At 73.5% G+C, this 55,391-nt stretch carries 55 protein-coding genes (1 of these 55 running past the window's edge); 15 read left to right on the top strand and 40 right to left on the bottom strand.

All coding sequences use genetic code 11. From position 1 onward, the window contains the following. Nucleotides 1–421 precede the first annotated feature (421 nt). Nucleotides 422–1,720, bottom strand: a complete 1,299-nt coding sequence (tyrS, locus tag ACIQWA_RS37080; RefSeq protein WP_402490712.1) for a tyrosine--tRNA ligase — start codon at nt 1,718–1,720, stop codon at nt 422–424. Between the two features lie 320 nt (nt 1,721–2,040). Here tyrS and ACIQWA_RS37085 point away from each other — a divergent pair, with 320 nt between their 5' ends. Further along, complete coding sequence (locus ACIQWA_RS37085; RefSeq protein WP_360241232.1) at nt 2,041–2,571, top strand: HNH endonuclease; 531 nt, start codon at nt 2,041–2,043, stop codon at nt 2,569–2,571. Nucleotides 2,572–2,644: 73 nt separating this feature from the next. On the opposite strand, the gene ACIQWA_RS37090 is transcribed toward ACIQWA_RS37085, so the two are convergent. The 7 genes from ACIQWA_RS37090 to ACIQWA_RS37120 all read right to left on the bottom strand — a co-directional run bounded on the left by ACIQWA_RS37090 (nt 2,645) and on the right by ACIQWA_RS37120 (nt 8,733). Then, nucleotides 2,645–4,606 (bottom strand): PQQ-binding-like beta-propeller repeat protein, encoded by a 1,962-nt coding sequence (locus ACIQWA_RS37090; protein WP_402490581.1) that lies wholly within the window; start codon nt 4,604–4,606, stop codon nt 2,645–2,647. A 140-nt stretch (nt 4,607–4,746) separates the two neighbouring features. Then, nucleotides 4,747–5,052: a 4a-hydroxytetrahydrobiopterin dehydratase gene (locus ACIQWA_RS37095; protein ID WP_402490584.1), complete on the bottom strand. Its 306-nt coding sequence runs from the start codon at nt 5,050–5,052 to the stop codon at nt 4,747–4,749. Nucleotides 5,053–5,111: 59 nt separating this feature from the next. After that, nucleotides 5,112–5,291 (bottom strand): DUF1272 domain-containing protein, encoded by a 180-nt coding sequence (locus tag ACIQWA_RS37100; protein WP_360241223.1) that lies wholly within the window; start codon nt 5,289–5,291, stop codon nt 5,112–5,114. Between the two features lie 73 nt (nt 5,292–5,364). After that, nucleotides 5,365–6,123 carry a sulfite exporter TauE/SafE family protein gene (locus ACIQWA_RS37105; RefSeq protein ID WP_402490587.1) on the bottom strand — a complete coding sequence of 253 codons (759 nt, stop codon included), beginning with the start codon at nt 6,121–6,123 and terminating at the stop codon, nt 5,365–5,367. A gap of 210 nt (nt 6,124–6,333) precedes the next feature. Next, nucleotides 6,334–7,386 carry an SPFH domain-containing protein gene (locus tag ACIQWA_RS37110; RefSeq protein WP_402490590.1) on the bottom strand — a complete coding sequence of 351 codons (1,053 nt, stop codon included), beginning with the start codon at nt 7,384–7,386 and terminating at the stop codon, nt 6,334–6,336. 10 nt (nt 7,387–7,396) lie between these two features. After that, nucleotides 7,397–7,819 carry an NfeD family protein gene (locus ACIQWA_RS37115; protein WP_402490593.1) on the bottom strand — a complete coding sequence of 141 codons (423 nt, stop codon included), beginning with the start codon at nt 7,817–7,819 and terminating at the stop codon, nt 7,397–7,399. A 122-nt stretch (nt 7,820–7,941) separates the two neighbouring features. Further along, nucleotides 7,942–8,733: an ABC transporter ATP-binding protein gene (locus ACIQWA_RS37120; RefSeq protein WP_402490595.1), complete on the bottom strand. Its 792-nt coding sequence runs from the start codon at nt 8,731–8,733 to the stop codon at nt 7,942–7,944. A 149-nt stretch (nt 8,734–8,882) separates the two neighbouring features. Here ACIQWA_RS37120 and ACIQWA_RS37125 point away from each other — a divergent pair, with 149 nt between their 5' ends. Next, on the top strand, nt 8,883–9,686 hold the full coding sequence (locus tag ACIQWA_RS37125) for a hypothetical protein (RefSeq protein WP_402490598.1): 804 nt from the start codon (nt 8,883–8,885) through the stop codon (nt 9,684–9,686). 26 nt (nt 9,687–9,712) lie between these two features. Here ACIQWA_RS37125 and ACIQWA_RS37130 read toward each other — a convergent pair whose 3' ends face one another. The 3 genes from ACIQWA_RS37130 to ACIQWA_RS37140 all read right to left on the bottom strand — a co-directional run bounded on the left by ACIQWA_RS37130 (nt 9,713) and on the right by ACIQWA_RS37140 (nt 14,350). Beyond that, on the bottom strand, nt 9,713–10,366 hold the full coding sequence (locus ACIQWA_RS37130) for a response regulator transcription factor (protein WP_360241205.1): 654 nt from the start codon (nt 10,364–10,366) through the stop codon (nt 9,713–9,715). Next, nucleotides 10,359–11,555, bottom strand: a complete 1,197-nt coding sequence (locus ACIQWA_RS37135; protein ID WP_402490601.1) for a GAF domain-containing sensor histidine kinase — start codon at nt 11,553–11,555, stop codon at nt 10,359–10,361. The genes ACIQWA_RS37130 and ACIQWA_RS37135 overlap by 8 nt, the downstream gene beginning before the upstream one ends. A gap of 152 nt (nt 11,556–11,707) precedes the next feature. After that, on the bottom strand, nt 11,708–14,350 hold the full coding sequence (locus tag ACIQWA_RS37140; RefSeq protein ID WP_402490604.1) for an FHA domain-containing protein: 2,643 nt from the start codon (nt 14,348–14,350) through the stop codon (nt 11,708–11,710). A 235-nt stretch (nt 14,351–14,585) separates the two neighbouring features. Between ACIQWA_RS37140 and serB the strand changes: the two genes are divergently transcribed. Continuing rightward, nucleotides 14,586–15,836, top strand: coding sequence for a phosphoserine phosphatase SerB (gene serB, locus ACIQWA_RS37145; protein WP_360241199.1), 1,251 nt, complete (start codon nt 14,586–14,588; stop codon nt 15,834–15,836). Between the two features lie 100 nt (nt 15,837–15,936). On the opposite strand, the gene ACIQWA_RS37150 is transcribed toward serB, so the two are convergent. From ACIQWA_RS37150 to ACIQWA_RS37160, 3 genes are all read right to left on the bottom strand, one after another. Next, entirely contained in the window at nt 15,937–16,464 is a 528-nt protein-coding gene (locus ACIQWA_RS37150) for a SixA phosphatase family protein (RefSeq protein ID WP_402490606.1), read from the bottom strand. Between the two features lie 157 nt (nt 16,465–16,621). Beyond that, nucleotides 16,622–16,744 (bottom strand): SGM_5486 family transporter-associated protein, encoded by a 123-nt coding sequence (locus ACIQWA_RS37155; RefSeq protein ID WP_360241193.1) that lies wholly within the window; start codon nt 16,742–16,744, stop codon nt 16,622–16,624. A gap of 115 nt (nt 16,745–16,859) precedes the next feature. Then, nucleotides 16,860–18,146, bottom strand: coding sequence for a CynX/NimT family MFS transporter (locus ACIQWA_RS37160; RefSeq protein ID WP_402490609.1), 1,287 nt, complete (start codon nt 18,144–18,146; stop codon nt 16,860–16,862). Between the two features lie 126 nt (nt 18,147–18,272). Here ACIQWA_RS37160 and ACIQWA_RS37165 point away from each other — a divergent pair, with 126 nt between their 5' ends. Next, on the top strand, nt 18,273–18,947 hold the full coding sequence (locus ACIQWA_RS37165) for a FadR/GntR family transcriptional regulator (RefSeq protein WP_402490611.1): 675 nt from the start codon (nt 18,273–18,275) through the stop codon (nt 18,945–18,947). A gap of 89 nt (nt 18,948–19,036) precedes the next feature. On the opposite strand, the gene fabI is transcribed toward ACIQWA_RS37165, so the two are convergent. Together fabI and fabG are read right to left on the bottom strand one after the other, a co-directional pair. Then, on the bottom strand, nt 19,037–19,804 hold the full coding sequence (gene fabI, locus ACIQWA_RS37170; protein WP_360241184.1) for an enoyl-ACP reductase FabI: 768 nt from the start codon (nt 19,802–19,804) through the stop codon (nt 19,037–19,039). 2 nt (nt 19,805–19,806) lie between these two features. Then, complete coding sequence (fabG, locus tag ACIQWA_RS37175; RefSeq protein ID WP_360241181.1) at nt 19,807–20,526, bottom strand: 3-oxoacyl-[acyl-carrier-protein] reductase; 720 nt, start codon at nt 20,524–20,526, stop codon at nt 19,807–19,809. A 316-nt stretch (nt 20,527–20,842) separates the two neighbouring features. Here fabG and ACIQWA_RS37180 point away from each other — a divergent pair, with 316 nt between their 5' ends. From ACIQWA_RS37180 to ACIQWA_RS37205, 6 genes are all read left to right on the top strand, one after another. Continuing rightward, nucleotides 20,843–21,988 carry an MBL fold metallo-hydrolase gene (locus ACIQWA_RS37180; RefSeq protein WP_360241178.1) on the top strand — a complete coding sequence of 382 codons (1,146 nt, stop codon included), beginning with the start codon at nt 20,843–20,845 and terminating at the stop codon, nt 21,986–21,988. A 156-nt stretch (nt 21,989–22,144) separates the two neighbouring features. Then, nucleotides 22,145–23,698: a TldD/PmbA family protein gene (locus ACIQWA_RS37185; RefSeq protein ID WP_402490715.1), complete on the top strand. Its 1,554-nt coding sequence runs from the start codon at nt 22,145–22,147 to the stop codon at nt 23,696–23,698. Next, nucleotides 23,698–25,095 carry a metallopeptidase TldD-related protein gene (locus tag ACIQWA_RS37190; RefSeq protein WP_402490617.1) on the top strand — a complete coding sequence of 466 codons (1,398 nt, stop codon included), beginning with the start codon at nt 23,698–23,700 and terminating at the stop codon, nt 25,093–25,095. The genes ACIQWA_RS37185 and ACIQWA_RS37190 overlap by 1 nt, the downstream gene beginning before the upstream one ends. Before the next feature lie 31 nt (nt 25,096–25,126). After that, nucleotides 25,127–25,675 carry an RNA 2'-phosphotransferase gene (locus ACIQWA_RS37195; protein ID WP_402490718.1) on the top strand — a complete coding sequence of 183 codons (549 nt, stop codon included), beginning with the start codon at nt 25,127–25,129 and terminating at the stop codon, nt 25,673–25,675. 145 nt (nt 25,676–25,820) lie between these two features. Further along, nucleotides 25,821–26,204: a DUF3099 domain-containing protein gene (locus ACIQWA_RS37200; RefSeq protein ID WP_402490620.1), complete on the top strand. Its 384-nt coding sequence runs from the start codon at nt 25,821–25,823 to the stop codon at nt 26,202–26,204. 267 nt (nt 26,205–26,471) lie between these two features. Next, nucleotides 26,472–26,690: a hypothetical protein gene (locus tag ACIQWA_RS37205; RefSeq protein ID WP_402490623.1), complete on the top strand. Its 219-nt coding sequence runs from the start codon at nt 26,472–26,474 to the stop codon at nt 26,688–26,690. Here the strand turns inward: ACIQWA_RS37205 and moaA are convergent. The 4 genes from moaA to ACIQWA_RS37225 all read right to left on the bottom strand — a co-directional run bounded on the left by moaA (nt 26,687) and on the right by ACIQWA_RS37225 (nt 31,029). Then, nucleotides 26,687–27,676, bottom strand: coding sequence for a GTP 3',8-cyclase MoaA (gene moaA / locus ACIQWA_RS37210; protein ID WP_402490625.1), 990 nt, complete (start codon nt 27,674–27,676; stop codon nt 26,687–26,689). The two genes, ACIQWA_RS37205 and moaA, sit on opposite strands and share 4 nt — an antisense overlap. A 76-nt stretch (nt 27,677–27,752) precedes the next feature. Beyond that, complete coding sequence (locus ACIQWA_RS37215) at nt 27,753–29,372, bottom strand: cation acetate symporter (protein ID WP_360241163.1); 1,620 nt, start codon at nt 29,370–29,372, stop codon at nt 27,753–27,755. Continuing rightward, nucleotides 29,369–29,725 (bottom strand): DUF485 domain-containing protein, encoded by a 357-nt coding sequence (locus tag ACIQWA_RS37220; protein ID WP_360241160.1) that lies wholly within the window; start codon nt 29,723–29,725, stop codon nt 29,369–29,371. Before ACIQWA_RS37220 ends, ACIQWA_RS37215 begins: the two co-directional genes overlap by 4 nt. Before the next feature lie 260 nt (nt 29,726–29,985). After that, entirely contained in the window at nt 29,986–31,029 is a 1,044-nt protein-coding gene (locus ACIQWA_RS37225) for a zinc-dependent alcohol dehydrogenase family protein (RefSeq protein ID WP_402490630.1), read from the bottom strand. A 145-nt stretch (nt 31,030–31,174) separates the two neighbouring features. On the opposite strand from ACIQWA_RS37225, the gene ACIQWA_RS37230 reads away from it, so the two are divergent. Then, nucleotides 31,175–32,170 carry a DEDDh family exonuclease gene (locus ACIQWA_RS37230; protein ID WP_360241154.1) on the top strand — a complete coding sequence of 332 codons (996 nt, stop codon included), beginning with the start codon at nt 31,175–31,177 and terminating at the stop codon, nt 32,168–32,170. Nucleotides 32,171–32,201: 31 nt separating this feature from the next. Further along, a complete protein-coding gene (locus ACIQWA_RS37235; RefSeq protein ID WP_402490633.1) occupies nt 32,202–33,005 on the top strand; it encodes an SURF1 family protein in 804 nt (267 codons plus the stop codon). On the opposite strand, the gene trxA is transcribed toward ACIQWA_RS37235, so the two are convergent. After that, nucleotides 33,002–33,334: a thioredoxin gene (gene trxA, locus ACIQWA_RS37240; RefSeq protein ID WP_360241148.1), complete on the bottom strand. Its 333-nt coding sequence runs from the start codon at nt 33,332–33,334 to the stop codon at nt 33,002–33,004. The two genes, ACIQWA_RS37235 and trxA, sit on opposite strands and share 4 nt — an antisense overlap. 3 nt (nt 33,335–33,337) lie before the next feature. After that, a complete protein-coding gene (locus tag ACIQWA_RS37245; protein WP_360241145.1) occupies nt 33,338–33,754 on the bottom strand; it encodes a MerR family transcriptional regulator in 417 nt (138 codons plus the stop codon). Nucleotides 33,755–34,138: 384 nt separating this feature from the next. Here ACIQWA_RS37245 and ACIQWA_RS37250 point away from each other — a divergent pair, with 384 nt between their 5' ends. Beyond that, on the top strand, nt 34,139–34,900 hold the full coding sequence (locus ACIQWA_RS37250) for an SDR family oxidoreductase (protein WP_402490638.1): 762 nt from the start codon (nt 34,139–34,141) through the stop codon (nt 34,898–34,900). A gap of 81 nt (nt 34,901–34,981) precedes the next feature. Here the strand turns inward: ACIQWA_RS37250 and ACIQWA_RS37255 are convergent, their stop codons facing one another. From ACIQWA_RS37255 to ACIQWA_RS37295, 9 genes are all read right to left on the bottom strand, one after another. Further along, nucleotides 34,982–35,644, bottom strand: a complete 663-nt coding sequence (locus ACIQWA_RS37255; protein ID WP_402490640.1) for an alkaline shock response membrane anchor protein AmaP — start codon at nt 35,642–35,644, stop codon at nt 34,982–34,984. Next, a complete protein-coding gene (locus tag ACIQWA_RS37260; protein ID WP_402490643.1) occupies nt 35,641–36,273 on the bottom strand; it encodes a DUF6286 domain-containing protein in 633 nt (210 codons plus the stop codon). Before ACIQWA_RS37260 ends, ACIQWA_RS37255 begins: the two co-directional genes overlap by 4 nt. Before the next feature lie 107 nt (nt 36,274–36,380). After that, nucleotides 36,381–36,677: an Asp23/Gls24 family envelope stress response protein gene (locus ACIQWA_RS37265; protein ID WP_360241133.1), complete on the bottom strand. Its 297-nt coding sequence runs from the start codon at nt 36,675–36,677 to the stop codon at nt 36,381–36,383. Between the two features lie 92 nt (nt 36,678–36,769). After that, a complete protein-coding gene (locus tag ACIQWA_RS37270) occupies nt 36,770–36,961 on the bottom strand; it encodes a hypothetical protein (protein ID WP_063349611.1) in 192 nt (63 codons plus the stop codon). Nucleotides 36,962–37,074: 113 nt separating this feature from the next. Beyond that, nucleotides 37,075–37,608 carry an Asp23/Gls24 family envelope stress response protein gene (locus ACIQWA_RS37275; RefSeq protein WP_402490646.1) on the bottom strand — a complete coding sequence of 178 codons (534 nt, stop codon included), beginning with the start codon at nt 37,606–37,608 and terminating at the stop codon, nt 37,075–37,077. 159 nt (nt 37,609–37,767) lie between these two features. Then, nucleotides 37,768–38,574 carry an enoyl-CoA hydratase/isomerase family protein gene (locus ACIQWA_RS37280; RefSeq protein ID WP_402490649.1) on the bottom strand — a complete coding sequence of 269 codons (807 nt, stop codon included), beginning with the start codon at nt 38,572–38,574 and terminating at the stop codon, nt 37,768–37,770. A 231-nt stretch (nt 38,575–38,805) separates the two neighbouring features. After that, on the bottom strand, nt 38,806–39,039 hold the full coding sequence (locus tag ACIQWA_RS37285) for a helix-turn-helix domain-containing protein (RefSeq protein ID WP_030059940.1): 234 nt from the start codon (nt 39,037–39,039) through the stop codon (nt 38,806–38,808). A gap of 327 nt (nt 39,040–39,366) precedes the next feature. Further along, on the bottom strand, nt 39,367–40,965 hold the full coding sequence (locus ACIQWA_RS37290; RefSeq protein WP_360241124.1) for an ABC-F family ATP-binding cassette domain-containing protein: 1,599 nt from the start codon (nt 40,963–40,965) through the stop codon (nt 39,367–39,369). Nucleotides 40,966–41,170: 205 nt separating this feature from the next. Further along, nucleotides 41,171–42,142, bottom strand: a complete 972-nt coding sequence (locus tag ACIQWA_RS37295) for a hypothetical protein (protein WP_402490653.1) — start codon at nt 42,140–42,142, stop codon at nt 41,171–41,173. A 370-nt stretch (nt 42,143–42,512) separates the two neighbouring features. On the opposite strand from ACIQWA_RS37295, the gene ACIQWA_RS37300 reads away from it, so the two are divergent. Beyond that, nucleotides 42,513–43,769 (top strand): glycoside hydrolase family 26 protein, encoded by a 1,257-nt coding sequence (locus ACIQWA_RS37300; protein WP_402490656.1) that lies wholly within the window; start codon nt 42,513–42,515, stop codon nt 43,767–43,769. A 7-nt stretch (nt 43,770–43,776) separates the two neighbouring features. Here the strand turns inward: ACIQWA_RS37300 and ACIQWA_RS37305 are convergent, their stop codons facing one another. The 9 genes from ACIQWA_RS37305 to ACIQWA_RS37345 form a co-directional block, all read right to left on the bottom strand. Continuing rightward, nucleotides 43,777–44,937 carry a GNAT family N-acetyltransferase gene (locus ACIQWA_RS37305; RefSeq protein ID WP_402490659.1) on the bottom strand — a complete coding sequence of 387 codons (1,161 nt, stop codon included), beginning with the start codon at nt 44,935–44,937 and terminating at the stop codon, nt 43,777–43,779. Further along, nucleotides 44,934–45,830: a Wzz/FepE/Etk N-terminal domain-containing protein gene (locus tag ACIQWA_RS37310; RefSeq protein ID WP_402490661.1), complete on the bottom strand. Its 897-nt coding sequence runs from the start codon at nt 45,828–45,830 to the stop codon at nt 44,934–44,936. Before ACIQWA_RS37310 ends, ACIQWA_RS37305 begins: the two co-directional genes overlap by 4 nt. A gap of 47 nt (nt 45,831–45,877) precedes the next feature. After that, complete coding sequence (locus ACIQWA_RS37315) at nt 45,878–46,993, bottom strand: glycosyltransferase (RefSeq protein ID WP_402490664.1); 1,116 nt, start codon at nt 46,991–46,993, stop codon at nt 45,878–45,880. Continuing rightward, complete coding sequence (locus tag ACIQWA_RS37320; RefSeq protein WP_360241106.1) at nt 46,990–47,841, bottom strand: polysaccharide deacetylase family protein; 852 nt, start codon at nt 47,839–47,841, stop codon at nt 46,990–46,992. Before ACIQWA_RS37320 ends, ACIQWA_RS37315 begins: the two co-directional genes overlap by 4 nt. Next, nucleotides 47,831–49,594: a lipid II flippase MurJ gene (locus tag ACIQWA_RS37325; RefSeq protein ID WP_402490667.1), complete on the bottom strand. Its 1,764-nt coding sequence runs from the start codon at nt 49,592–49,594 to the stop codon at nt 47,831–47,833. The genes ACIQWA_RS37320 and ACIQWA_RS37325 overlap by 11 nt, the downstream gene beginning before the upstream one ends. Then, the gene (locus ACIQWA_RS37330) at nt 49,591–50,904 is read right to left on the bottom strand and encodes an O-antigen ligase family protein (RefSeq protein WP_402490670.1); all 1,314 of its coding nucleotides are present in this window, start codon (nt 50,902–50,904) and stop codon (nt 49,591–49,593) included. Before ACIQWA_RS37330 ends, ACIQWA_RS37325 begins: the two co-directional genes overlap by 4 nt. Nucleotides 50,905–50,910: 6 nt before the next feature. Continuing rightward, nucleotides 50,911–52,434 (bottom strand): sugar transferase, encoded by a 1,524-nt coding sequence (locus tag ACIQWA_RS37335; RefSeq protein ID WP_402490673.1) that lies wholly within the window; start codon nt 52,432–52,434, stop codon nt 50,911–50,913. 394 nt (nt 52,435–52,828) lie between these two features. Further along, nucleotides 52,829–53,983: a glycosyltransferase gene (locus ACIQWA_RS37340; RefSeq protein WP_402490676.1), complete on the bottom strand. Its 1,155-nt coding sequence runs from the start codon at nt 53,981–53,983 to the stop codon at nt 52,829–52,831. Nucleotides 53,984–54,139: 156 nt separating this feature from the next. Then, complete coding sequence (locus tag ACIQWA_RS37345; protein WP_360241094.1) at nt 54,140–54,580, bottom strand: SRPBCC family protein; 441 nt, start codon at nt 54,578–54,580, stop codon at nt 54,140–54,142. A gap of 90 nt (nt 54,581–54,670) precedes the next feature. On the opposite strand from ACIQWA_RS37345, the gene ACIQWA_RS37350 reads away from it, so the two are divergent. Continuing rightward, nucleotides 54,671–55,391, top strand: the 5' portion of a protein-coding gene (locus ACIQWA_RS37350; protein WP_360241091.1) for a HipA family kinase. Its footprint extends 182 nt past the window's final position; the window shows 721 of its 903 coding nt (coding positions 1–721); it begins with the start codon at nt 54,671–54,673; the stop codon falls past the right edge of the window.

Raw genomic sequence — 55,391 nt, forward strand, 5'->3', positions numbered from 1 at the left:
CGCTGTTGAGTTCTCAAGGAACGGACGCTTCCTTCGGACCGCCTTCCAGCGGGCCCTCCGGGCGCTTCGTTCTTTCGTGTTTCCAGCTTACCAGACGCTTTCCGCTCCGTTTTCCGGAGTTTCATTCATCCGATTTTCCGAACTGGTCGGGCCGCTTTTCGCGACGACCACCACTTTAGCGCATTTCAAGAGTGACTCGAAATTCACGCTCACACCCTGTCGACGGATACGCCGACGAACCCAACTGAATGGGCTTCGAAGTGTGAGAGTGGGTCTTGCTGAGTGGGGTGGCCGCTCCAGCGACTCGTTCAACACTAGGCCACCTGGAGGGCATCGTCAAACGTCGAGGGCGGGATCCGGCTGGATCCCGCCCTCGATCATCGAAGCCGCAGCTCAGCGGCGTCGGTTTTCAGTCATTCGCTCACTCGGCCGAACCAGCCGAACCAGCCGCCGCCGACGCCGGCACCAGCTCCGCCGCCGCCAGGTTCCGCTTGCCACGGCGCAGCACGAGCCAGCGCCCGTGCAGCAGGTCGGCCTCGGTCGGCACCGCCTCCTCGTCCGTCACCTTGACGTTGTTGAGGTAGGCACCGCCCTCCTTGACCGTACGGCGGGCGGCCGAGCGGCTCGGCGCCAGGCCGACGGCGACCAACAGGTCGACGATCGGCTGGAGTTCGGTGACCTCGGCCTTCGGGACCTCGGCGAGGGCCGCGGCCAGGGTCGGGGCCTCCAGGTCAGCCAGGTCGCCCTGCCCGAACAGGGCCTTGGACGCGGCGACCGCGCGCTGGTACTGCTCGGCGCCGTGCACCAGCGTGGTGAGCTCCTCGGCGAGAGCGCGCTGGGCGAGACGGGCGGCGGGGCGCTCGGAGGTCTCGCGCTCCAGCTCCTCGATCTCCTCCTTCGAGCGGAAGCTGAAGATCCGCAGGAAGTTGGAGACGTCCCGGTCGTCCGCGTTCAGCCAGAACTGGTAGAAGGCGTACGGGGTGGTCAGCTCGGGGTCGAGCCAGACCGTGCCGGACTCGGTCTTGCCGAACTTGGTGCCGTCGGCCTTGACGATCAGCGGCGTGGCCAGCGCGTGCACGGAGTTGCCTTCGGCCTTGCGGATCAGGTCCGTGCCGGCGGTCAGGTTGCCCCACTGGTCGCTGCCGCCGGTCTGCAGGGTGCAGCCGTAGCGGCGGTTCAGCTCCAGGAAGTCCATGCCCTGGAGGATCTGGTAGCTGAACTCGGTGTAGCTGATGCCCGCGTCGGAGTTGAGCCGTCGGGCGACGGCCTCCTTGGCGATCATGTTGTTGACCCGGAAGTACTTGCCGACGTCGCGCAGCAGGCTGATCGCCGACATCCCGGAGGTCCAGTCCAGGTTGTTGACCATGCGCGCCGCGTACGGGCCCTCGAAGTCGAGGAAGCGCGAGATCTGGCCGCGCAGGCGCTCGACCCAGCCGGCCACCGTCTCGGGGTCGTTGAGCACGCGCTCGGCGGTGGGCTTCGGGTCGCCGATCAGGCCGGTGGCGCCACCGACCAGGCCGAGCGGGAGGTTCCCCGCCTGCTGGATGCGGCGCATGGTGAGGATCTGCACGAGGTTGCCGAGGTGCAGGCTGGGGGCCGTCGGGTCGAAGCCGCAATAGAACGTGACCGGGCCGTCCGCGAACGCCTTGCGCAGTGCGTCCTCGTCGGTGGACAGGGCGATCAGCCCACGCCACCGCAGCTCGTCGACGATGTCCGTCACGGTCACGCTTCTCCTTCGATCGGGCGTCCGCCCGTTGTCGGCCCGGTTCGGTTCGGTCGGGCTCCGGGTCGGTACGACTCCAGCCTGATAGAGCCTACGCGGTTCCGGCCAGCGAGTTTCCCCCGAGGCACCGGGCCGGTCGGCCGGGGTCCCTCCCCGATTCGGCCGGGGTCCCTCCCCCGGGTTCCTCCCCGATACCGGAAATTCCGTTGTTAGTCGGCTGTGGGCCCATTCAGAGTGGTTTCACCGCCGCGCGGCGGCAGTGACGTGTGTGGAGACGGTCGTGCCGCCGTGGCACGCCCGTGGGAAGGGTGTGCCCAGTGCGCAACACGCTGGTTCTGAACGCGAGCTACGAGCCCCTGACGACGGTGTCGCTCCAGCGCGCCGTCGTCCTGGTGCTCCAGGACAAGGCGGTGGTGGAGCAGGCGCATCCGTTGCGCTCGATCCGGGGTACGGGCGTGATCGTTCCGGTGCCCCGGGTGATCAGACTGCAGAGGTACGTGAGGGTGCCGTTCCGACAACAGGCCCCGTGGTCGCGGCGGGGAGTCCTGGCCAGGGACCAGCACCTGTGCGCGTACTGCGGGCACCGGGCCACCACGGTGGACCACCTCCACCCCAAGTCGCGCGGCGGCGAGGACAGTTGGCTGAACACCGTGGCCGCGTGCGCCGAGGACAACCAGCGCAAGGCCGATCGGACACCCGAGCAGGCCGGGATGAAGCTGCTCCGGCGCCCGTTCGTCCCGACGCCGCAGGCCACCCTGATGCTGGCGCTCGGTCTGCGCGGCTCGGAGGCCCGGGAGCTCGCCGACTGGCTGCCGGCCGTACCGGGGCAACCGGTCACGGCGGCCTAGCGACGGCCCGGCCAACCACACGGCCCGGGCACCCACACGGCCCGGCCACCCACACGGCCGGGCCCCGGGGGGCTCAGCCCTTCGCCTGGAAGCCCGAGGCCGTTCCGTAGTTGGCCGCGTGCTCGGGCACCACGACCACCTGCCCGCCGCCGATCAGCACCCGCCCGGAGAGCAGCAGCGAGCCGGTGCCGGACGGGAAGTTGCCGCCGACCGCCTCCTGGCCGCCCGCCAGCGGGAAGCGGCCGAGGCGGGCGGGCTGGTCGCGGCGCTCGTCGGCGGCCAGCACCAGCGAGCCGCCGTCGATGCCGACGGCCCGGGCGGTGCCCTTGGCGGTGGTCGGCGCCTTCCAGCGCTGCTTGCCGGTGTCCAGGTCGTAGCCGACGGCGGACACCGGCCCGCCCGGGTTCGCCGGGGTCATCGCGGCCACCATCGTGCGGCCCTCGAAGAAGACCTCGGGGGTGGCCGAAAACGTCCCATGGGTGACGGCCAGCCGGCCGCCGTCGGTGACCACCGGGATCTCGGCGGCCGGGTCGCCGGCCGAGCCCCAGGCGAACACCCGGTCGTCCTCGGGCTTCGCACCGGTGGTGAGCACCACGGCGGGTTCGGCGGAGAGCACGGTGACGGTCTTCGGCTGGTTGTTCAGGCCCCGCCACCAGCCGACCTTGCCGTCCGCCGCGTTCAGCGAGACGGCCTGGTCGGCTGGCGTGGAGTCGGCGCAGGTGGAGGCGACCAGCACGGTCTTGCCGGTGACGCCGCCGGACAGGGTGCAGAACTTGCCCTGGCCGGTGTACTGCCAGACGTCCTTCCCGTCGCCCGACGCCCAGGCCACCGCCCGGTCGTCACCCACCGCGATCACCATGTCCTCGGTGACGCCGATCCGCGCCGAGTAGGCACCCTTGGCGTCCGAGAGGGTCTTGGTCCAGGCGGTCTTGCCGGTCTTGGTGTCCACGGCGGCGACCAGCGTGCAGGGGCTCTTCGGGTCGGCCTGCGGCCGGAACAGGGCGGCGCCCAGCCCGGCCTGGTTCACACCCGCCGACAGTCCGCACGGGACGGCCCCGGCCGCCGGGGGCTCGACCGACCAGGTCGGCTTGCCCGCCGTCCGGTCGTAGGCGTGCACGCCGGAGCCGTCGGCGCGGACCACCGCGTCGGCCAGCAGCCAGCTGCCGACCAGCGTGTCGTCGCCCGCGGGCTGCGCGGCGGCGACGGGCTGCGCGGACCAGGCCTTGGTGTGCGCCACCGCGAACCCCGGCTCGCCTCCGCTGCTCGCGGCCGCGCTGCCACCGCCCTCGGCGCCGACCGTCAGCGCGGCGGTTATCAGCACGCCGAGCGCGGCCACCCCGGCGCCGGCCCGCACCAGCAGGGCCCGGCGGCTGGGCACGTGCTCCCCGGTCAGCACGGCCGACCGGACCTTGTCCACGAGCGAGGAGGCGGCGGGAGAGGCGGAACCGCCGTCACCGCGCCGGCCCGCGCGCGAGCGCGCAGCGGGCTCGGCGGGCTCGGCAGGCACCGCAAGCGCGGCGGCCTGGTCACCGGTCTCCCCCACGGCGGCCGCCGGCTCCGCCGGGGGCTCCGGGGATTCCTCCAACCGCACGTACCCGTCGGCCGAGTACTCCGCCCCCGCCGGGACGTACAGCCCGTCCGCCACCGGCCGGTCCTGCGGCTCGGCGGCGTACGGCTGCTGCTGCCCGTGGCCGGGGAACCCGGAGTACTCGGAGTACTCCGGGTGCTCGGGGTACTCCGAGTGCTCCGGATAGCCCGGCTGCGACTGCTGGTACGGCTGGTAGGGCTGCCCCTGGGCGTACCCGCCCTCGACGTAGCCGGTCTGGCCGTAGCCGCCCTGCTGGCCGTACGCGGGCTGCCACTGACCGCCCTGCTGCTCGTGGTGCGGCGCCTGCGGCCACTGCCCGTGCGGCTCCGGCTGCTGCCACTGCGCCTGCTGCTGCGGGTCGTGGTACCCCGGCCAGTCCTGCTGCGGGCCCTGGGGGTACCACGGCTGCTGCTGGGCGTGGGGGTCTCCGAAGGGCTCCTGCGCCACCGTTCCGTCCCTCCCTGCCCCCGCTGCCTGCCGATTGCGGCAGTCAGCATCTCACGCCCGCCCCGGCCGGCCGCCCGGGCCCTCGGCCCAGGACGGCGCGGCGCAAGACCGGACAGGACGGAGCAAGGCGGAGTGGGCTCTCAGGCCGCGGACTCCGCGCGCAGGGCCTCGTCGATCCGGGCGGCGAGGGTGAAGTCCAGGCCGGTGAGGCCGCCGGCGCTGTGCGTGGACAGCACGAAGCGCAGGGTGCGCCAGCGGATGTCGATGTCGGGGTGGTGGTCGAGCGCCTCGGCCTGCTCGGCGACGGCGACGACCACCCGGACCGCGGCCGGGAAGTCGGGGGCGTCGGCGCTGCGGACGATGCTGTCGCCGTCCCGGCGCCACAGCGGTACGGCCGCCAGGGCCGCCACGATCTCGTCCTCGCTCAGTCGGGCCCTGCTGCTCATCGGTGCGCTCCGGGGGTCGTCGGTCGTGCCGGCGGGGTGCCGGTCGGGCGGGGTGCCGGTCAGGCGGCCTTCCGACGCGGACGGACCACCAGTTCGCCGCCGCAGTTGGGGCAGTTGGCGGCCATGGCCTCGGTGCAGTCGGCGCAGAAGGTGCACTCGAAGGAACATATCGAGGCGGGGCCGTCGGCGGTCAGCGACACCTCACAGCGCTCGCAGATCTCGCGCATCTCCAGGGCCATGGCACACTCTCCGGTTCAGGTACGACGGTTCGGTCGGCCGTACGATCCCACGGCCGTCCGAGGCCCGGTCAACTCAGCTCAGCAGCAGCTTGGTGACGGCCGCGAGCCCGACCACCACGATGACCCCGCGCAGCGCGGCCGGCGGGAGGCGGCGGCCGACCTTGGCGCCGATCAGGCCGCCGACCAGCGAGCCCGCCGCGATCAGCCCGGCGGCCGTCCAGTTCACCGTCGCGGTGAACAGGAAGAACAGGGCGGCGACCCCGTTGACGATCAGTGCCAGCGCGTTCTTCACCGCGTTGATCCGCTGCAGCTCCTCCTGGAGCAGCATGCCCATCAGCGCCATCAGCAGGACGCCCTGGGCGGCGCCGAAGTAGCCGCCGTAGATGCCGGTGAGGAACACCCCGGCCAGCAGCGCCGGGCCGCCGTCCGGATCGCCGTCGGCGCGCCGGCGGGCCGCGACGGCCTTGGCCACCCTGGGCTGGACCACCACCAGGACGAGGGCGAGCAGGATCAGCGCCGGGACGATCGCGTCGAAGGCGCCGCTGGGCAGTTTGGTCAGCAGCAGCGCGCCGAGCAGCCCGCCGAGCAGCGAGGCGGTGCCCATCCGGCGCAGCCGGCGGCCCTGGCCGGCCAGTTCGCGGCGGTAGCCGAACACGCCGCTGAGCGAACCGGGCACCAGGCCGAAGGAGTTGGAGACGTTGGCGGTCACCGGCGGGATGCCGACCGCGAGCAGGACCGGGAAGGTGATCAGGGTGCCGGAGCCGACGATCACGTTGATCATCCCGGCGCCGACACCGGCCACCAGGACGGCGATCGCCTCCCAGAGCGTCATGGGTCACCCCTCCTCGTGGTCCTGTCCGAGGGGATCATGCCGGACGGCACACCCGCCCGACCAGGCCCGACCACCATTCGGGACGTACGCCACACCGCCCGGGCAGCACACGAGCGCGGACCGGAGAAACAGCGGGGCCCGCCACCAGCAGGCAGCGGGCCCCGACCGGAGGACCGGCTCGATCACTCCGGTCCGATCACTCCGGTCCGATCACTCCGGGTCGATCTTGCGGTACTCCCGCGCCGGGTCCACCCGGGGCCGGGCGGCACCCTTCTCGACGTCCACCGGCCGCGGCCCGGCCGCCGGGTCGAGCGGCACCTGGGTCGCCGCCGGGGGCGCCTGGGGGACGCTCGGTGCGGCCACCGCGCCGCCGTTGGCGCCGCCGCCGTTGCCGGCCAGGCCGGTGAAGGCACCGCCGAGGCCCTTGAGCGCGTCGCCGACCTCGCTGGGGATGATCCAGAGCTTGTTGGAGTCGCCCTTGGCCAGCTCGGGCAGGGTCTGCAGGTACTGGTAGGCGAGCAGCTTCTGGTCGGCGTCGCCGTCGTGGATGGCCTCGAAGACCGTCCGGATCGCGGCCGCCTCACCATCGGCGCGCAGCACCGCGGCCTGCGCCTCACCCTCGGCCCGGAGCACGTCCGCCTGCTTCTCACCCTCGGCCTTGAGGATCTGCGCCTGGCGCTGGCCCTCGGCGGTGAGGATCGCGGCGCGCTTGTCACGGTCGGCGCGCATCTGCTTCTCCATCGAGTCCTGGATGGAGGTCGGCGGCTCGATCGCCTTGAGCTCGACGCGGTTGACCCGGATGCCCCACTTGCCGGTGGCCTCGTCCAGCACGCCGCGCAGACCGGCGTTGATGACCTCGCGCGAGGTCAGGGTGGACTCCAGGTCCATCGAGCCGATGATGTTGCGCAGCGTGGTGACGGTCAGCTGCTCGATGGCCTGAATGTAGCTGGCGACCTCGTAGGTGGCGGCCCGGGGGTCGGTGACCTGGTAGTAGATGACGGTGTCGATGTTGACGACCAGGTTGTCCTGGGTGATCACCGGCTGGGGCGGGAACGGGACGACCTGCTCGCGCAGGTCGATCCGGTTGCGGACCCGGTCGATGAACGGCACGACGATGTTCAGCCCTGCGTTGAGCGTCCGGGTGTAGCGGCCGAAGCGCTCCACGATCGCGGCGCTGGCCTGCGGGATGACCTGGATCGTCTTGATCAGCGCGATGAAGGCCACCACGACCAGGACGACCAAAACGATAAGGACGGGTTCCACGGACTCTCCCCTAGACGACCAGGGCGGTCGCGCCCTGGATTTCGACGACGTCGACCTGCTGCCCGGGCTGGTAGACCTGGTCCGGGTGGAGCGCGCGGGCCGACCAGATCTCACCGTTGAGCTTGATCCGACCGCCCTCCCCGTCGACGGTTTCCGCGACGACCGCGGTGGCGCCCTGGAGCGCCTCGATGCCCATCTTGACCTGCGGGCCCTTCTGCAGCTGCCGGTAGGCGATCGGGCGGACGAAGGCCACCAGCGCGACCGAGACCACCAGGAAGGTCACGGTCTGGAGGACCACCCCCGCGCCCAGCCCGGCCGCCCCGGCGGCCGCGAGCGCGCCGACCGCGAACATGGCGAACTCCGGCATCGCGGTGAGCACCAGCGGTATGCCGAGTGCTGCGGCGGCCAGGAGCCACCAGATCCAGCTGTCCACACGACCATCCTAGGGAGCGAAGGGCCTTCGAGGCGGACAGTTCCCGCAGGTCGAGGGGCGGAAACCGGTCGCCCGTGCGACCGGTTTCCGAGGGCCCGCGCGGAAGTCGGACGGACGCGGGGTCAGCCCAGCGGCAGACCCTGCGCCGACCAGCGGTCGCCGTGGCGCTCCAGGGTGAGCGGCAGGCCGAAGCACTTGGAGAGGTTGCGGGCGGTCAGCTCGGTGTCGATCGGGCCGGCCGTGAGCACCTTGCCCTGACGGATCATCAGCACGTGGGTGAAGCCCGGGGCGATCTCCTCGACGTGGTGGGTGACCATCGCCATGGCGGGCGCGAACTCGTCCTGGGCCAGCGCGCCGAGCCGGCGGACCAGGTCCTCCCGGCCGCCGAGGTCCAGGCCGGCCGCCGGCTCGTCGAGCAGCAGCAGCTCGGGGTCGGTCATCAGGGCGCGGGCGATCAGGGTGCGCTTGCGCTCGCCCTCGGAGAGGGTGCCGAACTTGCGGCCGGTCAGGGCGGCCATGCCCATCCGGTCGAGCAGGGCGAGGGCGCGGCCCTCGTCGGACTGCTCGTAGGACTCCTGCCAGCTGACCGTCATGCCGTAGGCCGCGGTGAGCACGGTCTGCAGCACGGTCTGCTCGGCCGGCAGCTTGTCGAACATCGAGGCGCCGGCCAGGCCGATCCGGGAGCGCAGCTCGAAGACGTCGATCTCGCCCAGCTTCTCGCCCAGCACCGAGACCTTGCCCGAGGTCGGGAAGAGGTACGAGGAGGCGATCTGCAGCAGGGTGGTCTTGCCGGCGCCGTTCGGGCCCAGGATGACCCAGCGCTCACCCTCGGAGATGGACCACGAGACCTGGTCGACCAGCGCGCGACCCTCCCGGACCACGGATACGTCCACCAGCTCCAGCACGTCGCTCATGCCCACGCCTTCCCCAAATACACAAATGTCGGCCGTCGGTGCGGGCGGCGGACCGACCCCGGCAGCCGGTGGGCACGGGATGGGTGCGCCGCACGCGCATGGGCAAACCTACGCCACGCGGATGACCGCCGATTCCGTAGGCTGGCCGGATGCTCGTGACTCCTGCCGACAATCCGTACGAAGAGCCCCGTTCAGGGCGGCTGACCGCCTGGGGCAACGCTCTGCTGAGCGGCCTGGTGGCACCGGACGACGCCGCCGAGGCCGTGCTCGGCGCCGACGAGGGCCACCGGGTGGCCGACCTGCCCGGGGACGCGCCGGGCGAGCAGCACGCGCTGACCTGGGCGTTGGGGCGGCTGCGGGTGCTGGGCGTGACGGGCCTGCGGCTGGCGCTGCCCTCGGCCGGGCACCCGCTGGGCCTGACCGGCCCGGCGGCGTTCAACGAGCGCGCCATGGCGGCCGGCGAGGCCGTGCTCGCGGTGGGCGCACCGCTCGGGTTGGTGCCGGAGATCACGGTGTTCGGCCCGGAGGGCGACCGCTCGGCGACCGTGCTGTGGCGCTGCGCCGAGGTCGGCGACGCCCCGCCGGCCGACGTGCCCTCGCTGCACGAGGCCGAGCGCGAGCTGACGGACGGGCTGCGCGAGGCGACCGTCCTGCTGACCAGGCTGGACGTGGCGGGCGCGGGCCCGGAGGCGCTGCGCGCCCTGGAGGCGTACCGCCGGCGCGGCCACGCCGAGCTGCTGGCCCCCGGCTACCCGCCGCGCGCCGTCCGGGTGCTGGAGTCGGCCCGCCAGGTGTCCGCCCTGCTGGCGATCGCCTCGGGCGGACACGGCGCGGCCGTGAGCGCCTCCGAGATGGCCGCCCGGCAGTCGGTGCTGGCCCCGCTGCGGCGTACCGCGCGGCGGGCCCAGGTCGCCGCCTACAACGCCCTGGTGGACGAGCGCGAGGACCACTGACGGAGGGCCGACCGCCGGCGGGGGCCTCAGGCCCGGGCCTCGCCGTTGCGGACGGCCCACAGCGCGGCCTGGGTGCGGTCGGCGAGGTCCAGCTTCATCAGGATGTTGGAGACGTGGGTCTTCACCGTCTTCTCCGACAGGTGCAGACTGCGGGCGATCTCCCGGTTGGAGCGGCCGTCGGCGATGTGGCCGAGCACCTCGCGCTCGCGCTCGGTGAGGGTGCCGCCGCGGCCCTGCGGGGCGCGCGGGCCGTCGTCGGCGAGCAGCGCCTCGGCGAGTTCGGGCTGGAGCAGCACGTGACCGGCGTGCACCGAGCGGATCGCCCCGGCCAGCGCCTCCGGGTCCACGTCCTTGTAGACGTACCCGGCGGCGCCGGCCCGCAGCGCGGGGACCATGGTGCGGTGCTCGGTGAAGCTGGTGACGATCAGGATCCGGGCCCGGCTGCCGCCGTCCTTGAGGGTGCGCAGCGCCTCGATGCCGTCGACGCCGGGCATCTTGAGGTCCATCAGGACGACGTCCGGGTCGAGTTCGCGGGCGCGTTCGACGCCCTCGGCCCCGTCGGCGGCCTCCCCGACCACCTCGATGTCGTCCTGGACCTCCAGGAATGTGCGCAGCCCGCGGCGGACCACCTGGTGGTCGTCGACCAGCAGGACGCGGATCGACGGCGTGCTCTCAGGCACCGGGGACCTCCATCTCGACGAGCGTCCCCTTGCCGGGGGCGGACTCCAGGGTGAGCGTGCCGCCGACGGCGGCCGCGCGGTCGCGCATCGACGCCAGGCCGAGGTGGCGGCCGGCCCGGCGGACGGACTCGGGGTCGAAGCCCCGGCCGTCGTCGCGCACCCGCAGCACGGCGCCGCGGGCGGGGGTGCCGGCCAGGGTGACGGTGACCCGGCCGGCGCCGGAGTGGCGCAGCGCGTTGTGCAGCGCCTCCTGGGCGACCCGCAGCAGCGCGGCCTCCTGGGCGGGCGGCAGGGCGCGGACGCCGTCGGCGGCGAAGGCGAGGTCGGCGGTGTGGGCGCGGTCGAGGACCTGCACCTGGGAGGCGAGGGTGGCGCTCAGCCCGTCCTCCTCCAGGGCGGCGGGGCGCAGTTCGACCACCACGGCGCGCAGTTCGTCGGCGGCCTCGGCGGCGAGCCGGGCGACCTCCTCGAGTTCGGCGCGGGCCCGGGCCGGGTCGCGGTCGACGAGCTTGGCGGCGGCCTTGGCGGTCAGCCGCAGCGAGAACAGCTTCTGCGAGACGGCGTCGTGCAGGTCGTGGGCGATCCGGGCGCGCTCGCCGGCCAGGGTGAGTTCGCGGCTGCGTTCGTACAGCCGGGCGTTGGTGAGGGCGAGGGAGGCGTGGGCGGCGAGGATCCGCAGCAGTTCCTCGTCGTGGTCGGTGAACAGGCCGCCGCCGCGCTTGTTGGCGAGGAAGATGACGCCCGTCACCCGGGGTTCGTCCTCGCCGGCCTCGGTGTCGAGGATCGGCATGCCGAGGAAGGCGTCCATCTCGGGGTGGGCTTCGGGCCAGCCCTCGAAGGCGGGGGCCTTGCGGACGTCGGTGAGGCGGGTGGGGCCGGTCTCGTGCAGCAGTTCGGCGAGCACGCCGTGCTGGCGGGGCAGCGGGCCGATGGCCCGCCACTGCTCGTCGGTGACGCCGTCGACCACGAACTGGGCGAAGCCGCCGTGGTCGTCGGGCACGCCGAGGGCCGCGTACTCGGCGCCGAGCAGGTCGCGGGCGGAGGCGGTGATGCGGCGCAGCACCTCACGGACCTCCAGGTGCCGGCTCATCGCGAGCAGGGCCTGGCTGACGGCCTCGATGCCGGCCAGCGGGTCGCAGGCGGAGCGCGGGTCGAGGGGGGTCCGGTGGTCACCGGTCGGGCTGGGCATACCGCCAAACTACCGCCGGCGCGGGGGCGTCCGCGTCCGTCCCCGGCCGCTCCGGGCGCAGGTCCGGGGACCTAGGCCGATGGGCCCGCACGCCCCGGGAACGCGAAGGGCGCTCCCCCACCCGGGGGAGCGCCCTTTCACAGCGGGGCTGGTCAGCCCTTCTGCATGACCTCGGGCTCGTGCCGGCGCTGCAGCCGGGTCACGATCACGCCGATCACGACCGAGATGACGATCAGCACGGCCGCGTCGATCGACCACTGGGCGACGCTGTGGTCCCACAGCGGGTCGTAGTTGGGGTTCTGGAAGTCCTTGTTCCAGGGCCCCATGAGGTGCGACAGGTCGAGCGTGGTGGCCACCATGCCGGTGCCCCAGCGGGCCGGCATCAGCCAGGCGACCTGCTCCAGGCCGGGCTTGCCGAAGATCTGGAAGAGGCAGCCGGTGAACACCACCTGGACGATGGCGAACATGACCAGCAGGGGCATGGTCTTCTCGGCGGTCTTCACCAGCGCGGAGATCATCAGGCCGAACATCATCGCGGCGAAGCTGAGCAGGATCATGCCGATGGTCATCTCGATCATCGGGATGTTCTTGACGATCAGGCCGTGCTCGGGGAGCTTGCGCGGCAGGAAGCCGACGGCGGAGATGATCGCGCCCTGGATGACCGAGAAGATCCCCAGCACGATGATCTTGGACATCATGTACGCCGAGCGGGACAGGCCGGTGGCCCGTTCCCGTTCGTAGATCGCCCGTTCCTTGATCAGCTCGCGGACCGAGTTGGCCGCCCCGGAGAAGCAGGCGCCGATCGCCAGGATCAGCAGGATCGTCGCGGCCCCGTTGTTGAGGTGCAGCTGGGTCTTCGGGTTGGGTGCGAGGCCCGGTTCGTTGGGGATCAGCACGCTGACCGCGCCGATCACCGCCGGCAGCAGCACCGACAGCGCCAGGAAGCCGCGGTCCGAGGCGAGCACCGACATGTAGCGGCGCATCAGCGTCCACAGCTGCGAGCCCCAGCTCTGCGGCTTGGGCGGCCGGACGGCCTCCTGGGCGACCTGGACGTGCTGCACCTCGCCCGCCTCGACGGTCGGGGCGGAGTACTGCTGGTAGTGCACCGAACCGCGGTAGCGGCCGGCCCAGTCGTGGTCGGGGTAGTTCTCGAAGGCCTGGAAGACGTCCGCCCAGGTCTCGTACCCGAAGAAGTGCAGCGCCTCGTCCGGCGGGCCGAAGTAGGCCACCGAGCCACCCGGCGCCATCACCAGCAGCCGGTCGCAGAGCGCGAGTTCGGCCACCGAGTGGGTGACGACCAGGATGGTGCGGCCGTCGTCGGCGAGGCCGCGCAGCATCTGCATGACCTCGCGGTCCATGCCCGGGTCGAGGCCCGAGGTGGGCTCGTCCAGGAAGATCAGCGAGGGCTTGGTGAGCAGCTCCAGGGCGACCGAGACGCGCTTCTGCTGGCCGCCGGAGAGAGCGGTGATCTTGTTGTCGGCGCGCTTGTCCAGGCGCAGCTCGTACAGCACCTCGTCGATCCGGGCGTCGCGCTCGCGGGCCTCGGTGTCGCCGGGGAAGCGCAGCCGGGCCGCGTACTTGAGGCCCTTCCGCACGGTGAGCTCGCGGTGCAGGATCTCCGACTGCGGCACCAGGCCGATCCGGGAGCGGAGTTCGGCGAACTGCTTGTAGAGGTTGCGGCCGTCGTACAGCACCTCGCCGCGGTCGGCCGGGCGGTAGCCGGTGAGGGCGCGCAGCAGGGTCGACTTGCCGGAGCCGGACGGGCCGATGACGGCCACCAGGGACTTCTCCGGGACGCCGAAGCTGACGTCGTTGAGCAGGACCTTCTTGCCGCCCTTGTGGTCGACCTCGACGGTCAGGTGGCGGGCGGAGAAGGAGACCGCGCCGGTGTCGACGAACTCCTGCAGCTGGTCGCCGACCAGGACGAAGCTGGAGTGGCCGACGGTCAACCGGTCCTGCGGGCCCATCAGCTGGCGCTGCACCGGCTGGCCGTTGAGGAAGATGCCGTTGTGGCTGCCGAGGTCGACGATCTCGTAGCGGCCGTCCGGCAGTTGGCGCAGCTCGGCGTGGTGGCGGGAGACCTGGAGGTCGGACACCACGATGTCGTTGTCCAGCGCGCGGCCGATCCGGATGGTGCGCATACCGGCCGTCAGGTTGCGGATCACCGTCGGCTGCGGGCCGCCGCCGTCGTGCTGCGGCGGGGCGGGGAAGCCCTGCTGCTGCGCCGGGAAGCCGCCGTGCTGCGCGGGGAAGCCGCCGTGCTGGGCCGCCTGCTGCGCCGCCTGCTGGTCCTGCGGCGGGTACGGCTGGGCGGCCTGCTGCTGCGGCACGTACTGCTGCGCGGGCGGCTGCTGCGGCCAGGCCTGCTGCGCCTGCGGCTGCTGCTGGTACGGGTCCTGACCCGGCCAGGCCTGCTGCGGGGCGGGCTGCTGGGGCGTCGGGGCGGGGCTGCGGCTGGTGACGGCCTCGTGCACCGGGGTGGGCTGCGGGGCGGCGGCGTGGGCGGGCGCGGAGAAGGCGAGCCGGGGGCCGTTCTCCGGGTTGCCCAGGTTCACCACGGCACCGGGGAACAGCTGGGCCTGCATGGTGCGGGCGCCGGCCACGTAGGTGCCGTTGGTGCTGCCGTGGTCGTCCAGCTGCCAACCGCTGCCGTTGAAGCTGATGGTCCCGTGCTGCCAGGAGACCCTGGCGTCGTCGAACGTGAAGTCCGACTGCGGGTTGCGCCCGATGGTGTAGGACCGCCCGGGCTCAAGAGTCCGCTGCTGTCCGTTGATATCAATGACGAGTTGCGGCACTGCTTGCCTGCCCCGCTCTCTCGGTTCCCCCGATTTGGCCCCCGGCCGGGGGTGCACTGTTCCTCTGACTGACGGGGGGAATCATTCCAGCCCGCCGTCCGCAGGTGAAAGTCACCCCGGGTGACTGTGACCAGGCTGCTACCCGGGGCAGCCGGTCGGGCCGCGGGCACGGGTGTCCCGCGACGTGGGACAGGTGCTCCCGGCGGGTCGACCGACGGGTAGCGTGGGAGCCACCATGAACGCATCGCCCCTGGCCGCTGAGCCCCTCCCCGCCGCCCAGCCCCGGACCGCGGACGAGCGCACCCTGCTCGTCAAGGTGTTCGGCAAGGACCGCCCCGGCATCACCGCCGGCCTGTTCGCCACCCTGGCCGGCTTCGGCGTCGACGTCATCGACATCGAGCAGGTCGTCACCCGTGGTCGCATCACGCTGTGCGCCCTGGTCACCCCGCCCCGCGCGCCCGACGCGGAGGGCGGCCTGCGGGCCACCGTGCACCGCTGGGCGGAGGAGCAGAAGCTCCAGGCCGAGATCCTCTCCGGCATCGGCGACAACCGGCCGCGCCGCGAGGGCCGTTCGCACGTGACGGTGCTCGGCCACCCGCTGACCGCGGCCGCCGTCTCGGCGCTGACCTCCCGGATCACCGCGGCGGGCGGCAACATCGACCGTGTCTTCCGCCTCGCCAAGTACCCGGTGACGGCGGTCGAACTGGCCGTCTCCGGTGTGGCCACCGAGGAGCTGCGGGCCGAACTGGCCCAGGAGGCGGCCGCCCAGCGGGTGGACGTCGCGGTGATGGCCGCCGGGCTGGAGCGCCGGGCCAAGCGCCTGGTGGTGATGGACGTGGACTCCACGCTCATCCAGGACGAGGTGATCGAGCTGTTCGCCGCCCACGCGGGCTGCGAGGCGGAGGTCGCCGAGGTGACGGCGGCGGCGATGCGCGGCGAGCTGGACTTCGCCGAGTCGCTGCGGGCCCGGGTGGCCCTGCTGGCCGGGCTGGACGCCTCGGTGACCGAGAAGGTGCGCGCGGAGGTCCGGTTCACGCCGGGGGCGCGCACCCTGATCCGTACGCTCCAGCGGCTGGGCTTCCAGGTCGCGGTGGTGTCCGGCGGGTTCACCCAGGTCACCGACCACCTGGTGGAGCAGCTGGGGCTGGACTTCGCGGCGGCCAACACCCTGGAGGTGGTGGACGGGAGGTTCACCGGCCGGGTGGTCGGCGAGATCGTGGACCGTGCGGGCAAGGCCCGCTGGCTGGCCCGGTTCGCCGAGCAGGCGAAGGTGCCGCTGTCGCAGACGGTGGCGATCGGCGACGGCGCCAACGACCTGGACATGCTGAACGCGGCCGGGCTCGGGGTGGCCTTCAACGCCAAGCCCGTGGTGCGCGAGGCCGCCGACACCGCGGTGAACGTGCCCTTCCTGGACACCGTGCTGTACCTGCTCGGGATCACCCGCGAGGAGGTCGAGGCGGCCGACGGCGGACTCTCGGTCGACTGAACTGAGGCGTGCTGACAACCGAAGGGCGCTGACGACTGAGGGGCGTGCGGATCGATCCGCACGCCCCTCAGGTACGTTCCGGGGCGAGCGCCCCGGGGGGTCAGTCCTGCGGCGTGTAGTACGAGACCAGCTCGGCCACGCCCGGCTCGACGCCCTTCCACGAGCCGCTGAAGCTGAGCACCGCGATCGCCGCGGTCGGGAAGCCGCCCAGGCGCAGCCGCTCCAGCGCGTCCCGGTCCCCGGCGTCCCCGGCGAGCACCTGGGTCAGGCCCAGCACCCCGGGGTTGTGGCCGACCAGCACCACGTCCGCGTACTCCTCCGGGGTCTCCTGGAGGACGGCGATGATCTCGCCCGGGCTGGCCTCGTAGATCCGGTCCTCGTACACCGTCCGGCGGGCCCGCTTGGGCAGCTCGTGCGCCGCCAGCTTCCAGGTCTCGCGGGTGCGCAGGGCGGTGGAGCAGAGCACGTACTCGGGGTTGATGCCGGAGTCGACCAGCCAGCGGCCGGCTTCCGGGGCCTGGTGACGGCCCCGGTCGGCCAGCGGCCGCTCGTGGTCGTCCACGCCGTTCGGCCAGTCGGCCTTGGCGTGGCGGAGAACGATGATCCTGCGGGGCGTGTCGGCGCTCATACCCAGCAAGCTTGGCAGAAAAGCGGCCCGGGGGCGCGATGCTCCCGGTTGCCGCCACTCCCCCGGGTGGCGGGTGCCGTCATGCCCCGCCGGCCGGGGTGTCACCGGGAGTACGGCGCCCGTGCACCCGCCGGTGCGGGCGGGCGGTGCGGCCGGGTCAGCCCATCGCGGTGGCGACGCTGGCGATGATCGCCACCAGCACCACGATGCCGCCGAAGAGGAGGGCGATGCGGCCGAGCTGCTTGCGGCCGTCGGTGGGGTTCGGGTCGAGAACGGGCATGTCGGGATTCTCCCACCCCGAACACGCCCGTCCCCGACCGGCCCCACCGCCTTGGTCGGGCCTTGACCTTCCCGTTCGGGCCTTCACCTTCCCGGTCAGGCCTTGACCCGCTCGGTCAGGCCTTGACCCGCTCGGCGGGCAGGACCGCCTCGTCTTCGATGTGCCGGGCCTGGGCGGCGCGCAGGCCGAACAGCATCTGCGGCACCAGCAGCAGGGCCAGGAAGCCCAGCGGCCAGTACCACTCACCGGTGACGTCGTAGATCCGGCCGATCAGGATCGGACCGGGGACGGAGATCAGGTAGCCGAGCCCCTGGGCGAACACGGACAGCTGGGCCACCCCGCCGGCCGTCCGGGCGCGCAGCCCGATCATGGTCAGCACCAGCGGGAAGGCGCAGTTGGACAGGCCCACCAGCACGGCCCACACCCACGGCGCCCCGGCCGGGGCGAGCGCCAGCCCGGAGTACCCGGCGATGCCGCAGCAGGCCAGCAGCACCACGAAGATCCGCTGGTCACCGCGCCGGGCCGCCAGGTTGGGCAGTACGAAGGAGACCGGCACGCCGATCACCATGGTGACCGCGAGCAGCACCCCGGAGGTGCCCTTGTCGATGCCGGAGTCCTGGAAGATCTTCGGCAGCCAGCCCATCACCACGTAGGCGCCGGTGGCCTGGAGGCCGAAGAAGCAGGCCATCGCCCAGGCCGTACGGCTGCGGGTGATCGGCAGCCTGGCGGGGGCGGGGGCGCCGCCGGCCCGCTCGCCGCGCTCGCGCTTGGCGATCAGCAGCGGCAGCCAGAGCAGCAGGGCGAGCGCCCCCAGGGCGGCCCAGCTGCCCAGGCCGTACCGCCAGTCCCCGCCGAGCGAGCTGGTCAGCGGCACGCTGACCAGGGCGGCCAGCGCGGTGCCGGCGGACAGCGCCATGGAGTACAGGCCGATCATCGGACCGACCTTCTCCGGGAAGTACCGCTTGATGACCACCGGCAGCAGCACGTTGGAGACCGCCACCCCGGCCAGGGCGAGCGCGGTGAACAGCAGGAACACCGCCGTACCGCCGGCGAAGGAGCGGGCCAGCACACCGGCCGTGATGGCGGCCATGCCGGCCGTGATCACGGCGATCGGGCCGATCCGGCGGGCCGCGGTCGGAGCGGCGAGGCCGAACAGCGCGAAGCACAGCGAGGGGACGGCGGTCAGCAGCCCGGCGAGTGTCGGGTTCATCCCGAGGTCGTCACGGACCTGGTCGAGCAGCGGTCCGAGGCTGGTGACCACAGGGCGCAGGTTGAAGGCGGCGGCGGCGATCGCGACGGCGAACAGCACGCCGAGGTACGTGCCGGGGGCGGACGGCCGCTCGGTCTGCGGCCGCTCCCCGCTCCGTGGGGAGGAGGTGGTGGTGTCTGCTGCGGGAGGCATGGGCGCCATCATAGAATGATGGGATGAATTGATGCACCTCGGAATTGGCATGATGTCCCGACCCGTTCGTCCATCAGCCGCTTTCCCCCCACGGCCCACCCAACCCCGTAGTCGCTAGGAGTCCCCGTGGCGCTGTCCTCGCCGAGGCGCACCCCGTTGTCCGACCAGGTGATCGCGCAGCTGCGCGCCCAGATCACCTCCGGGGAGTGGCCCGTCGGCTCGCGCATCCCCACCGAGGCCGCCCTGGTCGAACAGCTGGGGGTGGCCCGCAACACCGTCCGGGAGGCCGTCCGGGCGCTCGCCCACAACGGGCTGCTCGACATCCGCCAGGGCTCCGGCACGTATGTCCTGGCCACCAGCGAGCTGGCCGGGGTGATGCACCGCCGCTTCGCCGACGCCGACCAGGCGCAGGTCGCCGAGCTGCGGGCGGCGCTGGAGACCTCCGCGGCCGGCCTGGCCGCCGCCCGCCGCACCGACCGCGACCTCGACCTGCTGGACGCCGCGCTGGAACGGCGCGAGGCCGCCTGGCACTCCGGCGACGCCGAGGACTTTGTCCAGGCCGACGCCGCCTTCCACCACGCCGTGGTGGCCGCCGCCCACAACGACGTGCTGCTGGCCGTCTACTCCGACCTCGGTGAGGTCACCCGCGCGCACCTGCGCAACGACGTCGGCCCCGAGCTGATCGCCGAGCGCTACATCGGCCACCACACCATCCGGGACGCCATCCGGGACGGCGACCCCCAGCGCGCCTCGGTCGAGGCCGGCCGCGCCATCGGCGCCTGCGCGACGGCCGACGCGTAGGCGCGACCCGCCTCCGGGGCGGGACCGGAAACACGACTGCCCGGCACCCCCGCGAACAGGGGTGCCGGGCAGTGGCGGAAACCGGTCGGTCAGGCGCCGATCGCGTGCAGACCGCCGTCGACGTGGATGATCTCGCCGGTGGTCTTCGGGAACCAGTCCGACAGCAGGGCGACGACGCCGCGGCCGGCCGGCTCCGGGTCGCTCAGGTCCCACTTGAGCGGGGAGCGGTGGTTCCAGGTGTCGGCCAGGTCGCCGAAGCCCGGGATGGACTTGGCGGCCATCGAGCCGATCGGGCCCGCCGAGATCAGGTTGCAGCGGATGTCCCGCTCGCCCAGGTAACGGGCCAGGTAGCGGTTGGTCGACTCCAGGGCGGCCTTGGCCGGGCCCATCCAGTCGTACTGCGGCCACGCGTACTGGGCGTCGAAGGTCAGGCCGACCACCGAGCCGCCGTCCTGCATCAGCGGCAGCAGCGCCATGGTGAGCGACTTGAGCGAGTACGCCGAGACGTGCATCGCGGTGGCCACGGACTCCCACGGGGTGTCCAGGAAGTTGCCGCCCAGGGCGTCCTGCGGGGCGAAACCGATCGAGTGGACGATGCCGTCCAGGGTCGGCAGGGTCTCGCGGACCTGCTCGGCGATGCCGGCCAGGTCCTCCGGGCTGGAGACGTCCAGCGACAGCACCTTGACCGGCTTCGGCAGCTTCTTGGCGATGCGCTCGGTCAGGCTCGGGCGGGGGAAGGCGGTGAGGATGATCTCGGCGCCCTGCTCCTGGGCCAGCCGCGCGGTGTGGAAGGCGATGGAGGACTCCATCAGCACACCGGTGATCAGGATCCGCTTGCCCTCGAGGATTCCACTCATGATCAGTGACCCATGCCCAATCCGCCGTCGACGGGAATGACGGCTCCGGTGATGTACGCGGCCTCGTCCGAACCGAGGAACCGCACGGTGGACGCGACCTCGGCGGGCGCCGCGTAGCGGCCCAGCGGCACGCCCGAGACGATCTCCGCGCGGCGCTCGTCGCTGAGCACGGCGGTCATGTCGGTGTCGACGAAGCCGGGGGCGACCACGTTGACGGTGATGTTGCGCGGGCCGAGCTCGCGCGCCAGCGAGCGGGCGAAGCCGACCAGGCCGGCCTTGGAGGCGGCGTAGTTGGCCTGGCCCGGCGAGCCGGAGAGGCCCACCACGGAGGAGATCAGCACCACGCGGCCCTTGCGGGCGCGCATCATCAGCTTCGACGCGCGCTTGACCACCCGGAAGGTGCCGGTCAGGTTGGTGTCCAGGACGGACGTGAAGTCCTCCTCGGACATCCGCAGCAGCAGGGTGTCGTTGGTGATGCCCGCGTTGGCGACCAGCACCTCGACCGCGCCGTGCTTCTGCTCGATCTCGGTGAAGGCGGCGTCGACCTGCGCGGCGTCCGTGATGTCACAGCGCACCGCGAGGACGTCGAACTTCGCGAGGGCCTCGGGCACCTCGCCCGAACGGCTGGTGATGGCGACCTTGTCGCCCGCCTCGGCGAAGGCCTGGGCGATCGCGAGGCCGATGCCCCGGTTTCCTCCGGTGACGAGAACCGAGCGGCTCAACGATCCACCTCTCTCCGTGTCTGGGCGCGTCCGTCCGGACGCGTACGCAGTGTGACGCTATCGGGCGGTCGGCGGCGGGGGCGAATCGGTCTCCCACAGCGCCGCAGCAAAGGAACTGTGGCAATCCGACAATCCGCACCCACGGCGCCCGGCCGTCCCGGCCGTCCGCCGCAGGCCGGGGCAGCGCCGCGAAAGGGCGCACTGTGCGGGAACAACACGGGCGGGCGTGCCCGTTGCCCCCGTGGTGCGGGCCGCCCCCGGGGCCGGACGTACCCTTCCCCCGAAGAGTCCCGGCGAGGAAACGAAGGCAGGGCGCATGACCAAGGCACGGCCCGGGAGCACCACCGGACGCGGACGACTGCTCGCCCTCACCGCCCTGGCTGCGGGCCTGGGCACGACCGCCTGGGCGCTGCGCGACCTGCCCGCGGCGTTCGGGCGCCGCCCGGACGGCGAGCACGAGGAGCGGGTGCGGGACTCCCCCCAGTACCGCGACGGCGTCTTCCACAACGCGCCCTCGACCCTCGCCCGGGCCGGGGACGCCCCCAGCGTCGACCGCGACACCGTCCGCCGGATGCTGTTCCAGCGCGAGGGGCGCGTCCCGGCCCACCCGGTGCCCACCGTCCGCCCCGCCACCACCCCCGGCCCGGCCGCCGAGGGCGTGGAGATCACCTGGTACGGGCACGCCTCCGCGCTGGTCGAGATCGAGGGCTCGCGCGTGCTGCTCGACCCGATCTGGAGCGACCGCTGCTCCCCCTCCGCCCACGTCGGCCCCAAGCGGCTGCACCCCGTCCCGGTGGAGCTGGAGGAGCTGCCGCCGGTCGACGCCGTGCTGATCTCCCACGACCACTACGACCACCTCGACATGGCGACCGTCAAGCGCCTGGTGCGCAGCCAGTCCGCGCCCTTCGCGGTGCCGCTCGGCATCGGCGGCCACCTGCGCCGCTGGGGCGTCCCGGAGCACCGGATCATCGAGCTGGACTGGGACGAGACCTGCACCCTGGGCGAGCTGGTCCTCACCCTCACCTCCGCGCACCACTTCTCCGGCCGCGGCCTGACCCGCAACACCACCCTGTGGGGCTCCTGGGTGATCGCCGGGCCCACCCGCAAGGTCTTCTACACCGGCGACTCCGGCTACTTCGAGGGCTATGCCCGGATCGGCGCGCAGCACGGCCCGTTCGACGCCGCCCTGGTGCAGATCGGCGCCTACGACGCGGCCTGGCCGGACATCCACATGACCCCCGAGGACGCCGTCCTCGCCCACCGGGACCTCACCGCCGGACTGCTGGTGCCGGTCCACTGGTGCACCTTCAACCTGGGCCTGCACCCCTGGGCCGAGCCGATCGAACGGCTGCTCAAGGAGGCCAAGGTCCAGGCCGTCCCGCTGGCCGTCCCGCGCCCCGGCGAGCGGATCGACGTGGACAACCCGCCGGAGCTGGACGGCTGGTGGGAGGCCGTCTCCTGACGGCCGCGCACGGAGCCGGACCTCCCTGGCCGAAACCGCGACGCCCCGGGTGAAATGCGCTGGCCGGGAACCCGGTGGAGGGGAAATGATGCGGTGCGGACGCCCCTGTGGCGCCGCACCGCCACCCTCCGCGACCTGGGAGCCCGATTGCCTCCGATCCCTCCGGCCGACAGTGCCGGCGCCGCGCACGGACGCGCCGTCGACCCGCTGTTCCTCGCCCTGCCGCTGCACGCCCTGGCCGACGCCGCCCTCGCCCGGGCCCGCGAACTCGGCGCCAGCCATGCCGACTTCCGCCTGGAGCGGGTCCGCAGCGCCTCGTGGCGGCTGCGCGACGCCCGTCCGGCCGGCACCTCCGACAGCGTGCAGCTGGGCTTCGCCGTCCGGGTGCTGCTGGACGGCGCCTGGGGCTTCGCCGCCGGGGTCGACCTCACCCCGGGCGCCGCGGCGGAGGTCGCCGCCCGCGCCGTCGCGGTGGCCCGGCTCTCCGGCGGGATCAGCCGGGCGGCCGGCTCCGCCGAGCGGGTCGAGCTGGCCGACGAGCCCGTCCACCGGGACGTCACCTGGGTCTCCTCGTACGAGGTCAACCCCTTCGAGGTGCCGGACGCCGACAAGACCGCGCTGCTCGCCGAGCGCAGCGCCCGGCTGCTCGCCGCCCCCGGCGTGTCGCACGTCCAGGCGGCGCTGCTGACGGTGCAGGAGAACAAGTTCTACGCCGACACCGCGGGCACCGTGACGACCCAGCAGCGGATCCGGCTCTACTCCGACCTGGAGGCCACCTCGGTCGACGAGCGCACCGGCGCCTTCGACTCGATGCAGACCCTGGCCCCGCCGGTCGGCCGCGGCTACGAGTACCTGACCGGCACCGAGTGGGACTGGGACGCCGAGCTCGCCGAACTGCCCGTCCTGCTGGCCGAGAAGATGAAGGCCCCGAGCGTCCGCCCGGGCCGCTACGACCTGGTCATCGACCCGTCCAACCTCTGGCTGACCATCCACGAGTCGATCGGCCACGCCACCGAGCTGGACCGCGCGCTCGGCTACGAGGCCGCCTACGCCGGCACCTCCTTCGCCACCTTCGACCAGCTCGGCAGCCTGCGCTACGGCTCCGAGCTGATGAACGTCACCGGTGACCGCACCGCCGAGCACGGCCTGTCCTCCATCGGCTACGACGACGAGGGCGTCGCCACCCAGTCCTGGGACCTGATCAAGGACGGCGTCCTGGTCGGCTACCAACTCGACCGCGGCATGGCCAAGTTGAAGGGCTTCGAGCGCTCCAACGGCTGCGCCTTCGCGGACTCCCCCGCGCACGTCCCGGTCCAGCGGATGGCCAACGTCTCGCTCCAGCCCGCCGCCGACGGCCCGGACACCGCGGGCCTGTTCGCCGGGGTGGAGAACGGCCTGTACATCGTCGGCGACCGCTCCTGGTCCATCGACATGCAGCGCTACAACTTCCAGTTCACCGGCCAGCGCGCCTACGCCATCAAGAACGGCGAACTCGCCGGCCAGGTCAAGGACTTCGCCTACCAGGCCACCACCACCGACTTCTGGGGCTCGATGGCCGCCGTCGGCGGCCCGCAGACCTACGTGCTCGGCGGCGCCTTCAACTGCGGCAAGGCGCAGCCCGGCCAGATCGCGGCGGTCAGCCACGGCTGCCCGTCGGCGCTGTTCCGCAACGTCAACGTGCTCAACACCCAGCAGGAGGCGGGTCACTGATGACCGCGATGCAGCCCCACGAACTCGTCGAGCTGGCCCTCGGCCTGTCCCGCGCCGACGGCTGCGTGGTGATCGCCGACGAGGAGTCCACCGCCAACCTGCGCTGGGCGGGCAACGCGCTGACCACCAACGGCGTCACCCGCGGCCGCCGCCTCACCGTGATCGCCACCGTGGCCGGCGCCGAGGGCACCGCCTCCGGCGTGGTCGCCCGCGAGGCCGTCACCGCCGAGGACGTCGAGGGCCTGGTCCGCGCCGCCGAGGCGGCGGCCCGCGCGGCCGGACCGGCCGAGGACGCCCAGCCGCTGGTCGATGGCCGGCCGGCCTCCCCCGACTTCACCGAGCCGCCCGCGGAGACCTCCATCGAGGTGTTCGAGGCCTTCGGCCCGGCCCTCGGCGAGGCCTTCGCCCGCGCCGCCGCCCAGGGCGAGCTGCTGTACGGCTTCGCCCGGCACGAGCTCACCACCAGCTACCTGGGCAGCTCCACCGGCCTGCGGCTGCGCCACGACCAGCCCACCGGCATGGTCGAGATCAACGGCAAGACCGCCGACCTCTCCGGCTCGGCCTGGGTCGGCGCCGCCACCCGGGACTTCACCGACGTCGACGTCCCCGCCCTGCACGCCGAACTCACCAAGCGGCTCGGCTGGGGCGCCCGCCGGATCGACCTGCCCGCCGGGCGGTACGAGACGCTGCTGCCGCCCGCGGCCGTCGCCGACCTGCTGCTCTGCCTGCACTGGGCGGCCGGCGGCCGGGACGCCGTCGAGGGCCGGTCGGTCTTCTCCCGGCCCGGTGGCGGCACCCGGATCGGCGACAAGCTCGCCGCGCTGCCGCTGACCCTGCGCGCCGACCCGAACGAGCCCGGCCTGGAGGCCGCCCCGTTCGTGCTGGCGCACCGCACCGGCGGCGACGTCTCGGTCTTCGACAACGGCGCGCCGATCGAGGCCACCGAGTGGATCCGCGAGGGCGTGCTGACCGAGCTGGTCACCAGCCGCCACACGGCCGGCCTCACCGGCCTGCCGCTGCGCCCGGGCATCGACAACCTGGTGCTGGAGACGGCCGACCAGGAGTCCGCGCCGACCCTGGACGAGATGATCGCCCGCACCGAGCGCGGCCTGCTGCTCACCTGCCTCTGGTACATCCGCGAGGTGGACCCGGCGACGCTGCTGCTCACCGGCCTCACCCGGGACGGCGTCTACCTGGTGGAGAACGGCGAGGTCGTCGGCGCGGTCAACAACTTCCGGTTCAACGAGTCCCCGGTCGACCTGCTCGGCCGGATCACCGAGGCGGGCCGCACCGAGCCCTGCCTGCCCCGCGAGTGGAGCGACTACTTCACCCGCACCGCGATGCCACCCGTGCGTGTCGCGGACTTCAACATGAGTTCGGTCAGCCCGGCCTCATAGCCGCTGACCGACGGGGGATGGAAAGAACATGATGGACGAGAAGCGGCTGGTCAGATCGAGCAAGATGCTGTCGCGCATCCTGCGGCACGAGCCGGAGCTGGTCGGGATCACGCTGGACGACTCCGGCTGGGTCCGGATCGACGTCCTGCTCGGCGCCCTCGCGGCGAAGGGCAGGCCGCTCACCAGGCCCGAGCTCGACCACATCGTGGCCGGCAACAACAAGCGCCGCTTCGGCTACTCCCCGGACGGCCTCTCGATCCGCGCCAACCAGGGCCACTCGGTGGCGGTCGACCTCGGTCTGACCGCCACCGTGCCGCCGCCGGTGCTCTACCACGGCACCGCCGACCGCCATCTGGCGTCGATCTTCCGTGAGGGGCTGCGCCCGATGACCCGGCAGGACGTCCACCTCTCGGCGGAGACCGAGACGGCCACCCGGGTCGGCGCCCGGCACGGCCGCCCGGTCGTGCTGACCGTCAACGCGGCCGCGATGGCGGCGGACGGTCACGAGTTCCGGCTCAGCGAGAACGGCGTCTGGCTCACCGACGCCGTCCCCCCGCAGTACCTCTCCCGGCGCTCGTAGACACTCCTGACGCCGTACGGCTCCTCTATCACGCCCGACCGGGTGGGCCCCGCCCACCCGGTCTCGTCGTCCCGGGTGCCCGGGCGTACCGTGAGGAGGCCGCGCGGAACGGCGCGCGGATGCCTGGACGAGGGCGGTTGGACACATGGGCAAGAGCGCCGGCGGCGGACAGATCCACCGGATCACGGGGGCGCGCAGCAGCCTCTCCGAGGACGTCCGGGGGCGCCAGCGCCGCTACGTCATCTCGATGCTGCTGCGCACCGTCTGCGTACTGCTCGCGGTGGTGCTGTGGAACGTCGAGCGCTGGCTGGCCTTCGGGGCGCTGGCGGGCGGGGTGCTGCTGCCGTACTTCGCGGTGCTGATCGCCAACGCCGGCCGGGAGCGGGCGCCGAGCCTGCCGAGCTCCTTCGACTTCCCGGCCGACACCCCGCTGATGCTCGGCCCCGGTGGTACGGGTGGGGCTGGTGCGCCCGCTGGTACAGGACAGGCAAAGCCCTCCGGCACCGGAGCGTCACCGGGCACGGACTGACCGCCCGGTTTGCGGGGATTGAGCCGCAATCAGGTCGGCGAAAGCTCAGAAGAAGCTCAGATTAATCATGCAAGACCTCCCCATCCGAGGCCTTCGGCGTGACATACTGCGTACGCGCTCCGCATCCCCCGTCGGAGCGACGGACCGACGCCGGGCGGCTCCCCCCGTGGCTGCCCGGCGTCGCCATGCCCGGATCCGGTCGGGCCCGGACGGCGTGACAGACTGGCGGTGACCACGCACCCGCCGAACCCCGGAGGACGGCCCCCGATGGACACCCCGCAGACCCCGATCTGCTCCGCCAAGGGCTGCCGGGCGGACGCCCACTGGGTGCTGGTGTGGAACAACCCCAAGCTGCACACCCCGGACCGCCGCAAGACCTGGCTCGCCTGCGAGGAGCACCGCGAGCACCTGTCCCAGTTCCTGGGCGTGCGCGGCTTCCTCAAGGAGGTCGTCGCCTTCGCCGACTGGACCCCGGAAGGCGCCTAGCCGCCGATCGCCGACATCGGCCGCTCGGGTTGGTGGAACTCCGGGTCGTCGATCCCGGCCCCGGCCTTCTTGCCCCACATCGCCGCCCGCCACAGCGCGGCCAGCTCCGCGTCGTCCGCCCCCGAGCGCAGCGCGCTGCGCAGGTCGGTCTCCCCGGTCGCGAACAGGCAGTTGCGCACCTGCCCGTCGGCGGTCAGCCTGGTCCGGTCGCAGGCCCGGCAGAACGGCCGGGTGACGGAGGCGATCACGCCGACCCGGCCGGCGCCGCCGTCCACCACCCAGCGCTCGGCGGGCGCCGCGCCCCGGCGACCGGACGACTCCGGGGTGAGCGTGAACCGGGCCCGCAGCAGCTCCAGGATCTCCTCCGCGGTGACCATCGACGAGCGGTCCCAGCCGTGCTGGGCGTCCAGCGGCATCTGCTCGATGAAGCGCAGCTCGTAGCCCCGCTCCAGGCACCAGGACAGCAGGTCGGCCGCCTCGTGGTCGTTGACCCCGCGCATCAGCACCGCGTTCAGCTTCACCGGCGCCAGCCCGGCCGCCTCGGCGGCGGCCAGTCCGTCCAGCACGTCCTGGTGGCGCCGGCGGCGGGTGAGGGTGTGGAACACCTCGGGGTCCAGGGTGTCCAGCGAGACGTTGACCCGGTCCAGTCCGGCCTCGCGCAGCGCCGTCGCGGTGCGGGCCAGTCCGATGCCGTTGGTGGTCACCGACAGCTCGGGGCGCGGTTCCAGCTCGGAGCAGGCGGCGACGATCGCGACCAGCCCGGGGCGCAGCAGCGGCTCGCCGCCGGTGAAGCGGACCTCCCGCACGCCCAGGTCGCGCACGGCGAGGGTGACCAGCCGGACGATCTCCTCGTCGGTGAGCAGCTCGGGCTTGGCCAGCCACTGCAGCCCCTCCTCCGGCATGCAGTAGGTGCAGCGGAGGTTGCACCGGTCGGTGAGGGAGACCCGCAGGTCGACGGCGCGTCGTCCGAAGGTGTCGAGCAGCACGTGCGTCCCTTCCCGAAAAACCGCCGGCCCGGCCACCGTCGAGGCAGGCCGGGCCAGCATAGTCATGCCGGATCGATCAGTGGGCGCCCAGCCCGGTGAGCGAGCGGACCTCCAGTTCAGCGTACTTCGCCGGGTCCGGACGTTCCTTGGACAGCAGGGTGCCGAGCCAGCCGGCCAGGAAGCCGATCGGGATGGAGACCAGGCCGGGGTTCTCCAGCGGGAACCAGTGGAAGTCGGCGTTCGGGAAGAGCGAGTTCTTGGCGCCGGAGAGCACCGGGGAGAACACCACCAGTACCACCGAGGAGATCAGGCCCGCGTAGACCGAGCTGACCGCGCCGGTGGTGGTGAAGCGCTTCCAGAACAGCGAGTAGAGCAGGGTCGGCAGATTGGCCGAGGCGGCCACCGCGAAGGCCAGCGCGACCAGGGCGGCGGTGCTGAGCTTGCCCGCGTAGAGGCTGAGCACGATGGCGACGGCGCCGATCCCGACGGCGGCCCACTTGGCGGACCGCACCTCCTCCTTCTCGGTCGCCTTCCCGCGCCGGATCACGTTGGCGTACAGGTCGTGGGCGAAGGAGGCCGAGGAGGCCAGGGTGAGCCCGGCGACCACGGCGAGGATGGTGGCGAAGGCGACGGCCGAGATCACCGCGAGCATGATCGCCCCGCCGGTGGTGCCGGCCCCGCCGCCGAGCTGCTCGGCGAGCAGCGGCGCCGCGGTGTTGCCGGAGGGCGTCTTGCCCTCGACGGCCACCATGCCGCTGCGGCCGACCAGCGCGGCCGCGCCGAAGCCCAGCGCCAGGGTCATCAGGTAGAAGACGCCGATGATGCCGATCGCCCAGAGCACGGACTTCCGGGCCGTCTTGGCGGTGGGGACGGTGTAGAAGCGGACCAGGATGTGCGGCAGGCCGGCGGTGCCGAGCACCAGGGCGATCCCCAGGCTGATGAAGTCGAGCTTGGAGGTGTTCGTGGCCCCGTATTTCAGTCCCGGTTCCAGGAAGGCCGAGCCCTTGCCGCTCGCGGAGGCGGCCGCGCCGAGCAGTTCGGAGGGGTTGAAGTGGTACTTGGCGAGCACCAGGACGGTCATCAGCGCGGCGCCGGCGATCAGCAGCACGGCCTTGACGATCTGCACCCAGGTGGTGCCCTTCATACCCCCTATCACCACGTAGATGATCATCAGCGCGCCGACCGCGAGGATGGTCCAGCGCTTGGCGCCCTCCCCGGTGACCCCCAGCAGCAGCGCCACCAGGGCCCCGGCGCCGACCATCTGGGCGAGCAGGTAGAAGATCGAGACCACGATGGTGGAGATGCCGGCCGCGGTGCGCACCGGGCGCTGGCGCATCCGGAACGCGAGCACGTCCGCCATGGTGAACCGGCCGGAGTTGCGCAGCGGTTCGGCGATCAGCAGCAGCGCGACCAGCCAGGCGACCAGGAAGCCGATCGAGTACAGGAAGCCGTCGTAGCCGGTGAGCGCGATGATTCCGGCGATGCCGAGGAAGGACGCGGCGGACATGTAGTCACCGGAGATGGCCAGGCCGTTCTGGAAGCCGGTGAAGCCGCGGCCGCCGGCGTAGAAGTCGGCGGCGCTGCGGTTCTGCCGACCGGCCCAGACGGTGATGACCAGGGTGGCCACCACGAAGAGCGCGAACAAGGACATGATCAGACCGCGGTGCTCCGTGGCGGAGCTGGCGAGCGGCGTCATTCGGCGGACTCCCGGGGGGCGTGGACGACGGCGCCGTGGGCCTCGCGGATCGCGGCGGCGGGCGGGTCGATCCGCCGGTCGGCGTAGCGGGAGTACCAGGCGGCGATGGCGAAGGTGGTGACGAACTGCAGCAGTCCCAGCACCAGGGCCACGTTGATGTGCCCGACGACCTTGGTGCCCATCAGTCCGGGGGCGTAGCAGGAGAGCAGTACGTAGAGCAGGTACCAGAGCACGAAGCCGATGGTGACCGGAAAGGCGAAGCTCCGGAACGAGCGCCGCAGGGTACGGAACTCCTCGCTGTCATCGATGAGTTGGACTTCCGTAGCGGTAGTGGTGATCGGCGGCGAATCCACTCTGTCTCCTCACTCCTTCGGCGTAGCGGTCGCACAGGGGAACAATTCGAACGTGAGGGACGTCACATTCCTCGTGCGCGCCGCGCAATGCTAGGAGCGTCGTGCCCGCCCCGGAAGGGGTTGACCGCGATCAGCCAGTCGTTCACCCCCTCGCACCATCCAATTGGCCGAAAACCACCACTCGCGTCACTTCCAGACCGGGGCCGTCACAACCGAAAGGGGCGGCACCGTCCAACGGTGCCGCCCCTGTTGACGAAGCGTCAGAAGGTGATCCGGACCTTCAGCGCGGACCGGTCGTCCATGGCTCGATAGCCGTCCGGAACGCCGTCCAGGTCGACCGTCCGGTCGAAGACCAGACCGGGCTCGATCGCACCGGAGAGCACGTCCGGCAGCAGCTCGGGGATGTACGCGCGGGCCGGGGCCACGCCACCGTTGAGCGAAACGTTTCGGCCGAACATCTGACCGATGTCGACGCCCGCGCTGCCGCCGTGCGGGACGCCCACGTAGCCGACCGCGCCGCCGTCCCGGGTGATCGAGACCGCCGTCCGCATCGACTCCTCGGTGCCGACCGCCTCCAGCACCGCGTGCGCCCCCAGGCCGCCGGTCAGCTCCTTGACGGCCTCGATCGCCGCGTCGCCGCGCTCGGCCACCACGTCCGTCGCCCCGAAGCGCCGGGCCAGCTCGGTCCGGGCGGTGTGCCGGCCCAGCGCGATGATCCGGCCCGCGCCCAGTCGGCGCGCCGCCAGCACACCGCACAGGCCCACCGCGCCGTCGCCGACCACCGCGACCGTCGCGCCCGGGCGCACCCTCGCCGAGACCGCCGCATGGTGCCCGGTCGCCATCACGTCGGACAGCGCCAGCAGGCCCGGCAGCAGCTTCTCGTCGTCCACCGCCTCCTTCGGCAGCTTCACCAGCGTCCCGTCCGCGAACGGCACCCGCACCGCCTCGCCCTGGCCGCCGTCCGAACCCACCGACCCCCAGAACCCGCCGTGCGGGCAGGACGTCTGGAGGCCTTCGAGACAGAACTCACAGACCCCGTCCGACCAGACGAAGGGCGCGACCACGAAGTCACCCTTCGCGAAGCCCCGGACCTCGGCGCCGACCTCCTCGACCACACCCAGGAACTCGTGCCCGATCCGCTGCCCGGGCACCCGCTGGGCCACCCCCCGGTAGGCCCACAGGTCGCTGCCGCAGATACAGGCGTTGACCACCCGCAGCACGACGTCCGTCGGCTGCTGGATCACCGGGTCCGGTACCTCCTCGATCCGGATGTCGTTCGGTCCGTGGATCACCGTGGCGCGCATGCGTTTTTCCTCACACAGAACCGGCCGGGCGGCCGGAAACGATCTCGACCAGGTGTACGACACCCATGCGGACCACTCTATTCCGGCTGCCGGGCCGGAACATTTCGACCGGCCACCGCCGACTCGCCCCTTATCCTGTTGGACCATGCAACCGATCCAGCCCGAGACGTACGGCGCGCCGCGGACCGCCCCGGTCCCCGCCCAGCGTTCCGCCGCCCCCGCCGAGGGTTTCGCGGTCGTCGACGTCGAGACCACCGGTCTCGGCCGCTCCGACCGCGTCATCTCGGCCGGCGTCTACCAGCTGGACGGCGACGGCGAGGTGACCGACCACTGGTACACCCTGGTCAACCCCGAGCGGGACCCGGGCCCGGTCTGGATCCACGGCCTCACCGCCGAACTGCTCTCCGGCGCGCCGACCTTCCCCGAGATCGCCGAGGAGTTCGCCACCCGCCTGGCGAACCGCGTCCTGGTCGCGCACAACGCGCTGTTCGACTGGAACATGATCTCCCGCGAGTTCTCCAGGGCCGGCCGCAGCGCCCCGGTCGAGCAGCGGCTGTGCACCATGGTCCTCTCCCGCGACCTGCGCCTCCCGCTGCCCAACGGCAAGCTCTCCTCGCTCGCCGCCCACTTCGGCGTCCAGCAGCGCCAGGCCCACAACGCCCTGGACGACGCCCGGGTGCTCGCCGAGGCCTTCCGCCCCAGCCTCCACCTGGCCCGCACCCACGGCATCCCGCTCCCCTTCCAGACCTGCGTCGCGGTCACCGACCTCGGCGAGGACGAGCCCGCCGCCCCCGGCCGCGGCAACTGGACCGGCTCCCAGTACCGCCAGGCCAAGAAGCGCCCGCCCTGCCCGTACCCCAACCCGGGGCGCTGGGAGGACGGCAAGCCGCTGGTCCAGGGCATGCGGGTGGCCTTCACCGGGGACACCGCCACCGACCGCGAGGTCCTGGAGGACCGCGCCGTCGAGGCCGGCCTGCACATCGCCACCTCCGTCAGCCGGCTCACCAGCCTCCTGGTCACCAACGAGCCGACCAGCTGGAGCGGCAAGGCCCGCAAGGCCCGCGACGTCGGAACCCCGATCGTCACCGAGGACGCCTTCCTCCAGTTGCTGCGCGAGGTCGCCCCGCACCCCGGTGCGTGAGCCCGTTGTGAGGTCGGCGTACCGTTCCCATGTGTACCGTTTTCTGCTGACCCGCCAGTGGCTGATCACCATCCTGATCGCGCTGCTGCTGATCCCCGCGACGATCAAGCTGGGCTTCTGGCAGCTGCACCGCCACGAGGCGCGGGTGGCCCGGAACGAGCTGATCGGCAAGGCCCTCACGGCCTCGCCGGTACCCTTCGACAGCCTGTCCACCGCCCCCGGCACCGCCGTACCGTCCGCCCTCACCTGGCGCGCCGTGACGGCCACCGGACAGTACGACCCGGCACACGAGTTCGTGGTCCGCAAGCGGACCGACGCCAACGGCACCCTCGGCTACTTCGTCCTCACCCCGCTCAAGCTCTCCGACGGCAAGGGCACCGTCCTGGTCAACCGCGGCTGGGTCCCCTCCGGCGACGGCGCCACCCAGTACCCGCCCGTCCCGGCCGCCCCGACCGGCGAGGTCACCCTCACCGGCCGGCTGCGCGCCGACGAGACCACCGGCAGCAGCGGCGGCTGGGTCAAGGACCGGGCCGGCCTCCCCGACCGCCAGTTCAACCTGATCAACACCGAACAGCAGTCCAAGGAGACCGGCAGCACCCTCCTCGGCGGCTACCTGGAACTCACCGCCACCACCCCGGCCCCGGCCGACCAGCCGCAGCTGATCCCCGAGCCCAACCACTCCGACATCGGCCCGCACATGGCCTACGCCATCCAGTGGTGGCTGTTCACCGCGATGATCCCGGTCGGCGTCTGGGTCCTCATCCGCCGCGAGGCCAAGGACCGCGCCAAGCAGGCCGCCGAACCCGAGGTCCCCCTCGACGCCCTCCCGGCCTAAAGGACATCCTCCAACTCCCGCAACAACCGCGCCTTCGCCCGCGCCCCCACCACCGACCGCACCGGCTGCCCGTCCCGGAACAGCATCAACGTCGGCATCGACAGCACCCCGTACGCCGCCTGGGTCCGAGGGTTGCGGTCCACATCGACACTCACCACCCGGAACCGGTGCGCCTCCTCCCGCGCGACGTCCGCCAGCACCGGCGCCATCATCCGGCACGGCGGGCACCAGTCCGCCGTGAAGTCGACCAGCACCGGCCCCTCCGCCGCCAGCACCTCCACGGCGAACGTCTCGTCCGTCACCGCCGGCACACCCGCGATCTCCACCATCGTCTACTCCCTCTGCTCCCTGGCCAGTTCACACTCGGGCGGCTGCTCGGAAGCCGCGAGCTCGTCCCGCGCCCGCACCGCCCGCTCGAACTGCCCGGCCACCCGCACCCGGACGTCCCGCAAGCGCGCGATGCACTCGTCCAACTCGGCCAACTTCCGCCGGTACACCTCCAACGAGGCCGGACAGGAATCCCCCTCCGGGTGCCCCGCCCGCAGACATTCCACGAACGGCCGGGTCTCCTCCAACCCGAACCCGAAGTCCTGCAGCATCCGGATCTCCCGCAGCAACCGCAGGTCCTCCTCCCCGTACGCCCGGTACCCGTTCCCCGCCCGCCGGGCCGGCAACAACCCCAACTCCTCGTAGTACCGCAACGCCCGTGTCGTCGTCCCCGCCCGCTCCGCCAACTCCCCGATCCGCATACCGCCCCACTCCTCCCGAACAACCACCACCGACGCTAAACCTTCCCCCCAACGTCAACGCCACCCCGCACCAAAACCCCACCCCACCCCACCCGCACCAACCCACCCACCCCCACCACCCCCCTCCCCCCACCCGCCCCAGGCGAGAGGGACGCGCTGCGGGAGGGGGCGGTGGAGGGGGTGGGTGCGGAGAGGGGCGTGACGGGTGATTTTCAGACCGCCAACGGCGCCTTGCCATGTGCCCACAGAGTCGGCGGTCTGAAAATCATCCAGCCCCCGGAGCGCCCACCCCCGGAACCGCCCCCGGACCAACCCACCCTCCCGAAAGCCCACACCCCCACCCCAGCCCCGCGCAGCGCCCCCCTCAACGGCACAATGTCCCCCATGGACCTAGGACTCAAGAACAAGGCCTACATCGTCACCGGCGCCACCCGAGGCCTCGGCCTCGCCACCGCCCGCGAACTCGCCGCCGACGGCGCCCACGTACTGATCAGCGGCCGCACCCAGCAGGCCGTCGACGCCGCCGTCGCCGAGCTCGAAACCCTCGGCACCGCCCACGGCCTGGTCGCCGACAACGCCGCCCCCGACACCGCCGACCGCCTGATCGCCGAGGCCAACGCCCGTTTCGGCCGCTTCGACGGCATCCTGATCAGCGTCGGCGGCCCGCAGGCCGGCCCGGTCGAGACGACCCCCGAGTCCGCCTGGCGCGACGCCTTCGAGTCCGTCTTCCTCGGCGCCCTCCGCCTCGCCCGCACCGCGGCCGCCGCCCTCCCCTCCGGCGGGGTGATCGGCTTCGTGCTCTCCAGCTCGGTCCGCCAGCCGATCCCCGGCCTCGGCATCTCCAACGGCCTGCGCCCCGGTCTGGCGATGGCCGCCAAGGGCCTCGCCGACGAACTGGGTCCGCGCGGTATCCGGGTGCTCGGCCTGCTCCCGGCCCGGATCGACACCGACCGGGTCCGCGAGCTGGACGCCCTCGCCCCCGATCCGGAGGCCGCCCGCGCCCAGCACAGCGCCGGCATCCCGCTGGGCCGCTACGGCACCCCCGAGGAGTTCGGCAAGGTCGCCGCCTTCCTGCTCTCCCCCGCCGCCTCCTACCTGACCGGCCTGATGGTCCCGGTCGACGGCGGCGCCCTCCGCTCCCTCTGACCCTCCACCCCGACCTCCCCCACCCCGACCCCCACTCCCACCCCAACCCCGCCGCCCCACTCCCGCCCCAGCCCCGCCGCCCTACTCCAGCTGACGACGCTCCCGCCGCCCCCGCCGCCGTCCGGCCCGCCGCCCGGACCGACGCCCCCCGGCGGGAGCCTCCTGCAGCACCCGGATCCGCAGGTCGGCCGGCAGCTCCGCCAGCCCCAGGCTCCGCACCGCGTCCGCCCGCGGCCCGTCCTCGAAGTGCTCCACCAGCCCGACCGGGTCCCCGCCCGGGGTCAGCCGTACGGCGCCCCGCAGCCGCGGGTGCCCGGGGGCCCGCACCAGCCGGATCCCCGCCCGCTCCACCTCCGGCAGCACCGCCGTGCCGTGCTCCAGCGCCTCCTCCAGCGCCCGCGAGTTCACCCGCATCCGCAACCCACGCGCCCCCGGGGTCGGCACCGTGATGTGGGCGAGTCCGGTCCGCCGCAGCTGCGCCACCAGCCACCAGGCCGTCCCCAGCACCAGCAGCGACAGCCCCCCAATCACCGTCGGCCACCACCACGAGGAGCCGACCCACCGCACCCGGGACCGCGCACTGACCACCGGCTGGTCCGGCGAAGTCAACGGCCACCACCTCGGCGGATCGACCCCCAGCCGCCGGTACAGGTCGAGCCCGCCCGCCAGCACCAGCACCCCGACCCCCACCAGCACCGCCCCCACCACCGCCAGCAGCACCCGGTTGACGACCGTCCTACTCATCTCCCCGCCTCCTCCCCGGTCCGCTCCCCCACCCCGCCCGCCACCCCACCGGCCGCGCCACCACCGGCCACGTCACCTCCGGCCGCACCGCCCCCAACCACGCCATCACCCGCCGCACCACCACCCGCCGGCCCCCGCCAGGACCGCACGTCCAACCGCAACGGCCGCGCCAACCCCACCCGCGCCAACTCCTCCCGCAACTGCCGCTGCACCCCCGCCGGATCCACCGGCCCGCTCACCGACACCCGCACCCGCCGCCGCCCAACCTTGATCCTCAGGTGCTCGATGCCCGCCAGCCCGGCCGCCCGGTCCGCCAGCAGGTGCCCGACCCCGGCCCGCTCGATCGCCGCACCCGTCCCGCCGTACGGCCGCAGCACCAGCCACCGCCGCAGCCCGGGCGTGAACGCCAGCCACAGCAGCCACAGCCCGATCAGGGCCGCCGCCCCGGCGCCGACCAGCACCCACAGGTCGTCCAAGTGCCGCGTGGCCAGCTCGTCCGCGATCTGCGCCCGCCACCGCCGGGCCCGCTGCCCGGCCCGCACCGCGACCGCGTCGTACAGCAGCGCCCCCGCCACCACCAACACCACCGTGGCGACCAACGCCGCCACCGCCGCCCGCCCCGACCGCAACCGGGGCACCTTCCCCACCACATCCGACCCCGAACCCGAACCCGCCCCCGACCCGACCTCCGGCTCCGACCCCACTCCCTCCCCCGGAGCCGCCACCGCGTCCCCCTTCACCACGCTCCCCCGGCGACCAACTTCTCGACCACCACGACCACTTCGGACACCTTCGTCCCCGTCAGCCCGTTCACCTGTGCCGCCACCCGGTCCCGCACCCGCCGGGCAAGTCCGGCCAGGTCGGCCGGGAACGGCAGCTCGACCGCCACCCGGACGGTCACCGTGCTGCCCGGCCGCGCCACCGAGACCCGCGGCGGCTTCCCCTTCACCGACCGCCCGACCCAGGCCTCGGCGACCACCTCCCGCGCCGCCTGCCCGGCGATCCGCTCGAACACCCGGTCGGCGATCCGCAACCGCCCCCGGCGCACCGCACCAGCGGCAGGGCCGGGGGCGGAACCGGAGACGGAACCGGGGACGGAACCGGAGGCCGGTACGACGGCCCCCATCAGCGCCGCCGGTCGCGGCCGCGGAGCAGGTCCCCGAGGTCGCCGAGCTCGATGTCGCCCTCCAGCAGCCGCCCGGCCACGAAGCCGACCAGCCCGAGAGCCGCCACCAGCAGGAACGCCGCGAACCCGCCGAAGTACCCGGCGAAGCCGAGGGCCATGCCCACCACCAGGCCGACGATGGCCAGGTTCATCCGCTACTCCCTCGTGCTCCACCGAACGCCAACGCCCACGCCAAGCCCAACACCAACACCAACGCCAACACCAACGCGACCACCGATGCCCCGGCGGTCCCCGCGGCCGGGCGCTACTTGAGCCTGGGCCGCTGCCCCGACGACGCCATCGGCTCCTCTTCCTCCTCGAACTCCGGTTCGTCCGGGAGGTGGACGTCGTTGACCGCGATGTTGACCTCGACGACCTCCAGGCCGGTCATCCGCTCGACCGCGTCGATGATGTTCTCCCGCACCTGGCGGGCGAGTTCGGGGATCACCACGCCGTACTCGACCACCAGGGCGATGTCGATCGCGGTCTGCTTCTCGCCGACCTCGGCCTTGATCCCGCGCCCGATGCTCGACTTGCCGCCGGGGACCCGGTCCCGCATCGCACCGAAGGTGCGGGCCAGCCCGGAGCCCAGCGCATGGATGCCGGAGACCTCCCGGGCGGCCATTCCGGCGATCTTCTCCACCACGCCGACCGCCAGCGCCGTGCGGCCGCGATCGCCGGACGGCCGGCCGCCGTCGCCGCCCGTGCCGTGCGCGGGCCGGGCACCGGAGGGCGGACCGGGGGTGGGCCCGCTACCGGGGTTCTTGTGCAGGGTCGCGGGCGTCGGAGTGTCAGGCATGGGGCGCATCTCCCTCGTAGCGGCTCCAGCTATATCGCAAACCTCCCCAACTCTGACATTCCGCCACGAGCCCCGCCCGCCGAGCGCACCCCGGGAACGCCGGAGGCCCGGCTCCGGGGTGCTCCCCCGGGGCCGGGCCTCCGCGCGGTGGCGGGTGGGTCAGTCGCCGATCCCGGCGAGTTCCCGCAGCCGGCGGGCCTGAGCCGCCCGTTCGGCTGAACGCTGCTCCTCGTACGACCGTCCGGAGGCCCCCTGGAGCAGGGCCTTGGTCTCGGTGACGGCCCCGCGCGGGGCGGCCAGCAGGGCGGCGGCGAGGTCCCGGGCGGCGGCGTCGAGTTCGGCGCCGGGCACCGACAGGTTGGCCAGCCCGGTCGCGGTGGCCTCCTCGGCGCCGACCCAGCGGCCGGTCGCGCAGATCTCCAGCGCCCGGGCGTAGCCGACGAGGTCGACCAGCGGCTTGGTGCCGGCCAGGTCGGGGACGAGCCCGAGCGAGGTCTCCTTCATGGCGAACTGCACGTCGTCGGCGACCACCCGCAGGTCGCAGCCGAGCGCGAGCTGGAAGCCGGCCCCCACGGCGTGGCCCTGGACGGCGGCGATGGAGACCAGGTCGGCGCGGCGCCACCAGGTGAAGGCCTCCTGGTACGAGGCGATGGCGTCGTCCAGTTCCTGGTCGGCGGAGCCGGCCAGCTGCAGGAAGGTGGGCTCACCGGGGATGCCCTCGGGGGTGAACATGGCCCGGTCCAGTCCGGCGGAGAAGGAGACCCCCTCGGCGCGCAGCAGCACCACCCGCACGCTGCCGGGCAGTTCGCGGCCGGCCTGGGCGAGGGCGCGCCAGAGCGCGGGCGACTGGGCGTTGCGCCGCTTGGGCTGACAGAGGGTGACGACGGCGAGCTCGCCGTCGATCTCCAGCCGGACGCCGTCCCGCTCCCAGCTCGGGGCCTGCGGGTCGATGGCGGGGGCGGTCATGCGGGAACCTCCGGTGGCGGGGGACGTGGCTACCGGAGAGTAACAAACCTGGGCGCGGACGGGCAGGGCCCCGGCCCGGAAAGATCGGAACGGCCCCCGTAACCCGGGGGCGGACATGACGATCGGCGGCCGGTCCACTCGACCCGAGGGCGGACGCCCAGCCGTGGCCGGCTGTCGTCTCCTCGGTCGGCGTCAGGCCGCCGCGCCATCCAGCTCAGAGATGACGGACCGTCAGGACCCGGCCCCGGCAGTCGCCTTGTTCTTGCCCCGCGTGGCACCACCGCGGCCCCGGAGGATCACTCCGGACTCGCTCAGCATCCGGTGCACGAAGCCGTACGAACGACCGGTCTCCTCCGCGAGAGCGCGAATGCTCGCCCCGGAGTCGTACTTCTTCTTGAGATCGGCCGCGAGCTTCTCACGCGCGGCACCGGTCACCCGGCTGCCCTTTTTCAGAGTCTCGGCCACCCGTGCCTCCTCGTAGCGTTGCTCGGTCAGATTCCCATGATCACCCATCCACCGCGTCCTGGCCACCCATTCGACAAGGTCGATGTCGCAAATGCGTGGTCCTGCGGTGGTGATCCGAGCGCACCACGGCGCTCACGCAGAGTGCACGCCCCCGGGCGGCTGCCGCCGAATGCCGAGAAATAGCTGATCAGCAGCGTCGGCCCGACCACGTTCGAGTGGCGGGCCGACGGGAAGTGCTTAAACGGAATCCCGGTCTTCTTCATTCCCGGACACGCCGAAAGGACTAGATATTCTGGGCCGAAAAGCGGATCCGGCGTCTACTTCCGGTCAGGCCAGCGAGACCAGGTCGGCGTACGACGGGTTCCACAGGTCCTCGACCCCGTCGGGCAGCAGGATGATCCGCTCCGGGTCGAGCGCCTCGACCGCGCCCTCGTCGTGGGTGACCAGCACGACCGCGCCGGAGAACTCGCGCAGCGCGCCCAGGATCTCCTCGCGGCTGGCCGGGTCGAGGTTGTTGGTGGGCTCGTCCAGCAGCAGCACGTTGGCCGAGGAGACCACCAGGGTGGCCAGGGCCAAACGGGTCTTCTCACCGCCGGAGAGCACCCCGGCCGGCTTGTCCACGTCGTCACCGGAGAACAGGAAGGACCCGAGGATCTTGCGGATCTGCACCAGGTCGGTGTCCGGCGCGGCCGAGCGCATGTTCTCCAGCACGCTGCGCTCGGGGTCGAGCGTCTCGTGCTCCTGGGCGTAGTAGCCGATCTTGAGGCCGTGGCCCGGGATCACCTCGCCGGTGTCCGGCTGCTCCACCCCGGCCAGCATCCGCAGCAGGGTGGTCTTGCCCGCGCCGTTGAAGCCCAGCACGACGACCCGGGACCCCCGGTCGATCGCCAGGTCGACATCGGTGAAGATCTCCAGCGAGCCGTAGGACTTGGACAGGCCGCTGGCGGTCAGCGGGGTCTTTCCGCAGGGCGCCGGCTCCGGGAAGCGCAGCTTGGCGACCTTGTCGTTCACCCGGACCTGCTCCAGGCCGGCGAGCAGCTTGTCGGCGCGCCGGGCCATGTTCTGCGCGGCCACCGTCTTGGTCGCCTTGGCGCGCATCTTGTCGGCCTGGGCGTTCAGGGTCGCGGCCTTCTTCTCCGCGTTGGCCCGCTCGCGCTTGCGGCGCTTCTCGTCGTCCTCGCGCTGCTGCTGGTACTGCTTCCAGCCCATGTTGTAGACGTCGATGGTGGAACGGTTGGCGTCCAGGTAGAAGACCTTGTTGACGACCGTCTCGACCAGGTCGACGTCGTGCGAGATGACGATGAAGCCGCCCTTGTACGTCTTGAGGAAGTCCCGCAGCCAGACGATCGAGTCCGCGTCCAGGTGGTTGGTGGGCTCGTCGAGCAGCAGCACGTCGGAGTCCGAGAAGAGGATCCGGGCGAGCTCGACGCGGCGGCGCTGACCACCGGACAGGGTGTGCAGCGGCTGGCCGAGGATGCGGTCCGGCAGGCCCAGCGCGGCGGCGATGGTGGCGGCCTCGGCCTCGGCGGCGTACCCGCCCTTGGTGAGGAACTCGGTCTCCAGGCGCGCGTACTTCTTCATCGCGTTGTCCCGGGTGGAGCCCTTGCCGTTGGCCATCCGGTCCTCGTTCTCGCGCATCTTCTTGAGCACGGTGTCGAGGCCTCGGGCGGAGAGGATGCGGTCCTTGGCGAGGACGTCCAGGTCGCCGGTGCGCGGGTCCTGCGGGAGGTAGCCGACCTCGCCCGAGCGGGTGACGGTACCGGCGGCGGGCAGGCCCTCACCGGCCAGCACCTTGGTGAGCGTGGTCTTGCCGGCGCCGTTGCGCCCGACCAGGCCGATCCGGTCGCCGGCGGCGACCTTGAAGTTCGCGGACTCGATCAGGATCCGGGCACCGGCGCGCAGCTCGAGGGCGTTGGCGGAAATCATGGCTGGGACTGCTCCTGGGACGTTGGCGGGCGGCCGGGTGCGGACCCGGGCGGCGGGAAGGGGGCTTCATCGGCGGTCGGCGCGCTGGAACTGGGCGCCGCCACCCGCTATTGCCCGGAGAAGATAGCCATGACGGCCAGTCTACCGGGCCGCGCGAAACGCCCCGAGGGCGTACCGCCCCGGGGTACCCGCCGGCTTCCCGCGGCTACTGCCGGGGCGTGGCCGCCGGGGCGGCCGAGGCGGTGGCCGCCGGGCTCGCCGAGGGGTCGGTGCAGCCGCCCTGGGGTCGGACCGCGGCGAACGGGGCGTCCGGGTTGGCGCAGCCGGTCTCGGGGGCGGCCGCCTTGGTGTCGAAGACCTTGGGCGGCACGATCGGGCCGTCGGTGATCTCCACCCGGCTGGCGTCCAGCGCCTTCACCGTCGCGGCCGGGCCGGTGATCATCGACCAGCCGTTGCTGTCCAGCCGGTAGCCGGTGATACCGCCGGAGACGGCCACCCCGCTGCTGTTGGTGCAGGTGCGCGGGATGAGCACGGCGTAGTCGGTGTGCACGGTGCGCAGCGGGTCGTAGAGGCAGCCGTTGGAGGGCCGGTCGTTGTAGCGCAGGTCGCCGTCGGCGTCGCGCAGGCCCATGGTCAGGGTCGGCGTCACCACGGCCAGCCAGGGCGAGCCGTCCCGCTGCACGGTGTGCAGCGCGGCCGCGGCCCGCTGCTTGGCGGTGTCCTTGCGCTGGGCGTCGGTGCGCTTGTCGGCGCCCGGCTCGCCGTCGGCGCGCAGGTAGTCCACCAGGCCGGGCACGGCGCGGTGCCAGCGCACTTCGTGGTCACCGGGGCGCACCGAGGTGACCAGGCCGTCGTCCCAGACCACGATCGCGTTGTCCCCGGCCATCGCCAGGTAGAGCGCCTCGGCGCCCTCGCGGCGGTACGTCCAGGCCCGCTCGCCGGTCTGCTTGTGGTACGCCTCCAGGCCGGGGCCGACCACCCGCAGGTCCAGGTCGGCCGAACTGACCGACTGGGAGTTGACCGGCGTCGCCTCCGCGTCCCCCGGCCCCGCCACCCGGTCGCCGAACGGCACCGGCTTGTTCGCGTGCGCCGCAGCACCGGCCGCAAGGACCAGCATCACCGCCAGGGCAGGCAGGATCGAGCGGGGGGTGAGGACACGCGGCGGCTTCCAGGACACGGCCGGAGCGTACCTTTCGGCGGGTGGGCGAGTCAGCTCGGAATCGCCGTCCGGGCCCACCGCCGACCGCACGGCGGACGGTGCGCGCCCGTCCGGTGCGCCCGCCCGCCGACCTGCGCCGTCGGCTCCCCGGCCGGTCGGCGGCGCGCTGCGCGGCGGGCTCCGCGGACCCCGCCGGACCGTTACAGAGCTGATACACGGGGCCGGGCCGGACGGGTGTTGCGGCAGACGGCGTTCGAATATCGCCCACTTTAGGGTGACATTCGGCTTTTCCTTCCTCCGCCGGGCCTACTGTCGGCGAGCGTGGCGCGACGGTCCGTCGGTGTCGTCACCCGCCCGCCCCGCTCCCGCGACGTCCGGAGGAGAGACCATGCGCATGGGCCGCCTGACGCTGGCCGCCGCCGCTCTGCTGCTGATGGCCACGGCCAGTGTCCCGACCGGGACGCCGCTCAGCGGAACCGAACGGCACAGCCTCTCCTCGGACGCCTTCGAGCCGCGCGGCGCGGCCCCCCGCCCGCCGGTCCAGCGGCCCCGGCACGAGCCGCCGTTCGGCGCCTTCGTCGGCTCCTGGGACAACTACATCCCGCAGATCGGCAAGTACGCCCAGTGGCTGGGCGACGCCAACATGCAGGTCGGCCACACCTACCTGGCGGGCAACAGCTGGACGGACATCGAGGGCGAGCCGGTGGTGCTCGGCCTGTGGTCGCAGTGGCGGCTCGCCGACCCGTCCCGGCTGCTGGTGCTCGGCGTGCCGATGCTGGTGCCCAACGAGGCGCACGTGCCGGACGGCGAGGTCGCCAGGCTGCTCGGCCAGGGCGCCCGCGGGGACTTCGACAGCCACTTCCTGCGGCTCGCCCGCCGGCTGGTGGCGCTCGGCGGCGCGGACACCGTACTCACCCTCGGCTGGGAGATGAACGGCGTCACCTACACCCACCGCTGCAAGCCCGACCCGGCCGCCTGGAAGGCCTACTGGCGCCGGATCGTCGGGGTGATGCGCTCGGTGCCCGGGCAGCGGTTCCGCTTCGACTTCACCCCCAACCGGGGCCTGGACGCCATCCCGTGGACCAAGTGCTACCCCGGCGACGACGTGGTCGACATCGTCGGCACGGACAGCTACGACCAGCCGGCCGGGAGCACCTTCGACGACTACGTGCGCGAGCCGTACGGCCTCCAGGACCAGGTGGAGTTCGCGGCCAAGCACGGCAAGCCGGTCTCGTACCCGGAGTGGGGGCTGTTCCGCAACGGCGACAACCCCGAGTTCGTCCGGCGGATGGTCGACTGGATGCGCACCCACGACACCGCCTACCAGACCGTCACCGACTACTGCCCGCACGGCTTCTTCCAGTGCCGGAGCAATCCGCGCTCGGCGGCGGCGTTCAAGCAGCTGATGGCGGGTTCGCGGGGGGCGCCACCGGTCGTGCCGACGGCGCCCGCCGCTCCGATCGTGCCGGTCGCCCCGACCCCGCCCGTCCTGCCCACGGCGCCGGGGGCGACCCCGTCGGGCGCCACCCCGTCGGCCACCACGCCCGCCGCCACCCCCTCGGCCACCGCGCCCGCCGCCACGGCGAGCCCCTCGGGCGGGGCCTCGCCGAGCCCCTCCCCGGCCCGGACGCCGTCCCGGCGCTGAGCGGCGGTCAGGCCCGGCGGCGGGCCAGCAGCGCCTCCTTGAACTCGGGGAAGCGGGTGCGCAGCTGGTGCACCGCCGCCTGCCGGGCCAGCACCGCGGCGGCCCGGGCGGCGGCGGCCGGGGCCGCTCCGGCCGGGCCCAGCAGCAGCCGCTGGTTGGGCATCCGGTCCGGCCGCCAGCGCTGCTTGTACGGCTCCTGGCCGCGCAGCAGGCCGAGCACCGGGATGCCCGCGCCGACCGTCTCCTCCAGGGCCGCGTTGAACAGCAGCCCGGCGATGTCCAGCCGCTCGCGCAGCGCCGGGTGGGCGCCGTAGATGTACAGCCCGCCGAAGGAGGGGCAGAGCAGCAGCAGGTTGACCGCGACCAGCTCGCCGTCCAGGTGGAACTGGTGGACGGCCGCCCGGCCGGTGGCGACCAGGCCGGTGGTGGACTCGGTCAGGTGCCGGGCGAAGCGCTCGGTGCGGTGCTCGGCGGTGACGCCGCGCTCCTGCCACTGGAGGAAGTGCAGCCGCAGCAGCCCCTCCAGCGCGGCCGGGACCTCCTCCACCGGCGTGGACCGGACCTGCACCCCGGCCTCGGCGATCTTGCGCAGCTTCACCCGGCTGCGCTGGGCCGTCTTGCCGGGCACCCGCTTGAGCAGCCGCTCCATCGGGACGGCCGGCAGGTACTGGCAGAGCGAGTCCTCGTGGCGGCGGCGGGAGCCGTGCCAGTGCTCGTACACCCGCTGCACCGCCGCCTCGGGGTGCACCTCGCGCAGCTCCAGCCAGTGCCAGGGGCGGGTGAGCGGGAGGGCGGCGGCGAACTCTGCGGCGGCCCGGTCGGCGCAGTCGTCGTCCAGCAGGACGTCGCCGTAGTCGACCAGCCCGGCGCCGAGGCCGGTCAGGCCGCCGAACGGGCCGCCGCGGCGCATGAAGGCACCGGCGCCGACCAGTCGGCCGTCCCGCCGGACCAGCACCACCAGCAGCGCGCCGGGGCGGCCGTAGTGGCGCCACCAGGAGCGCTGCCAGGCGGCGGCCTGGAAGAAGGTGGCGGTGCGGCAGCGGGCCGCCAGGTCGTCCCACTCCTCGGCGACGGTGTCCAGCGCGTCGTCCTCGCGGCGCAGCTCGGTGGTCCAGCCGGGCGCGGCGGACTGGGCCGGGAGGCCGGCGGCGCGGGCCTCGGTGCTCATCGTCCGCTCCGGGCCGCGGCCTTCTCCTCGGCCGGGGGCACGGGCGCGGCGGCGGGCTCGGGCGCCGGCTTCGCCCCGGCCTTCGCCCGGGTCTTCGGCTCGTGCTTCGGCTCGTGCTTCGGTTCGGTCTTCGGCTCGGCGGCCGGCTCGGACGTCGCCCCGGTCTTCGGGCGGGCCTTGCCGGCCGGCTCCTCGGCCCGCGGGCGGGGCGCGGCGGGGGCGGGGGCCGGGGCGGTGGTCTCGGGAGTCGCGGTCGGCTCGGCGGTCCGGGTCGGCTCGGCGGTCCCGGTCGGCCCGGGAGCCGTCGGGGCCTCCGGAGCCCCTGGGCCGTCCGGGCCGCCGCGCCGGCGGGTCATCAGCACCAGCGACCCGAGCAGCAGCCCGGCCGCCGCCCCGACCGCGACGTCCAGCTTGGCGGAGGGCGTGGTCGGCTTGTCCGGCTCGGCGGCCGGGGCCAGTGTGACCAGCCGGACGTTGGTGTCCTTGCTGCTGGTGTTGGCGAAGGCGACCAGCGAGCGGGCCACCGCGTCAGCGGTCCGGGCGGCCTCCTGGGCCCGCTTCCCGGTGCCGGTGATCTCGATCATCGGGGCGTCCGGGGAGGTCGTCCCGGACACCAGGGTCTCCAGCTCGGACCGGGTGTGGCCGGTCTCGGCGGCCGCGACCGCGAGCACCTGCGGCTGGCCCGCGAGCCGGCCGTACGCCTGGGCGAAGTTGGTCGCCGTCGACGCCTCCCCCGGGTTCTGCGGCACCACGAGGACGTAGGCGCTGGCGGCGTACGAGGGGTGCGAGACGGCGGCGTACCCGGCGCCGGCCGCGGCGCCGAGCGGCACCGCGAGCGCCACCGGCCACCAGCGGCGGACCAGGAGGCGGGCGCTTCGGCGCGGAGTGGTCATGGTGCGGCTCCTTGGGTCTGGTACGGCGGGGTCCGGCGGCGGGCGGGTCAGGCGCGGGCCAGCCGGTCGTAGAGGGCGCCCAGGTCGGCGGCGACCCGGGCGATGTCGTAGTGGCCGACGGCCGGGGGGTGCGGCAGCGGGTCGGCGATGTGGCCGCTCAGCTGCCGCAGGTCGCGCAGCGCGGCCGCGTACGCGGCGGGCTCGGAGGGGATCCGGCGGGCCTGCGGGGCGGCGCTGGGCGGCAGTTCGTCCAGCGCCGGGCAGGCGCTGTGCCGCACCGGGAGCCCGGCCGCGAGGCCCTCCAGGACGCCGAGGCCGAAGGTCTCCGCGGTGGAGGGGGCGGCCAGCACGTCCATCGCGGCCAGCAGGTCGGGCACGTCGTCCCGCTCACCGGTGAGCACCAGCCGCTCCCGGACGCCGAGTTCGGCCGCCCGACGCTCCAGCCCGGCCCGCTCGGGGCCCTCGCCGACCAGCAGCAGCCTGGTCCTCGGGTCGAGTTCGGCGAGCGCCGCCAGCAGCACCTCGAAGCGCTTGCCCGGCACCAGCCGACCGACCCCGCCGACCACCCAACTGCCCTCCGGCAGGCCGAGTTCGGCCCGGATCCGGCGGCGGGCCTCGGCCCGCTCGGCGGGCGGCCGGCGGTAGCCGGCGGTGTCGATGCCGTTGGGGATCAGCTCGATCCGGGCCGGCGGGACGCCCCAGGAGCGCAGGGTCTGGGCGACCTGCCGGGACACCGCCACGGTGGTGCTGCCGAGCCGTTCGGCGGCCAGGTAGAGGCCCTTGACGCCCCGGGTGACCGGGCGGCCCTCGATCACCCCGGCGTGCAGCGAGTGCTCGGTGGACACCACCGCCCGCACCCCGGCGAGCCGCGCGGCCAGCCGGCCGTACAGCTGGGCGCGGTAGAGGTGGGTGTGCACCAGGTCGTAGCGGCCGGCCCGGACCAGCCGGACCAGCCGGGGCAGCGCGCCGAGATCCCGGTTGCCGCGCATGCCGAGGTGGTGGACGGTCACGCCGTCGGCGCGCAGCGCGTCCGCGACCGTGCCCGGGTTGGTCAGCGCCAGCACCTCGCAGCACTGGTGCGGCGGCAAGTGCCGCAGCAGCAGGTGCAGTTGGCGCTCGGCACCGCCGGAGGCGAGCCCGGTGACGATGTGCAGCACCTTCACGGCCGACGCTCCCCCCGTCCGCGCTTGAGCGAGGTGACCACGTCGCGCATCAGGTGCCGGCCCTTCTTGGCCCGCAGCCGCCAGGCGCCGTCACGGTCGCCGACGTAGCAGCGGGGCAGCGCGAAGCGGCCGGTGAGCGGGGAGTGGGCGATCGCGCAGGCGTAGTCGTAGCCGGCCTCGCGCACGGCCGCGGCGGCGGGCCGGTCGACGGCGCCGTACGGGTAGCAGAAGCCGGTGACCGGGCCGCCGACGACCTCCTCCAGCAGCCGCCGGCTCTCCCGGGTCTGCACCCCGAGGACCTCGGCGGGCAGCCCGGGCAGCGCCCGGTGACCGAGGCCGTGCGAGCCGATCTCCCAACCCGCGGCGGCGAGTTCGGTGACCTCCTGGACCGTGAGCAGCTGCTTGCGCGGGCCCTCGGTGTCCCAGCCGTTGTCCTGGCCGAGCAGGTCGGCGACCACGTACGCGGTGGCGGTGAAGCCGTACGCCTGGAGGATCGGGACGGCGTACCGGGCGAAGTCCGCGTAGCCGTCGTCGAAGGTCAGGCCGACCAGCTTGTCGTCCTGCCCGTGGGCGCGGGCCCGCATCAGCTCGCGGACCGAGACGCCGCGCCGCCCGCGCCGGTGCAGCCAGGCGATCTGCTCGGCGAACCGCTCGGGGCTGACGGTGAGTTGGTACGGATCCTCCTCCTCGACCGCCACCGAGTGGTACATCAGGATCCACGGTGAGGAGGAGCCGGGCAGGGCGGGTTCGCCGACCGGGCGGCGGCTTCTGGGCAGTCGCGCCCGGTCGGGCGGGGCGTCGGTGACCCCCGCCTGTGCCGAACGGATGGATCCCCGCTCATCGTCCATGGGGAAACTTCCCTTCGTCGGCGACGGTTGGCAGGTTCAGGGCCCGCTGGTCGGGCCCGAGTCCCAGGGCCCGGGCGGCGGCCAGCACCGGGCCGCGCACCTCGCGGGCCCGGAGCCCGGTGCCGAGGGCGGCGAAGGCCAGCACCACGGTCAGGCCACCGGAGAGGGTCGAGAGCAGCGGGTCGGCGGGCAGGCTCGCGGCGGCGGCGCCCAGGGCGGCGGACCCGGCGGCGGCCAGCACCAGCCGGCCGTGGCCGCCGAGCACCCGGCGCAGCCGCAGCGGGATGCCGCGTAGCACCAGCCCGCGCAGCAGCAGCGCGGCGGCGGTGGTGATCCCGCTCGCGTTGCCGGCGGCCAGGCCGAGCGCACCGAACCGGGGCGTGGCGAGCAGCCCGACGGTGACGGTCACCCCGAGGCCGAGCAGCATCGCGGCGACCGGGTACCAGTCCAGCAGCCGGCGCCCGCCGTCCTCGCTGCGCGGGTCGTCGGCCCGGCGGACCACCGGGCGCAGCGAGAAGTACGGGCGGATCATCACGCCGATCAGCGCCTGGGCGGGCAGGCCGAAGCTGTACACCCGGATGACGGCGGCGGTGGCGGCGGTGTCCCCGGGCCCGAAGGCGCCGCGCTCGAACAGCAGCGAGACCGCCGAGGGGGCGCAGGCCATCAGGAAGGCGGTGCCGAGCAGCACGACCGCGGCGGCCTGCCCGAGGTCCTTCTCGACCCGGTCGCGGGCCGCGCCGAGGTCCCCCGCCGCGAGCGCCCGGGCGACCAGCGGGAAGGTCACGGTGCAGATCAGGATGCCCGCCGTCATGGCGAGTTGGGAGACCTTGGCGGCGTAGTTGAGGTGCGAGATGGTGCCGGGCGGCAGCGCCGAGCCGAGGTAGCGCTCGACGAAGACCTGGGCCTGCCGGGTCAGCGTGAAGGCGGCCACCGGCAGCAGGGCCAGCGGCATCAGCACCAGCGTGTTGCGGCTGCGCCGGGTGCGGCCGGCCGCGGCCGGCCCGGTCCGCAGGTGCCGCAGGAACGGGCCGACCAGCAGGAGGGCCATCAGCAGGCTGCCGAGCGCCACGCCGAGGGCGGCGGAGCGGACCCCGAGGACGCCGTGGAAGCCGAACAGCAGGGCCAGGATGCCGAGGTTGTAGGCGACGTAGATGCCCGCGGGGGCGGTGAAGCTGTGGTGGGCGCGCAGGGCGGCGGCCAGGTAGCCGGCCACGCCGAAGGGCAGCACGGTGATCGCGGTGATCCGGGTGCAGTCGACGGCCAGGCCCGGGTCGGGCAGCCCGGGGGCGAGCAGTTGCACCAGCTGGGGGGCGCCGAGGGCGGCGGCCAGGGCGAGCCCGCTGAGGGCCAGCAGCAGCCCGGGCAGGGTGGCGCGGACCAGCTGGCGGACCGGGTCGGGGGCGTCCGGGTCCTCCTCGCGCAGCACCAGGGCGAGGGCGAAGGCGGGCACCATGAGGAAGGACATGGCGTCCTCGATCAGCAGCGGCGCGGCCGTCTCGGGCACGGTCCAGGCGACCAGGAAGGCGTCGGTGCCCTGGCTGGCGCCGAAGTAGCGGGCCAGCAGGAGGTCGCGCAGCAGGCCGAGGCCCGAGCCGGCGGCGCTGAGCACGGCGGTGACGCCGAAGGCCTTGGCGAGGAAGCCGCCCCGGGACGGCCGCTGCGACCCGGCGGGCGGCTCGGCGGCGGGCGGCTCGGCGGGGACGCTGCGCGGGGCCGGGAGGGCGGGGGCGAGGGCGGGCCGGTCGGTGGTCACCGGGGCATCGCCCGCTCCTGGACGGCGGCGCGGGCCGCGAGGCCGAGGACGACGGAGGTCAGCACGGTGGTGGTGCCGCCGATGTCGGCGTACAGGAAGTCGACCAGCACCCAGGTGAGCAGCGCGAGGGCGGCCAGCGAGGTCGTGCGGCGGCGCCGCAGGCAGCCGAGCAGCAGGCCGAGGAGGAGCGCGGCGTAGGCGGTGATGCCGATCAGGCCCTGTTCGCTGAGCACCAGGAAGTACATGTTGTGCGGGGAGAGCAGCGGCTCGCGCTGGAAGCCGATGGTGGAGTCGGCGGCGTCGCTGCCGGAGGAGAGCCGCAGCGGGGCGTGGCTGTCGCGGAGCCTGGGGAAGGCCTTCGGTCCGGCGCCGTGGACGGGGTGGTCCTGCCAGATCCGCCCGGCGGTGGCCCACAGGTCGTAGCGGTCGGAGACGGACTGGTCGGGTGCGGCGGAGACGGAGCCGATCGAGCTGAGCCGCTCGGTGATGCCGGAGGCGCCGAGGCCGAGGCCGCCGACCAGGACGACCGCGGCGGCCAGGCCCAGCACGGCGCTGCGCACCAGCAGCCGGGCGTCGGCGCGCAGCAGCAGCACGGTGGCGGCGACGCCGGTGGCGATCCAGCTGCCGCGGCTGAACGAGACGGCGAGCGGGAAGGCGAGGAAGGCGGCGGCGGCGAACATCGCCCGGCGCAGCCGTGCGTCGCCGCCCGCACGCTCGCCGAGGGCCAGGGCGAGGGCGGCGAGCAGCCCGAAGCTGACCACGGTGGACATCGCCATGATGTCGAGCGCGCCGAAGGTGCCGACGGCCCGGATCGGCTGCCCGGCGTAGGAGGCGCCGGTGCGGGTGAGGTACTGGTTCACCCCGACCACGCCCTGGATCAGCGCGGCCAGCACGAAGGAGCCGAGGACGAGCCGCTGGTCGGTGCGGTCGCGCAGCGAGCAGAGCACGGCGGCCGGCACCAGGACGAACACCTGGGTGAGCCGGACGAAGCCGGTGAGGCTGGTGGCCGGGTCGATCGAGCCGAGGGTGGCGACGGCGGCGGCGACCACGATGCCGCCGAACAGCGCGCAGCCGGTGCGGCTGATCGCGGGCAGGCGCCCGCGCAGCAGGTTGAGCGCGGTGAGGGCGACCAGGGCGAGCGAGGCGACGTCGGCGGCGGTGACGTGGACGGCCGCCGTGACGTCCTTCTCCCGGGCAGGCACGCACACCAGCAGGACGGTGGCCGCGGCGAGCAGGCTGGACCGGTCCGCGAGGGCCGGCAGGGCCCGCCGTAACGCGGGCCGGGGAAGGGACGCGACGATCAGGGCCACGCGGGGTCAGCTCCCGTCCGGGTGGAGCATCAGGGCCGCGGTGCGGCACAGGATCTTGACGTCCTGCCAGAGGCTCCAGCTCTCGATGTAGCGGTTGTCGAAGCGGGCCCGCTCCTCGATCGAGGTGTCCCCGCGCAGGCCGTTGACCTGGGCGAGGCCGGTGAGGCCGACCGGGACGCGGTGCCGGTCGGCGTACTCGGGGTAGGCCTGGCTGAACCGCATGACGAAGTACGGGCGTTCGGGGCGCGGGCCGACCAGGCTCATGTCGCCGCGCAGGATGTTCCAGAGCTGCGGCAGCTCGTCCAGCGAGCTCTTGCGCAGCAGACGGCCGACGGCGCCCATCCGGTGGTCCTGGGAGATGTTCCAGCGGGTCGCCGACTCGTGCTCGTTGCTGGGGCGCAGGGTGCGGAACTTGAGGACGGTGAAGACCCGGCCGTCCAGGCCGGTGCGCTGCTGGCGGAAGAGCACGCCGGGGCCGGTGTCGAAGCGGACGGCGAGGGCGCACAGGGCCAGGACGGGGGCGAGCAGCAGCAGGCCGAGCCCGGCGACGGTGACGTCCAGGGCGCGCTTGGCGGCCCAGCCGGGGCGGCGCATGGCCGGGCCGCCGAGGCGCAGGCAGGGGAAGCCCCACAGGTGGTCGCCACCGGCGATCGGGGCGGTGGGCAGCGAGCCGTGCTCGCGCAGCGCGGGCACCAGCCAGACCTGGCAGCCGAGCCGGACGGCGTCGCGCAGGGCGGCGGCGGTCTCGGCCTCGTCGGCGGCGCCGGCGGTGGCGATCACGTGGTGGATCCGGTGCCGCCGGACCTCGCGCTCCAGCACCTCGCGGCCGCCGAGCACGGGCAGCTCGGTGTCGTCGGCCAGCAGCGGCGGGTCGGCGTCCAGGAAGCCGACCGGGCGCATGCCGTACTCACCGTGCTCGCGCAGCGCGGCGGCGACCTTGCGGCCGAGCCGGCCGGCGCCGAGCACCAGGACGGGGGCCGGGCGGCCGCAGCGGATCCGCCGGACCAGGTGGTAGAGGACGGCGCGGCCGAGGGCCGCGATCAGCAGCTGGGCGCCGAGCAGGACGGTGAGCCGGGCCGGGGTGGCCGGGCCGCAGTCGGGCCAGCGCCCTTCCAGGCAGCCGGCCAGGGTGACGGCGAAGGCGGTGGCGACCACGGCGCGGACGGTCAGGGCGGGGAGTTCGTCCAGGACCGACAGGGTGAGCCGGGTGCGGTAGAGGCCGCCGGCCAGGTTGAGCAGCAGGAGCAGGGGCAGGACGGCGGCGACGCCGAGCAGCGGGGCGAGCGGGGCGGTCGGGTCGATCGCCCGGTTGGCGATGCCGGTGCCCGAGCAGAGCGCGATCACGTCGACCTGGACCAGTGCGAGCGGCAGGGCGAGCCGGGAGCGGCCGGCCCGGCGGTGCCGGCGGGGCGACGGCACCGCCCGGGTGTACGCCGCACCGGTCGGCCGGTCGAGCAGCCCGGTGCCGGGCCACCGCGGTCCGGCCAGGGGCCCGCCGGATCGCGGCGCACTGTCGTGGTCAATGGTCATCAGCGCACGAACTCCCCTGCTGTGTACCCGGGGTGGCGGTGCCCCGGCACCGATGGGCGCGGGGCGGCCGTCCCGGCCCGGTGGGCGCGGTCCTGACAGCACCTGCTATCGCTGGCGGTTTTCGGTTCTCCGGCGAGGGGGCCGTTCGCGGAAGGACTGGTCACCACGGACGCGGCTGCGAAGGACCCGGACAGGACCTCCCGGGGTGAAATCGAAACGAAGCAGGCAAAATCCGACAATACCGAACGTAGCCATGTGCGCCGGAAGTTGACTTGCCGTTTCATTCCAGCCGCCCATTAATAGTTATTTCGGATTAAACGCCTCGTCCATTTCCGGTTGAGGGTGCGAATGCTCCGGCGCCGGAAACGGCGGGGATTCACGGCATGTGAAACGATCAGATCCGCTCTGGGACACGGGTCCTGCGCCGTCCGGCCGCCGGTCCGGCCCCCAGCAGATGGCGGTACAGAACGTCCACCTGTTCGACCACCGTGCGGACGTCATGGCGGGCCGCGACGTGCTCGCGCAGTCGGGCACCGCGTCGCTCGCACTCGATCGGGTCGGACAGCGCTTCGGCCATCCGGGTGGCGAGCGCGTCCGGGTCCTCGGGCGGCAGCACCGACTGCGCGCGCTCCGCCGGCGGCAGGCACTCCCGGGCCCCCGGCACATCCGTCAGCAGCACCGGCCTGGCCGCCGCCATCGCCTCCAGCGGCGCCAGCGCCATCCCCTCCCAGCGCGAGGGCAGCACCACCAGGTCGGCCGCCGCCAGCCACGGGCGCGGATCCGGCACGTCCCCGACCAGCCGGACCCGGCACGGCTCGGCCGACTCCCGGACCGCCTCCGCCAGCCGCTGCTCCTCCGGCCCGCCGCCGACCAGCGCCAGTCGGGCCTGCGGCACCCGGCGCAGCACCTCCGGCCAGGCGGCCAGCAGGACGTCCTGGCCCTTCTGCCGGCACAGCCGCCCGACGCAGACCGCGAGCGGGGCGTCCAGGTCCAGCCCGAGCGCGATCCGGGCGGCCCGGCGGTCGGCGGGCGCGTAGTGGCGGACGTCCACGCCGTTGGGCACCACCGCCCAGTCGGCGTGCACCCCCGCGGCCACGCCGTCGGCCCGCTCCTGGACGCTGACGCACAGCAGCCGGTGCGCCCAACGGCTCGCGAAGCGCTCCCAGCGCAGGGTCGCGGCGGCCATCGCGCCGTCCACGGCGGCGAAGGACCAGGCGTGCGGCTGGAAGACGGTCGGCACCGCGCCGCGCACGGCCAGCCGGCCGGCCAGCCCGGCCTTGGCGCTGTGCAGGTGGACCACGTCCGGTCCGGCGGCCCGGACGATCCGGCGCAACCGCCAGGCCTCGGCGGCGGTGGCCGGGCCGGGCGAGCGGTCCGCGGGCCAGTCCTGGACCAGCGCGCCGACCGCGGCGGCCTCCTCGGCCAGCCGCCCGCCGCGCGGGCAGGCGACCAGCACCCGGTGCCCGGCCTCGCGCTGCCCCCGGACCAGATCGACGACGACGCGGGCGACTCCGCCGTCCACTGGCTGCGAAATGTGAAGGATCGTCATATGCACGGCGGCGAGCCTAGGGTGGCTCCCCCGCGCGGAGCGGCCCGCGTCACCCGCAGGTGGTGGGCCGTCCACCCGTACGGCTTGCGGATCGTACGGGCGGACGAACCGCTCGAAACTCCGGGCGATTCCCCCGGATCGGGCGGGATCCCGGGGTCAGCGCACCTCGGCGGCCAGGTTGGCCAGCACCTGGTCGTGGATCCGGTTCAGGCCCTTGGGGGCGAAGGTGCGCTCGAAGAAGCCGCCGATGCCGGTGGCACCCTGCCAGGTGGCGGTGACGGTGACCTTGGTGCGGCCCTCGCCGGCGGCCGCGACGGTCCAGGTGATCACCATGCTGGAGTTGGCGTCCTTCTCCACCAGCTGGTCCGGCTGCGGCGCCGAGACGGTGAACAGGCAGTCGCGCACCCGCTTCTCGGTGGCCTGGAGCTTCCAGTGCACCTGGGTGCCGGCGCCGGTCCCGCCGACCCGGACCTCGTACTCGCTGTACTGCGCGGGCAGCAGCTTCGGGCGGGTCACCTGGTAGTCGGCCAGCGCCTCGTACACCCGCTCGGGCGCGGCGTCGTAGACCCGCTCGGTGGTGGCCTGGACCTGTCCCATGCCTTGCTCTCCTCGTGTGGTGGGTACCGCTCTGCGTACCGGTCTCAGCGGCAAGCCAATCACGTGGCGCGGCGGGATAGGGTGGCGGGTGTGCTCGATCTGGTGACTGCGCTGCGCTACGTGGACCCCCTACGGGCCGGAGGCTCGGTGCCGGGCGTCGTGGAGACCGACGACCTGGGAACGTACGTGGTCAAGTTCACCGGTGCCGCCCAGGGCCGCAAGGCGCTGGTGGCCGAGGTGATCGTCGGTGAGCTGGCCCGGCGGCTCGGACTGCGGGTGCCGGAACTGCGGCTGGTGGACTTCGATCCGGCGGTGGCCGCCGACGAACCGGACACCGAGATCCAGGACATGCTCAAGGCCAGCGCCGGGCTCAACCTCGGGATGGACCTGCTGCCCGGAGCCGCCGACTACCGGCCCGGGATGATCCCGGTGGACTCCGCCGAGGCGGGGCGGGTGGTCTGGCTGGACGCGCTCACCGGCAACGTCGACCGCACCGTGCACAACCCCAACCTGGTGGTCTGGCACCGGCGGCTCTGGCTGATCGACAACGGCGCCGCGCTGATCTTCCACCACCGCTGGGCCAACGCCGAGGCGTCCGTCGGCAAGCGGTACGACCTCAGCGCCCACGCGCTGGGCGCCTGCGCCCCGGACGTCCGGCTGGCCGACGAGGACCTCGGGCCGCTGGTCACCGTCGAACTGCTGGAGCAGGTGGTGGCGCTGGTCCCGGACGAGTGGCTGGCCGGCGAGCCCGGCTTCGACTCGGTGGACGCCGTCCGGCACGCGTACGTCACCCACCTGGCCGCCCGGGCGG

This window comes from Kitasatospora sp. NPDC098652, assembly GCF_044760155.1.
Classification (GTDB): domain Bacteria; phylum Actinomycetota; class Actinomycetes; order Streptomycetales; family Streptomycetaceae; genus Kitasatospora.

Bases quoted from the DNA above. Each gene is read 5' to 3' on its own strand.
- ACIQWA_RS37245 (WP_360241145.1), bottom strand. From the start codon at position 33,754: ATGCGGATCGGGGAGTTGGCGGAGCGGGCGGGGACGACGACACGGGCG.
- ACIQWA_RS37100 (WP_360241223.1), bottom strand. From the start codon at position 5,291: ATGGCCCTGGAGATGCGCGAGATCTGCGAGCGCTGTGAGGTGTCGCTG.
- ACIQWA_RS37180 (WP_360241178.1), top strand. From the start codon at position 20,843: ATGACCAAGGCACGGCCCGGGAGCACCACCGGACGCGGACGACTGCTC.
- ACIQWA_RS37200 (WP_402490620.1), top strand. From the start codon at position 25,821: ATGGGCAAGAGCGCCGGCGGCGGACAGATCCACCGGATCACGGGGGCG.
- ACIQWA_RS37255 (WP_402490640.1), bottom strand. From the start codon at position 35,644: ATGAGTAGGACGGTCGTCAACCGGGTGCTGCTGGCGGTGGTGGGGGCG.
- ACIQWA_RS37275 (WP_402490646.1), bottom strand. From the start codon at position 37,608: ATGCCTGACACTCCGACGCCCGCGACCCTGCACAAGAACCCCGGTAGC.
- ACIQWA_RS37270 (WP_063349611.1), bottom strand. From the start codon at position 36,961: ATGAACCTGGCCATCGTCGGCCTGGTGGTGGGCATGGCCCTCGGCTTC.
- ACIQWA_RS37250 (WP_402490638.1), top strand. From the start codon at position 34,139: ATGGACCTAGGACTCAAGAACAAGGCCTACATCGTCACCGGCGCCACC.
- trxA (WP_360241148.1), bottom strand. From the start codon at position 33,334: ATGGTGGAGATCGCGGGTGTGCCGGCGGTGACGGACGAGACGTTCGCC.
- ACIQWA_RS37205 (WP_402490623.1), top strand. From the start codon at position 26,472: ATGGACACCCCGCAGACCCCGATCTGCTCCGCCAAGGGCTGCCGGGCG.
- ACIQWA_RS37340 (WP_402490676.1), bottom strand. From the start codon at position 53,983: ATGACGATCCTTCACATTTCGCAGCCAGTGGACGGCGGAGTCGCCCGC.
- ACIQWA_RS37335 (WP_402490673.1), bottom strand. From the start codon at position 52,434: ATGACCATTGACCACGACAGTGCGCCGCGATCCGGCGGGCCCCTGGCC.
- ACIQWA_RS37230 (WP_360241154.1), top strand. From the start codon at position 31,175: ATGCAACCGATCCAGCCCGAGACGTACGGCGCGCCGCGGACCGCCCCG.
- ACIQWA_RS37280 (WP_402490649.1), bottom strand. From the start codon at position 38,574: ATGACCGCCCCCGCCATCGACCCGCAGGCCCCGAGCTGGGAGCGGGAC.
- fabI (WP_360241184.1), bottom strand. From the start codon at position 19,804: ATGAGTGGAATCCTCGAGGGCAAGCGGATCCTGATCACCGGTGTGCTG.
- ACIQWA_RS37300 (WP_402490656.1), top strand. From the start codon at position 42,513: ATGCGCATGGGCCGCCTGACGCTGGCCGCCGCCGCTCTGCTGCTGATG.
- ACIQWA_RS37290 (WP_360241124.1), bottom strand. From the start codon at position 40,965: ATGATTTCCGCCAACGCCCTCGAGCTGCGCGCCGGTGCCCGGATCCTG.
- ACIQWA_RS37190 (WP_402490617.1), top strand. From the start codon at position 23,698: ATGACCGCGATGCAGCCCCACGAACTCGTCGAGCTGGCCCTCGGCCTG.
- ACIQWA_RS37150 (WP_402490606.1), bottom strand. From the start codon at position 16,464: ATGAGCGCCGACACGCCCCGCAGGATCATCGTTCTCCGCCACGCCAAG.
- ACIQWA_RS37195 (WP_402490718.1), top strand. From the start codon at position 25,127: ATGGACGAGAAGCGGCTGGTCAGATCGAGCAAGATGCTGTCGCGCATC.
- ACIQWA_RS37215 (WP_360241163.1), bottom strand. From the start codon at position 29,372: ATGACGCCGCTCGCCAGCTCCGCCACGGAGCACCGCGGTCTGATCATG.
- ACIQWA_RS37120 (WP_402490595.1), bottom strand. From the start codon at position 8,733: ATGAGCGACGTGCTGGAGCTGGTGGACGTATCCGTGGTCCGGGAGGGT.
- ACIQWA_RS37305 (WP_402490659.1), bottom strand. From the start codon at position 44,937: ATGAGCACCGAGGCCCGCGCCGCCGGCCTCCCGGCCCAGTCCGCCGCG.
- ACIQWA_RS37310 (WP_402490661.1), bottom strand. From the start codon at position 45,830: ATGACCACTCCGCGCCGAAGCGCCCGCCTCCTGGTCCGCCGCTGGTGG.
- ACIQWA_RS37345 (WP_360241094.1), bottom strand. From the start codon at position 54,580: ATGGGACAGGTCCAGGCCACCACCGAGCGGGTCTACGACGCCGCGCCC.
- ACIQWA_RS37125 (WP_402490598.1), top strand. From the start codon at position 8,883: ATGCTCGTGACTCCTGCCGACAATCCGTACGAAGAGCCCCGTTCAGGG.
- ACIQWA_RS37105 (WP_402490587.1), bottom strand. From the start codon at position 6,123: ATGACGCTCTGGGAGGCGATCGCCGTCCTGGTGGCCGGTGTCGGCGCC.
- ACIQWA_RS37160 (WP_402490609.1), bottom strand. From the start codon at position 18,146: ATGCCTCCCGCAGCAGACACCACCACCTCCTCCCCACGGAGCGGGGAG.
- ACIQWA_RS37155 (WP_360241193.1), bottom strand. From the start codon at position 16,744: ATGCCCGTTCTCGACCCGAACCCCACCGACGGCCGCAAGCAGCTCGGC.
- ACIQWA_RS37320 (WP_360241106.1), bottom strand. From the start codon at position 47,841: ATGGACGATGAGCGGGGATCCATCCGTTCGGCACAGGCGGGGGTCACC.
- ACIQWA_RS37095 (WP_402490584.1), bottom strand. From the start codon at position 5,052: ATGAGCAGCAGGGCCCGACTGAGCGAGGACGAGATCGTGGCGGCCCTG.
- ACIQWA_RS37225 (WP_402490630.1), bottom strand. From the start codon at position 31,029: ATGCGCGCCACGGTGATCCACGGACCGAACGACATCCGGATCGAGGAG.
- serB (WP_360241199.1), top strand. From the start codon at position 14,586: ATGAACGCATCGCCCCTGGCCGCTGAGCCCCTCCCCGCCGCCCAGCCC.
- ACIQWA_RS37135 (WP_402490601.1), bottom strand. From the start codon at position 11,555: ATGCCCAGCCCGACCGGTGACCACCGGACCCCCCTCGACCCGCGCTCC.